The 56,880-nt window shown below is 64.3% G+C and carries 48 protein-coding genes, 1 tRNA gene and 1 riboswitch (1 of these 50 only partly in view); of the genes, 31 read left to right on the top strand and 18 right to left on the bottom strand.

Features of this window, described 5'->3' with window-relative positions; genetic code table 11:
• Positions 1–132 precede the first annotated feature (132 nt).
• Positions 133–1,227, top strand: coding sequence for a hypothetical protein (locus H5P29_RS27855; RefSeq protein ID WP_154386921.1), 1,095 nt, complete (start codon positions 133–135; stop codon positions 1,225–1,227).
• 52 nt (positions 1,228–1,279) lie between these two features.
• Here H5P29_RS27855 and H5P29_RS27850 read toward each other — a convergent pair whose 3' ends face one another.
• On the bottom strand, positions 1,280–2,878 hold the full coding sequence (locus H5P29_RS27850; RefSeq protein WP_154386922.1) for a cisplatin damage response ATP-dependent DNA ligase: 1,599 nt from the start codon (positions 2,876–2,878) through the stop codon (positions 1,280–1,282).
• Positions 2,879–3,149: 271 nt separating this feature from the next.
• Positions 3,150–4,160 carry a ligase-associated DNA damage response exonuclease gene (locus H5P29_RS27845; protein WP_154386923.1) on the bottom strand — a complete coding sequence of 337 codons (1,011 nt, stop codon included), beginning with the start codon at positions 4,158–4,160 and terminating at the stop codon, positions 3,150–3,152.
• 84 nt (positions 4,161–4,244) lie between these two features.
• On the opposite strand from H5P29_RS27845, the gene H5P29_RS27840 reads away from it, so the two are divergent.
• The gene (locus tag H5P29_RS27840) at positions 4,245–5,156 is read left to right on the top strand and encodes a methyltransferase domain-containing protein (protein ID WP_246670887.1); all 912 of its coding nucleotides are present in this window, start codon (positions 4,245–4,247) and stop codon (positions 5,154–5,156) included.
• On the opposite strand, the gene H5P29_RS27835 is transcribed toward H5P29_RS27840, so the two are convergent.
• A complete protein-coding gene (locus tag H5P29_RS27835; RefSeq protein WP_154386925.1) occupies positions 5,153–5,326 on the bottom strand; it encodes a hypothetical protein in 174 nt (57 codons plus the stop codon). The two genes, H5P29_RS27840 and H5P29_RS27835, sit on opposite strands and share 4 nt — an antisense overlap.
• 421 nt (positions 5,327–5,747) lie before the next feature.
• On the opposite strand from H5P29_RS27835, the gene H5P29_RS27830 reads away from it, so the two are divergent.
• Complete coding sequence (locus tag H5P29_RS27830; RefSeq protein ID WP_154386937.1) at positions 5,748–8,249, top strand: ligase-associated DNA damage response DEXH box helicase; 2,502 nt, start codon at positions 5,748–5,750, stop codon at positions 8,247–8,249.
• Complete coding sequence (gene pdeM / locus H5P29_RS27825; RefSeq protein ID WP_154386926.1) at positions 8,246–8,959, top strand: ligase-associated DNA damage response endonuclease PdeM; 714 nt, start codon at positions 8,246–8,248, stop codon at positions 8,957–8,959. The genes H5P29_RS27830 and pdeM overlap by 4 nt, the downstream gene beginning before the upstream one ends.
• Positions 8,960–9,214: 255 nt before the next feature.
• On the opposite strand, the gene H5P29_RS27820 is transcribed toward pdeM, so the two are convergent.
• Positions 9,215–9,667: a MerR family DNA-binding transcriptional regulator gene (locus tag H5P29_RS27820; RefSeq protein WP_067967102.1), complete on the bottom strand. Its 453-nt coding sequence runs from the start codon at positions 9,665–9,667 to the stop codon at positions 9,215–9,217.
• A gap of 441 nt (positions 9,668–10,108) precedes the next feature.
• Here H5P29_RS27820 and H5P29_RS27815 point away from each other — a divergent pair, with 441 nt between their 5' ends.
• From H5P29_RS27815 to H5P29_RS27765, 11 genes are all read left to right on the top strand, one after another.
• Entirely contained in the window at positions 10,109–13,843 is a 3,735-nt protein-coding gene (locus tag H5P29_RS27815; protein ID WP_154386927.1) for an SEL1-like repeat protein, read from the top strand.
• A gap of 176 nt (positions 13,844–14,019) precedes the next feature.
• Complete coding sequence (locus H5P29_RS27810; RefSeq protein ID WP_067963116.1) at positions 14,020–14,946, top strand: sulfite exporter TauE/SafE family protein; 927 nt, start codon at positions 14,020–14,022, stop codon at positions 14,944–14,946.
• On the top strand, positions 14,946–15,728 hold the full coding sequence (locus tag H5P29_RS27805; protein WP_067963119.1) for a TIGR02186 family protein: 783 nt from the start codon (positions 14,946–14,948) through the stop codon (positions 15,726–15,728). Before H5P29_RS27810 ends, H5P29_RS27805 begins: the two co-directional genes overlap by 1 nt.
• Before the next feature lie 349 nt (positions 15,729–16,077).
• Positions 16,078–17,874, top strand: a complete 1,797-nt coding sequence (locus H5P29_RS27800) for an acyl-CoA dehydrogenase (protein ID WP_154387165.1) — start codon at positions 16,078–16,080, stop codon at positions 17,872–17,874.
• Positions 17,875–17,937: 63 nt separating this feature from the next.
• Positions 17,938–19,110, top strand: coding sequence for an acyl-CoA dehydrogenase family protein (locus H5P29_RS27795; RefSeq protein WP_157097166.1), 1,173 nt, complete (start codon positions 17,938–17,940; stop codon positions 19,108–19,110).
• A 31-nt stretch (positions 19,111–19,141) separates the two neighbouring features.
• A complete protein-coding gene (locus tag H5P29_RS27790) occupies positions 19,142–20,350 on the top strand; it encodes an acetyl-CoA C-acetyltransferase (RefSeq protein ID WP_067965446.1) in 1,209 nt (402 codons plus the stop codon).
• A gap of 22 nt (positions 20,351–20,372) precedes the next feature.
• Positions 20,373–22,592 (top strand): 3-hydroxyacyl-CoA dehydrogenase NAD-binding domain-containing protein, encoded by a 2,220-nt coding sequence (locus H5P29_RS27785; protein WP_067965441.1) that lies wholly within the window; start codon positions 20,373–20,375, stop codon positions 22,590–22,592.
• A 6-nt stretch (positions 22,593–22,598) separates the two neighbouring features.
• On the top strand, positions 22,599–23,144 hold the full coding sequence (locus H5P29_RS27780; protein ID WP_067965439.1) for a thioesterase family protein: 546 nt from the start codon (positions 22,599–22,601) through the stop codon (positions 23,142–23,144).
• A 76-nt stretch (positions 23,145–23,220) separates the two neighbouring features.
• A complete protein-coding gene (locus tag H5P29_RS27775; protein ID WP_154387163.1) occupies positions 23,221–23,526 on the top strand; it encodes a hypothetical protein in 306 nt (101 codons plus the stop codon).
• Positions 23,527–23,655: 129 nt separating this feature from the next.
• Complete coding sequence (locus tag H5P29_RS27770) at positions 23,656–24,306, top strand: helix-turn-helix transcriptional regulator (protein WP_067967097.1); 651 nt, start codon at positions 23,656–23,658, stop codon at positions 24,304–24,306.
• 1 nt (position 24,307) lies between these two features.
• Complete coding sequence (locus H5P29_RS27765; RefSeq protein WP_067965434.1) at positions 24,308–25,111, top strand: thermonuclease family protein; 804 nt, start codon at positions 24,308–24,310, stop codon at positions 25,109–25,111.
• A gap of 1 nt (position 25,112) precedes the next feature.
• Here the strand turns inward: H5P29_RS27765 and H5P29_RS27760 are convergent, their stop codons facing one another.
• Both H5P29_RS27760 and H5P29_RS27755 read right to left on the bottom strand, forming a co-directional pair.
• Complete coding sequence (locus H5P29_RS27760) at positions 25,113–25,490, bottom strand: GNAT family N-acetyltransferase (RefSeq protein WP_083948802.1); 378 nt, start codon at positions 25,488–25,490, stop codon at positions 25,113–25,115.
• 91 nt (positions 25,491–25,581) lie between these two features.
• Positions 25,582–27,231 (bottom strand): lysine--tRNA ligase, encoded by a 1,650-nt coding sequence (locus tag H5P29_RS27755; RefSeq protein WP_154387162.1) that lies wholly within the window; start codon positions 27,229–27,231, stop codon positions 25,582–25,584.
• Positions 27,232–27,387: 156 nt separating this feature from the next.
• Between H5P29_RS27755 and H5P29_RS27750 the strand changes: the two genes are divergently transcribed.
• Positions 27,388–27,801, top strand: coding sequence for a tellurite resistance TerB family protein (locus H5P29_RS27750; protein WP_067965428.1), 414 nt, complete (start codon positions 27,388–27,390; stop codon positions 27,799–27,801).
• 16 nt (positions 27,802–27,817) lie between these two features.
• Here the strand turns inward: H5P29_RS27750 and H5P29_RS27745 are convergent, their stop codons facing one another.
• Positions 27,818–28,660 (bottom strand): transporter substrate-binding domain-containing protein, encoded by an 843-nt coding sequence (locus H5P29_RS27745; protein ID WP_154387161.1) that lies wholly within the window; start codon positions 28,658–28,660, stop codon positions 27,818–27,820.
• 700 nt (positions 28,661–29,360) lie between these two features.
• Positions 29,361–30,299, bottom strand: coding sequence for a polyphosphate kinase 2 (ppk2, locus tag H5P29_RS27740; RefSeq protein ID WP_083948698.1), 939 nt, complete (start codon positions 30,297–30,299; stop codon positions 29,361–29,363).
• Between the two features lie 98 nt (positions 30,300–30,397).
• On the opposite strand from ppk2, the gene H5P29_RS27735 reads away from it, so the two are divergent.
• The 5 genes from H5P29_RS27735 (at position 30,398) to H5P29_RS27715 (ending at position 34,734) form a co-directional block, all read left to right on the top strand.
• A complete protein-coding gene (locus tag H5P29_RS27735; protein WP_067965424.1) occupies positions 30,398–31,675 on the top strand; it encodes an ATP-binding protein in 1,278 nt (425 codons plus the stop codon).
• A 146-nt stretch (positions 31,676–31,821) separates the two neighbouring features.
• Positions 31,822–32,091 carry an autorepressor SdpR family transcription factor gene (locus H5P29_RS27730; protein ID WP_067965423.1) on the top strand — a complete coding sequence of 90 codons (270 nt, stop codon included), beginning with the start codon at positions 31,822–31,824 and terminating at the stop codon, positions 32,089–32,091.
• A complete protein-coding gene (locus H5P29_RS27725) occupies positions 32,088–32,738 on the top strand; it encodes an SdpI family protein (protein WP_067965422.1) in 651 nt (216 codons plus the stop codon). The genes H5P29_RS27730 and H5P29_RS27725 overlap by 4 nt, the downstream gene beginning before the upstream one ends.
• 167 nt (positions 32,739–32,905) lie before the next feature.
• The gene (gene phoU / locus H5P29_RS27720; RefSeq protein WP_067965420.1) at positions 32,906–33,631 is read left to right on the top strand and encodes a phosphate signaling complex protein PhoU; all 726 of its coding nucleotides are present in this window, start codon (positions 32,906–32,908) and stop codon (positions 33,629–33,631) included.
• 89 nt (positions 33,632–33,720) lie between these two features.
• Positions 33,721–34,734, top strand: coding sequence for a magnesium and cobalt transport protein CorA (locus H5P29_RS27715; protein WP_154387160.1), 1,014 nt, complete (start codon positions 33,721–33,723; stop codon positions 34,732–34,734).
• Positions 34,735–34,823: 89 nt separating this feature from the next.
• On the opposite strand, the gene H5P29_RS27710 is transcribed toward H5P29_RS27715, so the two are convergent.
• Positions 34,824–35,342, bottom strand: a complete 519-nt coding sequence (locus H5P29_RS27710) for a GcrA family cell cycle regulator (protein WP_067965418.1) — start codon at positions 35,340–35,342, stop codon at positions 34,824–34,826.
• A 354-nt stretch (positions 35,343–35,696) separates the two neighbouring features.
• On the opposite strand from H5P29_RS27710, the gene H5P29_RS27705 reads away from it, so the two are divergent.
• From H5P29_RS27705 to H5P29_RS27695, 3 genes are all read left to right on the top strand, one after another.
• Positions 35,697–36,890, top strand: a complete 1,194-nt coding sequence (locus H5P29_RS27705) for an aspartate aminotransferase family protein (RefSeq protein WP_067965417.1) — start codon at positions 35,697–35,699, stop codon at positions 36,888–36,890.
• A gap of 15 nt (positions 36,891–36,905) precedes the next feature.
• Entirely contained in the window at positions 36,906–37,823 is a 918-nt protein-coding gene (gene argF, locus H5P29_RS27700) for an ornithine carbamoyltransferase (RefSeq protein ID WP_067965416.1), read from the top strand.
• Between the two features lie 101 nt (positions 37,824–37,924).
• On the top strand, positions 37,925–38,932 hold the full coding sequence (locus tag H5P29_RS27695) for an Hsp33 family molecular chaperone (protein WP_067965415.1): 1,008 nt from the start codon (positions 37,925–37,927) through the stop codon (positions 38,930–38,932).
• 19 nt (positions 38,933–38,951) lie between these two features.
• On the opposite strand, the gene apaG is transcribed toward H5P29_RS27695, so the two are convergent.
• A complete protein-coding gene (apaG, locus tag H5P29_RS27690; RefSeq protein ID WP_067965414.1) occupies positions 38,952–39,344 on the bottom strand; it encodes a Co2+/Mg2+ efflux protein ApaG in 393 nt (130 codons plus the stop codon).
• A gap of 160 nt (positions 39,345–39,504) precedes the next feature.
• The gene (locus H5P29_RS27685; protein ID WP_067965413.1) at positions 39,505–40,698 is read right to left on the bottom strand and encodes an O-succinylhomoserine sulfhydrylase; all 1,194 of its coding nucleotides are present in this window, start codon (positions 40,696–40,698) and stop codon (positions 39,505–39,507) included.
• A gap of 43 nt (positions 40,699–40,741) precedes the next feature.
• Positions 40,742–40,819, bottom strand: a riboswitch (SAM riboswitch).
• A 141-nt stretch (positions 40,820–40,960) separates the two neighbouring features.
• Between H5P29_RS27685 and H5P29_RS27680 the strand changes: the two genes are divergently transcribed.
• Both H5P29_RS27680 and H5P29_RS27675 read left to right on the top strand, forming a co-directional pair.
• Positions 40,961–42,049, top strand: a complete 1,089-nt coding sequence (locus H5P29_RS27680; RefSeq protein WP_067965411.1) for a 2'-deoxycytidine 5'-triphosphate deaminase — start codon at positions 40,961–40,963, stop codon at positions 42,047–42,049.
• Between the two features lie 109 nt (positions 42,050–42,158).
• Positions 42,159–42,941, top strand: a complete 783-nt coding sequence (locus H5P29_RS27675; RefSeq protein WP_154387159.1) for an ABC transporter substrate-binding protein — start codon at positions 42,159–42,161, stop codon at positions 42,939–42,941.
• A gap of 136 nt (positions 42,942–43,077) precedes the next feature.
• Here H5P29_RS27675 and H5P29_RS27670 read toward each other — a convergent pair.
• Positions 43,078–43,151, bottom strand: a tRNA-Gly gene (locus H5P29_RS27670).
• A gap of 93 nt (positions 43,152–43,244) precedes the next feature.
• Positions 43,245–45,068 (bottom strand): glycosyltransferase, encoded by a 1,824-nt coding sequence (locus H5P29_RS27665; protein ID WP_154387158.1) that lies wholly within the window; start codon positions 45,066–45,068, stop codon positions 43,245–43,247.
• A gap of 104 nt (positions 45,069–45,172) precedes the next feature.
• On the opposite strand from H5P29_RS27665, the gene H5P29_RS27660 reads away from it, so the two are divergent.
• Positions 45,173–46,159, top strand: a complete 987-nt coding sequence (locus H5P29_RS27660) for a UDP-glucuronic acid decarboxylase family protein (protein ID WP_067967090.1) — start codon at positions 45,173–45,175, stop codon at positions 46,157–46,159.
• A 17-nt stretch (positions 46,160–46,176) separates the two neighbouring features.
• Here the strand turns inward: H5P29_RS27660 and H5P29_RS27655 are convergent, their stop codons facing one another.
• Complete coding sequence (locus H5P29_RS27655; RefSeq protein WP_185910215.1) at positions 46,177–48,015, bottom strand: diguanylate cyclase domain-containing protein; 1,839 nt, start codon at positions 48,013–48,015, stop codon at positions 46,177–46,179.
• A gap of 327 nt (positions 48,016–48,342) precedes the next feature.
• Here H5P29_RS27655 and H5P29_RS27650 point away from each other — a divergent pair, with 327 nt between their 5' ends.
• On the top strand, positions 48,343–48,639 hold the full coding sequence (locus tag H5P29_RS27650; RefSeq protein ID WP_182575995.1) for a DUF6460 domain-containing protein: 297 nt from the start codon (positions 48,343–48,345) through the stop codon (positions 48,637–48,639).
• 60 nt (positions 48,640–48,699) lie between these two features.
• On the opposite strand, the gene H5P29_RS27645 is transcribed toward H5P29_RS27650, so the two are convergent.
• Positions 48,700–49,596, bottom strand: coding sequence for a histone deacetylase (locus H5P29_RS27645; protein ID WP_067965402.1), 897 nt, complete (start codon positions 49,594–49,596; stop codon positions 48,700–48,702).
• Between the two features lie 78 nt (positions 49,597–49,674).
• Here H5P29_RS27645 and H5P29_RS27640 point away from each other — a divergent pair, with 78 nt between their 5' ends.
• Complete coding sequence (locus H5P29_RS27640) at positions 49,675–51,072, top strand: MATE family efflux transporter (protein WP_182575993.1); 1,398 nt, start codon at positions 49,675–49,677, stop codon at positions 51,070–51,072.
• Here the strand turns inward: H5P29_RS27640 and H5P29_RS27635 are convergent.
• On the bottom strand, positions 51,048–52,124 hold the full coding sequence (locus tag H5P29_RS27635; RefSeq protein ID WP_067965397.1) for a quinone-dependent dihydroorotate dehydrogenase: 1,077 nt from the start codon (positions 52,122–52,124) through the stop codon (positions 51,048–51,050). The genes H5P29_RS27640 and H5P29_RS27635 overlap by 25 nt on opposite strands.
• On the bottom strand, positions 52,121–52,468 hold the full coding sequence (locus tag H5P29_RS27630; RefSeq protein WP_154387168.1) for a DUF952 domain-containing protein: 348 nt from the start codon (positions 52,466–52,468) through the stop codon (positions 52,121–52,123). The genes H5P29_RS27635 and H5P29_RS27630 overlap by 4 nt, the downstream gene beginning before the upstream one ends.
• A 112-nt stretch (positions 52,469–52,580) precedes the next feature.
• Between H5P29_RS27630 and H5P29_RS27625 the strand changes: the two genes are divergently transcribed.
• Complete coding sequence (locus H5P29_RS27625) at positions 52,581–53,018, top strand: hypothetical protein (RefSeq protein ID WP_154387156.1); 438 nt, start codon at positions 52,581–52,583, stop codon at positions 53,016–53,018.
• Between the two features lie 154 nt (positions 53,019–53,172).
• Positions 53,173–53,829, top strand: coding sequence for a response regulator transcription factor (locus tag H5P29_RS27620; RefSeq protein ID WP_067965392.1), 657 nt, complete (start codon positions 53,173–53,175; stop codon positions 53,827–53,829).
• Between the two features lie 55 nt (positions 53,830–53,884).
• Here H5P29_RS27620 and H5P29_RS27615 read toward each other — a convergent pair whose 3' ends face one another.
• Positions 53,885–56,880, bottom strand: partial view of a PAS-domain containing protein gene (locus H5P29_RS27615; RefSeq protein WP_185910214.1) — the 3' portion only. It continues 499 nt past the right edge of the window; 2,996 of the gene's 3,495 nt are visible here — the last part of the coding sequence; its start codon lies beyond the right edge, outside the window — the gene reads right to left on this strand; its stop codon occupies positions 53,885–53,887.

Raw genomic sequence — 56,880 nt, 5'->3', positions numbered from 1 at the left:
GCGCGACTTGTTTTGCCGGCCTTGCCGCCCATTGCACCCATTTTGGCCGACATTTCGCTCGCGGTGCCGTTGATTGATGTCTTTTCTGCCGCTAACCATCTGGCAACACTGGCGCGTTGCGAGGAACATCGGTTGGATTCGATCGAAAAAGCGATCCGGAACGCTTTCGAAAAAGGCGATCCCGAGAATCGCGAGTTTCGCGAAAAGGTCTATCGTGCCGCCTTCGGTGCGCTCGACCGCGCGCTCAAGGCCAATCCGGCGATGACCGTGGAGGCGGCGATCGGCCGCCGCAAGTCGCTGCAGGCAAAGATCACCGAGATCGAATCGGAATTCATGCCCGCGGCCCCAGCGGTTTCGCTCGGCCAGGCCGGCGCGGCCCCGGCGCCTGATATCTCGCTCAACGGCAATGGCGCCGCCAGCGCACCGTCGGTTTCGATCGGCACCCCGGCGGCGGGTATCACCCCCGTCGTGCCCGACATCATGCCCGACGCAGTGTTGCCCGGCGGACCGCCGATCGCAATCACGGAGAAGCGCAGCCGCGCGGAACGGCGCGCCGCCGACCGTGCCAGCGCGCGGGCCGAACGGCGCCGGCCTTATGCCGCGATGTTTCTTGCCGTGACCTTGCTTGCCATGGGCGGCATCGGCGCGTGGTGGGCGGTCCAGACCGGCCAGTTCAAGTCGGCGGCCGAGATCGACACCTCGGTGCACAATCCGCCGAAGCAGCTTGAAAGCGAGGATTTTTCGCCGACAGACGCCGGGCCGGCGCGGCCGGGCGAGGTCGACCAGTCGCGCAACTGGATCACCGTGTTCACGCCGACCGACCCGACCGATGTCAGCGCCCCGGGTGGTACCTCGGCTGAGGTTGCCAAGGACGACACCGGCAGCTTCCTGCGCATCCGCTCGGGCAACACCGGCTCGGCGATCGTCTTCGACGTCGGCCGCGGCGTGCTCGAACAGATCGCCGGCAAGCATGCGGTGTTCGACATCATTGCGCGCGCCGAGGACGGCAAGGAAACGCAGATGGCCGTCGACTGCAATTTCGGCGAGCTCGGCGACTGCGGCCGCAAGCGCTACCTCGTCGGCTACCAGCGCGGCGAGTACCTGTTCGAGATGGACGTGCCCGACAAGGAACCGGGTGCCGCCGGCACCATTGCCATCAACTCGGACCTGACCAAGGAAGGCAAGGCCGTCGACATCTATGAGATCAGGGTCTCGGTGACGGAGTAGCCACGGAATCCGCCGGGCATATCCTGGCAGAAAACGGTGCCCGGATGGGCGACTAGTCGAGCAGCGCTTGCAGCGTCTCGATGCGGTCGGCCTCGGCCGGCGGCTTGTCCCAGCGCAGCCGGGAGATTCTGGGAAAGCGCATGGCGACGCCCGATCTGTGGCGGGTCGAGCGGTTGAGGCCCTCGAAGGCGACCTCCAGCACCAGGCCGTTGGCCCTGTCGGCGCGCACCGAGCGCACCGGGCCGAAACGCTCGACGGTGTTGTCGCGCACGAACTTGTCGATCTGCTTGAGCTCCTCGTCGGTAAAGCCGAAATAGGCTTTTCCCACCGGTACCAGCTCTTCCTGACCTTCCGCGCCCGACCAGACTCCGAATGTGTAGTCGGAATAGAAGCTCGAACGCTTGCCGTGGCCGCGCTGGGCATACATCAGCACCGCGTCGACGGTGTGCGGGTCGCGTTTCCACTTGAACCATGGGCCCTTGGGGCGGCCGGCGAGATAGGGCGAATCCAGGCGCTTGAGCATGACACCTTCGATGATCGGGTGCGGCGGTTCGCGCCGCATCGCCTCCAACTGCTCCCAGCTGTCGAAGGCGACCAGCGGCGACAGGTCGAAGCGGTCGGGGTCGAGCGTGGCGATGAAGGCTTCAACACGGGCGCGGCGCGTCGTGAAGGGCAGCTCGCGCAGATCCTCGCCGTCGAGCTGGAGCAGGTCGTAGCAGCGCACGAAGGCGGGATAGCGGTCCTGCCTCTTGGCTGACACGGTCTTGCGGTTCAGCCGCTGCTGCAGGTCGGAGAAGGTGCCGGTCGCCTCGCGGGGTGAGCCGACGAGCAGCTCGCCGTCGAGTGCCGCGTCGAACTCCATTGCCGCCACCAGGTCGGGGAAGGCGCCGGAGACATCGTCGCCGGTGCGCGAATAGAGCCTGCGGATGCCGCCCTCCGACACCGCCTGGACACGGATGCCGTCCCATTTCCACTCGGCGGCGTAGTCGGTGGGGGCGAGTTTTTCGAGGTCGCCGTCGCCGACAGGATTGGACAGCATCACCGGCCGGAACAATGCGCGGGCAGCCTTTTCAGGCTTCGTCGCCTTGCCTTCCAGCCAGGCGAACAGGCTGGTGTAGGGTGGTGTCAGTCCGTGCCACAGCTCCTCGATCTCGGCGACGTCGACGGAACCGAGATCGGCCAGCGCCTGTTTGGCGAGGCGGGCGGAGACACCGATGCGCAAGCCACCGGTGACGAGCTTGATGATCGCGAAGCGGGCGGAGGTTTCGGCCTGATCGAGCAGCCGGGCGAGCACGGCTGGCCCGTCGGAACGGCTGGCGGATTGCAGTTTCTGCACGACCTCGGCGAGTGTGATGTCGTGGTTGGGCCGGCTCTCAGGCGCATCCGGCCAGACCAGCGACACCGTCTCGGCAAGGTCGCCGACATAGTCGTAGGAATAGCCGAACAGGATAGGGTCCATGCGCTCGGAAACGAGCTGGCGCAGCATCGCCGGCTTGACCGAGGCGATGTCGAGTTCGCCGGTGATGGCGGCAAGGGCCAGCCCGCGATCGGGATCCTCGACCGCGCGGAAGTGGTCGGTGATGAGCTTCAGCTTGCCGTTGCGCGATGGCGTCAGCACCAGACGGTCGAGCAGTTCGGCGAAGCGGTTCATGGGAGAACCACGCCGCGCGAGGTCCGCGCTCTACGTTGCCCCCTGTCCTGCCGGACATCTCCCCCGCAAGGGGGGAGATCAGGCGCGCCTCCGGCGGCCCCATATCTTCGACGGTTGCGATTGGCCAAGGCCGCGATGAGGGCCGATCTCCCCCCTTGTGAGGGGAATGCCCGGCAGGGCAGAGGGGGGCGCTGTCCCGCAGTGTTTTCCGTCCTGTGACGGACAGTAGGCCAGACAGAGGAGCGAGCAATGCTACGGGGCTGGACCATCCTCAATCCCCCTCATCCTCATACCCCACCAGGTGCAGCGGCCTCGCAGCAATCCCGTTGAGCTCGCACCAGCGTACCAGAGCTTCCTCTCGGCCATGGGTAACCCAGACCTCGCCGGCGCCGGTTTCGGTGATGGTGGCGGTCAGCTCGTCCCAGTCGGAGTGGTCGGAGACAACGAGCGGCAGTTCGACGCCACCTTGCTTGGCGCGCTGGCGGATGCGCATCCAGCCGGATGCGAAGGCGGCGAGCGGGTCGGGGAAGCGCCGCGCCCAGCGGTCGGCGAACGTGGCGGAGGGGGCGACGATGATGGCGCTGGCGAAGTCGGCCTTGTCGCTATCCTCGACGGTTGCCGGTCGGAGGTCGCCGAGGTCGACACCCTGGCTCTGGTAGTATTCGCTGAGCTTGGTCAGTGCCCCGTGGATGTAGATCGGCTTGTCGTAGCCCTGGTCGCGCAGCAATCGCATCACCCGCTGGGCTTTGCCGAGTGCGTAGGCGCCGACGAGATGGGCGCGCTCGGGAAACTGCCGGGTCGATTTCAGCAGCTTGCCGATCTCCTGGGAGGCGTCGGGATGGTGGAAGACGGGCAGGGCGAAGGTGGCCTCTGATATGAACACGTCGCAGGGTACGACCTCGAAGGCAGTACAGGTCGGATCCCTGGCGCGCTTGTAGTCGCCGGAGGCGACGATGCGCATGCCGTTGCGCTCGACCGAAATCTGCGCCGAGCCGAGCACGTGGCCTGCGGGGTGGAATGACACGGTGACGTCGCCGAGCCGGATCTTCTCGCCCAATGGCATCGCTTGGGTGGTCCCGGCGAAGTCAGGCCCGCAGCGGATCGCCATGATGTCGAGCGTTTGGCGCGTCGCCAGCACCTTGGCGTGGCCAGGGCGGGCATGGTCGGAATGGCCGTGGGTGATGAGCGCGCGGTCGACCGGCCGCACGGGGTCGATGTAGAAATCGCCTGGCGGGCAGTAGAGCCCTTCGGGACGGGAATGGAGGAGGTCGCTCGGCCGCATCTCCTCAAGATAGGCATTTGCCGCTTGCGTGGAAGCCCGGTTTGGCAGTAATGCGCGCCACCCTCCTTGTCATGGATGTCGCGCTTGACGCCGTTGCAGCTCTCCTCCAACGACCTGCTTGCCGACCGGCGGGCGGACTATGCCGAAATGCTGTTCGCCTCAGGCGACCATGCCGCCGCCGCCGAACTGATGCTCGGCGCGCTGGAACTCGCCCCCGGCTGGGCCATGGGCTGGTTCCGGCTCGGCGAGATGCAGGAAGCTGCCGGCGAGATGCGGGCCGCCGCAGAGGCCTGGCGCATGTCGCTGAACCTCGAGCCGGCTGATCGACCCGGTGCCGCGCTCAAGCTGCAGCTGATCGGGGCGGCACCTGCCGAGGACAGCCCGCCCAGCGCCTTCGTCGAAATGCTGTTCGACCAGTATGCGGAAAAGTTCGACCACGCGCTGGTCGAGACGCTGCATTATCGCGTGCCGGAACTGCTGACGGCGGCGATCGGCGCGACCGGGCGCAACACATTCGCGCACGCCGTCGATCTCGGCTGCGGCACCGGGCTGATGGGCGTGAAACTCCGGCCAGTGACGAAGCGCCTCGACGGCTACGACATCTCGGCAGAGATGCTCCGCAAGGCACGCGACAAGGGCGTCTACGACTATCTGATCAAGGCCGACCTGCAGGAGTTGGAGCCGGTGGGGCAGACGGCCGATCTCGTCACCGCGGCCGACGTGTTCATGTATCTCGGCGCGCTCGACCGGGTGTTTGCGAGCGTGATGAAGATGCTGGCACCGGGTGGTGTGTTTGCGTTTTCGGTCGAGCGTCTTGCGGGCGAAGGGGTGTTCGATCTGCAGGAGTCCAGGCGCTATGCCCATTCCGAGGCCTATGTGCACGGGCTGATCGCCGCTGCTGGATTACGCCTGCTGTCGCTGGGGCACGCGGTCATACGCCAGGACCGCCGCACGCCGGTCGAGGGCCTGATCGTGGTGACGGACCTGGCGGTCTAGCGCCGACTGCTGCTCGGGCTGCCGAGCATGCCGCGCGAGCGCAGCGGCTTTTCAGCCGGTTTGGCAGTGGGGGCCACCTGATGCTGCAAGGCCGCCAATTGGGCCTGAAGGTCGCGGACGAGCTTTTCCAGGTCGGTGATGCGGGCTTCGTGGGAGGCGGTGTCTGTCATGGGCGAAGGCTCTCAGTTTTTGAGGCCATCTGATACGGCGGTGCCTGGAACGCAAGCCTGCTGCGTCACGTTCCTTCCCACCCTCCTCTGCCCTGCCGGGCATCTCCCCCACAAGGAGGGAGATTAGTCGCTTCGGCGCCGTGCCATTCCTGCCGCGTCGAAGCGCGTCCAGTCTGATGAAGTATTTCCGCTCTGCTGTTGAAGACTGGACGAAGCGCTGGTGAAGGCCTGATCTCCCCCCTTGTGGGGGAGATGCCCGGCAGGGCAGAGGGGGGTGGGAGGGAACGAGACCTTGGCCGGTTGGCATGCAGCTGTCCTTGATCCCTGTTTGTTCCAGATTTCGCTTGGCGCAGCCCGATCGCCGCGCTAGGCATGGGGCGTGACGAGCCAAGCGCGACTGGAACCGAATTCGACTGGCGCGATGCTGCCGGAGCCATTCCTGCGATGGTTCGCCGAGCGCGGTTGGTCGCCGCGTGCCCATCAGCTCGATCTGCTCGCCAGTGCACAACATGGCAATTCGGTGCTGCTGATCGCCCCCACCGGGGCCGGCAAGACGCTGGCCGGTTTCCTGCCGGCGCTGACGGATCTTGCCGTCAGGCCGAAGAAGCGCCCCGGTGAGCCGCAGCGCGGCGTGCATACGCTGTACATCTCACCGCTCAAGGCGCTTGCCGTCGACATCGAGCGCAATCTCGGCAAGCCGGTCGACGAGATGAAGCTGCCGATCACGATGGAGACGCGCACCGGCGACACGCCGCAGCACAAGCGCACGCGCCAGAAGCTGTCGCCACCTGACATCCTCTTGACCACGCCCGAGCAGCTGGCGCTGCTGATTGCATCGCCCGACGCAGACCGTTTCTTCAACGGGCTGCGCTACATCGTGCTCGACGAGCTGCATTCGCTGGTCACCTCCAAGCGCGGGCACCTCCTGGCACTCGGCCTGGCGCGGCTCAGGGCCTACGTGCCTAACCTGCAGGCGATCGGGCTGTCGGCGACGGTGGCCGAGCCGGACGAGCTCAGGCGCTGGCTGGTCAGGCAGAATCCGGCAGGCGAGATGGCCGACCTCATCACCGTGTCGGGCGGGGCCAGGCCAGAGATCACGATCCTCGATTCCGAGGAGCGTGTACCGTGGTCGGGGCATTCGGCGCGATATGCCATTCCCGAAGTCTATGACGCGATCCGCCGGCACAAGACGACGCTTCTGTTCGTCAACACCCGCAGCCAGGCGGAGCTGTTGTTCCAGGAGCTGTGGCGCGTCAACGACGACAATCTGCCGATCGCCCTCCATCACGGCTCGCTCGACGTCGGCCAGCGCCGCAAGGTCGAGAAGGCGATGGCCGACAACGTGTTGCGTGCCGTCGTCGCAACCTCGACGCTCGATCTCGGCATCGACTGGGGCGACGTCGATCTCGTCGTCCATGTTGGCGCCCCCAAGGGCGCGAGCCGGCTCGCCCAGCGCATCGGCCGCGCCAACCACCGGATGGACGAGCCGAGCCGGGCGATCCTGGTGCCGGCCAATCGTTTCGAGGTGCTGGAGTGCCGGGCCGCACTCGAGGCCAATTATCTCGGCGCGCAGGACACCCCGCCGCTGATCGACGGCGCGCTCGACGTGCTGGCCCAGCATGTGCTGGGCTGCGCCTGTGGCGCGCCCTTCGTCGCAGACGAGCTTTACGCCGAAGTAACATGTGCTGCTCCCTATGCCGGGCTAGACCGCGACAGTTTCGACCGCGTCGTCGATTTCGTCGCCACCGGCGGCTACGCGCTGCGCAGCTACGAGCGCTACGCCCGCATCCGCAAGACCAAGGATGGTAAGTGGCGGGTGTCCAATCCGCGCATTGCCCAGCAATACAGGCTGAATGTCGGCACCATCATCGAAGCGCCGATGCTGAACGTCCGTTACACCAGGGCCAAGGGCAAGGTCGGCGCGGGCACGGCAGCAGCACTGACCCTGCGCGGCGGGCCGGTGCTCGGCAAGATCGAGGAGTATTTCGTCGAGACACTTTCGGTGGGCGACATGTTCATGTTCGCCGGCAAGGTGCTGCGCTTCGAGGGCATCCGCGAAAATGAGTGTTATGTCTCGACGGGCGGCGCCGGCAACGTTCTGGTGCCGTCTTATGCCGGCGGCAAGTTTCCGCTGTCGACCTATCTCGCCGACCAGGTGCGCGGCATGCTGGCCGACCCCGCGCGCTGGAAGGCGCTGCCTGAGCAGGTCGCAGACTGGCTGCGCATCCAGCAGGAGAAGTCGGTGCTGCCGCGCAAGGAGGACCTTCTGATCGAGACTTTTCCACGCGGCGAGCGCTTCTACATGGTGGCCTATCCCTTCGAGGGGCGGCTGGCGCACCAGACGCTCGGTATGCTTCTGACCCGCCGGCTGGAGCGCATGGGCGCGCGGCCGCTGGGCTTTGTCGCCACCGACTATTCGCTGGCCGTCTGGGCGCTGGGCGATCTGGGGGCGATGTTCAGGGCGAAAGAACCGTCGCTGGGCGAACTGTTCGACGAGGATATGCTGGGCGACGACCTCGAGGCCTGGTTGGCCGACAGCTGGCTGCTCAAGCGCACCTTCCGCAACTGTGCCGTCATCGCCGGGCTGATCGAGAAGCGGTTTCCCGGCCAGGAAAAGAGCGGCCGACAGGTGACTGTTTCAGCCGACCTCATTTACGACGTCTTGCGCAGCCATGAGCCCGACCACCTTCTGCTCAAGGCGACGCGGGCGGATGCAGCCAGCGGGCTGCTCGATGTCAGGAGGCTTGCCGAGATGCTCTCGCGCATCCGCGGCCGAATCGTGCACAAGATGCTCGACCAGATTTCGCCGCTGGCGGTGCCAGTGATGCTTGAGATCGGCAAGGAGCCGGTCAATGGCGAGGCGCACGACTCCCTGCTTCTGGAGGCGGCGGATCTGATCGATGAGGCGATGGGAAGCGCATGAACATAGCCGCGCGCGAACTGACCAGGGCAGGCTGCGAGACGATCGCGGTCGCTGGCGTGCGCGCCGCCTGCGACTGGCGCGGCGTGGTGCATTTCCCTGAGCTCGACCTGCTCGTCGTCTCCGACCTGCATCTGGAGAAGGGCTCTTCGCACGCCCGCCGCGGCCGGCTGATCCCACCCTATGATACGGCAGCGACGCTTCAACGCCTGGCCGTGGTTGTGGATGACTACCAGCCGCGCACAATCGTCAGCCTCGGCGACAGTTTCCATGACGGCGAGGGCGCGGCGCGCCTGCCCGAACCATTCCGTGACAGCCTGATGGCGATGATGGTTGGGCGGAGCTGGTTCTGGATATCAGGCAATCACGACCCCGACGCGCCCGACGATCTGCCGGGCGAAACGGTAGAGGAATTGGCGGTCGCAGGCCTGGTGTTCCGCCACGAGCCGTCGAAGGGCCATGCCGAGGGCGAGGTCGCCGGCCACCTGCACCCCTGCGCCCGCATCGTCCAGCGCGGCCGCTCGGTCCGTCGCCGCTGCTTCGCCAGCGACGGAATGCGCCTCATCATGCCCGCCTTCGGCGCCTTCACCGGCTCGCTCAACGTGCTCGACCGGGCCTATCGCGGCATGTTCCGGGAAGGGGCGCCGACGGCTTACATGATCGGGACGAGCCGGGTCTATCCGATTGCAGGGTCGCTGCTCAGGCCGGGTTGATGTCGTTTTGACTGCTCGGCAGTCGCTCCTTGCCGTTCTCCAGGTCTTGCCAGTGACGGTGTAGGCTCACCGCGAATTCTGCGCTGCAAAACAGCCACCGCGGAGGGGAGCAACAGGGCGTCCGACGCCGGTGTCGAGGACTGCCGCCATATCAGGCACGGAAGCATCGGAAGAGACGGCACGCGGCCCTCAAACGTAAAACGACCCGGCACGGTCTCCCGCGCCGGGTCGTTTCGTCAACACGCAGTCGCCTTGTTAGCTGGCAGCACTTGCCTGCACGGCGGTGCGCTCAGCCAGGAGCTGGCGGACGACGGCCATGTGGTTGTTCAGTTCGCCGATCGCCTCATCGAGCAACTGGCGCTGCTTCTGCAGGCGACCGAGCTGCTTGTCCGACTTGTCGAGCGTCAGGCGCAACTGCTTGGCGTTGGTGCCGGTCGGGTCGTAGAGGTCGATCATCTGCTTGACGTCGCGCAGCGAGAAGCCGACCTTCCTGCCGAGCAGGATAAGCTTCAGCCGGGCGCGGTCGCGGCGGGTGTAGAGGCGCGTCGCACCTTCGCGCTTGGGGTTGAGCAACCCCTTGTCTTCGTAAAAGCGCAAAGTACGGAGCGTTACGCCGTACTTCTTTGCCATTTCGCCGATGCGGACATAGTCCTCGCCGGAGAGATTGTTTTCATTGGCCGCAACATCGGCGACCGATACAAGTTTCATCATCTACTCTGCTATCCCCAATTGCGAGCAATGGCGGCAGGGCCGGCCGGTGCTCTGATGGAAGCCGGAGGGGGCAAGGCTTCCGATCGTGGTTTCTACGTAAATGCTACAAAAAGACGGCGATCTGTACACGTCTTACGTTTACGTAAATGCTATAACGATCTGGCCTACCCTACGCAAGGGAAATCTGGCCGAACCGACCGCCAAGGCGGGAACACAACGTCGCACTTTCTTAAGCTTGGTTAAGAGCTTGTTTACCACGTTGAGGGAAATGTAGCCGTGTCGGTTTCCCCCGTGGTCATCATGTACCGAATTGTTCACGGTTTCGGAAGGCGGCGAAATGCCCGAGGAGCCAAAACCCGCGGCAAATCGCAGCCTCCGTCCCGGCAAGGCTTGAGACTTCTGGTTCCGGCACCAGCACTCTGACCAACGGGCGATTCGATGAACAGCAAGCGGTCCTATCTCGATTCCCTCAATGACGGCAGGCAGCGCCGCCCGCTTGCCTCGCTCGACGAGCTCAATCGCTCGCTCGAAAATCTCGAGGCTCGGCTTGAGCGCCAGCGCAACGAGCAGCGCGATGCGCCTGCCGAACCGTATCGCGCGCCACAGCGCCATGCGCCGCCTGCCGGCTACACGCCGCGCGGCGAATATGGCCGCACCACACCCTATGAGCGCCCTTACCAGGCGATCGCCCGCGACATCGACCGCGCCCGCGGCCAGGAAGATGGCGTTGCCGCCGTCGGCAAGATCGCCGGCGAGCTCCGCGCCCTGCGTGAAGAGATGCGCCACCAGATGAGCACCGGGCTGCAGCGCGAATTCGACCTCCTGCGCAAGGACATCGACCGCGCCAGCCAGTCCGGCGCCGTCGGGTCGCAGGCCGTCGAGCTGGGCCTCGAGCTGGAGCGCCTGTCGGGCGCTATCCACACGCTCGCCGAACGCAGCGACGACAAAAGCGTCAACACGCTGCGCCTCGAACTCGAGCAGGTCCGCCGCTCGCTCGGCGAGCTGGCGCGCGAGGAGACCGTGCTTTCGGTCGACCGCCGCTGGGACGAGTTCGACCGCCGCTGGGACGCATTCGCCGACCGCATGTCGGAAGATGCTCGCCAGCGTCCCGAAGATCCGGCGCTTGCTGCCCTTGCCGGCCGCCTCGAACAGATCAACGACGCCGTCAACAACCTGCCCGAATCGCTGTCGCTGCTGTCGATCGAGGACAAGGTCCGCACGCTTGCGGGTGCGGTCGAGCAGTTCGTGCGCCAGCGCGACAGCCATGGCGACGAGATGTTCAGCCTGATCGACGAGCGCCTCGACGAAATCTCGCGCGCCATCGTCGCCTCGACGGTCGCCGCCCAGACGCCGCACTTCAACCCCGAGCCGTTCGAGCGGATCGAGGTGCGCATTGCGGCCCTTGCCCATCAGATCGAAGAGATCACCGCGGAGCAGCCGACCGCCGAGATCATCGACCGCCTCAACACACTGTCCGAGCGTGTCGACGACATCGCGCAGCGCAGCGACATCCCCGAGCAGGCTGTCGAGCGTCTGACGCGGCAGATCTCGCTGATCGCCGACAAGATCGAGCGCACGCCCGCCGCACCTGACGCCGGCCTGATCTTCCAGGGCATCGAACAGCGCTTCGACGCCCTGGCCGACGTGTTCGAGCGCCGCCAGGGCGATGCCTTCGAACATGGCAACACATTGTTCCGTGACCTCGAGCGTCGCCTCGAAGACCTGGGCGAGCGCCTCGATCGCCAATCGGCACAGCCCGCCGCCGATCATTCCGGCATCATGGAAGCGATCGATGCGCGCTTCACCGCCTTCGCCCAGCGCCTCGAGACCAATCGCCCCGACCCGGCGAATGAACTGGCGATGCGCGGGCTCGAAGCCCGGCTGGACGACATCTCCAACCGTCTGGAAATCTCGGCGGCACAGGTGGCGAGTATCGACCCCGACCTGATCCGCGGTCTCGAAGCCCAGGTCAGCGAGCTGTCGAACCATCTGGCGCGGCCTGGCTCGCCGCTGCCCGAGTTCGCAGACGTCCGCCCGCGCCTCGAGGAAATCGAGCGCGCGATTTCTGGCAATCATCATGCGCTGGTCGAAGCAGCCCGCCAGGCCGCCGAGGACGCGGTGCGTTCCTTCTCCGGCTCGACCACCGAAATCGCCGCGGTGACCGGCCTTGCTCAGGACCTGAAGGCGCTCGAAGCGCTGACCCGTCGTTCCGACGAGCGCAACGGCAAGACCTTCGAAGCGATCCACGACACGCTGCTGAAGATCGTTGACCGGCTTGGCTCGATCGAGACCAGCGAAGCGCCGGCGCCTGTCGAAGCCCCGCCCGCTTCCGTCGCAGAACTGCTGTCGACCACCATGCTGTCGCCGGCGCCGAAGCTTTCACTCAGCGAAACGCCGTCGCTGCAGCCGGAGGCGCCGGCACCGCTGCCCGAGGCCAATCACACGTTCGGTCGTCGCGCCAGTGACAGGCCCGACGACGATCGCCCGGCGCGCAGCCCGGCCCAAGCCGCCGCCGAAGCCGCTGCGGCAGTTGCAGCCCTTGACGGTGTCCGCACCGAAAAGAAGGAGCAGAAGCCGGCCAGAACTTCGATGCTGAGTGGTCTCGCCCGCGCTTTCACCAGCAAGAAGGCCAAGCCGCAGCCGCCGGTCGTCGAAGCTGCCGAACCCGTCGTCGAGGCACCGGCGCCCGGCATGGCGCTCGACGCGCCGCTCGATCCCAAGATCGCCAACCGTCCGCTGGAACCCGGTTCGGGCGCGCCCGACCTCAACGCCATCATGCGCCGCGTCCGCGACGAACGTGGCGACACGGTGCGCCCCAACGAGCCCGACGCTTCGAAGTCCGACTTCATTGCCGCCGCTCGCCGTGCCGCTCAGGCCGCGGCCGCTGAGGCGGATGCGGCCAAGCGCAGTTCCGACCTCAAGGGCCCGGTGCGCGCGCTGCGGATCGGCGACCTGATCAAGTCGCGGCGCAAGTCGGTGCTGATGGCCGTCGGCGCCGTGATGCTGGCGCTCGCCGGCATGCAGCTCGGCAAGGCCTTCATCAGCGACCCGATCGAGACGGCAGGCGTCACCGTCGCTCCGGCGGCATCGCAACCGGTCCAGACGGCAGCCGTGGTGCCGGCAAAGCCGGTTGTGACAGCCGCTGCGCCTGTCCGCAATGTCGACAAGCCGGAGACGGCGAGCGCGACCGTCGCCGAGCCCGAGCAGATCGCCGACGTGTCGGTCGACCAGTTGCCCGCCGCTGCCGCGCTCGACAAGACCAGCACCCAGTCGATACCTGCACAGCCTGTAACCACCGAGACGATCAAGCCCTCCGTCACCCCGGCAGCCTTCATGCCCGAGGCCGTTGGACCGGAGGCGTTGCGCCAGGCAGCGAACGCCGGTGACGCCAAGGCGCTCTATGAGATGGGCTCGCGTTATGCCGAGGCGCGTGGCGCCAACGCCGACATGAAGGCAGCTTCCCAGTGGTACGAAAAGGCCGCCGAGCTCGGTTTCGCGCCGGCACAATACCGCATCGGCAACATGTACGAGAAGGGCACCGGCGTCGAACGCGATGCCATCAAGGCCAAGACCTGGTACCAGCTCGCGGCTGCCCAGGGCAACGCCAGCGCCATGCACAATCTGGCGGTGCTGTTTGCCATGGGTGCCGACGGCACTGTCGACAACGACTCGGCCAATCGCTGGTTCACCAGCGCCGCCGAACTTGGCATCAAGGACAGCCAGTTCAATCTCGGCATCCTTGCTGCCAAGGGCGTCGGCATGAAGCAGAACCTCGAAGAATCCTATAAGTGGTTCGCCATTGTCGCCAAAGAGGGTGACAAGGATGCCGCCGCCAAGCGCGACGAGATCGCCAAGGCGCTCAGCCCCGAGCAGCTCAAGCGCGCCGAGGAGACGACGGCACTGTGGCAGCCCAAGCAGCTCGACGCGGCCGCCAATTCGGTCGTCGTGCCGGCTGCCTGGCAGGATGCACCGGCCGCCAACATCGACATGAAGCGGGCGGTGCAGAACATCCAGGCGATCCTCAACAAAAACGGCTACGAAGCCGGCAAGCCCGACGGCATGCTGGGTCAGAAGACCAAGGACGCGATCATGGCCTTCCAGAAGGACAATGCGCTGGCGCCCACCGGCACTGTCGACGAGCCGCTGGTCGAGGCGCTCCTGGCGCGCAAATAGTTAGCGACAGCTGATATCAGGTGACCCGCCTTTACCGGCGGGTTAACTGATTGAGTTATTTTTCGTTTTGTGTCCGGTGAAGTTTGACTTCGCCGCAATGTCGGCGCAAGTACCCGGTAGCCAACAAGCTCCCAGGGATGGGCGTCGGCAACAATTCGATTTGCAGAGTCTGACGGGTGGGCATTTATCTCCCGATTGCTGAGATGTCGGTCAATGTGTTCGTGCTCCTGGCGATGGGTGCGGCGGTCGGCTTTCTGTCTGGTATGTTCGGGGTCGGCGGCGGTTTCCTGATCACGCCGCTTCTGATCTTCTACAACATCCCGCCTGCCATCGCTGTCGCCACCGGCGCCAACCAGGTCATCGCCTCGTCCTTCTCCGGCGCGCTCGCCCATCTCAAGCGCGGCACGCTCGACTTCAAGCTCGGCACGGTGCTTTTGATCGGCGGTATCGCCGGCTCGGCGGCCGGCGGCTTCGTCTTTGCGCTGCTGCGCGCCATAGGCCAGCTCGACCTGTTCATCTCTTTGCTCTACGTCGTCTTCTTGGGCACCGTCGGCGGGCTGATGCTGATCGAAAGCGTCAATGCGCTGCGGCTCACCAAGGGCGGCGTGCCGCCGGCCCTGAAGAAGTCGGGCCAGCACAACTGGATCCACCGCCTGCCCTTCAAGATGCGCTTCCGCACCTCGAAGCTGTTCGTCTCGGTCATCCCGGTGCTCGGCATCGGCGCCGGTATCGGCTTCCTCTCCGCCATCATGGGCGTCGGCGGCGGCTTCATCATGGTGCCGGCGCTGATCTATCTGCTCAAGGTGCCGACCAACGTCGTCGTCGGCACCTCGCTGTTCCAGATCGTCGTCGTCTCGGCCTTCACCACCTTGGTGCACTCCTCGACCAACCAGACCGTCGACATCATCCTGGCGCTGGTCCTGATGGTCGGCGGCGTTGCCGGCGCCCAATACGGCGCCAAGGCCGGCCAGAAGCTGCGCGGCGAACAGCTGCGCGCGCTGCTCGCACTGCTGGTGCTGGCGGTTGCCTTGCGCCTCGGCTTCGACCTGTTCGTCAAGCCGCAGAACCTCTATTCGCTGACCGGCGTGAGCGGGCTGTTGTGATGCGGGTCGCGGCATGTCTCGCAGCCCTGATGCTCGCGGCAGCGGGGCCAGTGCGCGCCCAGGAGCCGGCGCATCCCGAAAGCATCCAGATCGGGCTTTCGACCGACCGCGTCGCCATCACCGCCGACTTCGCCGGTGCCGACCTCACCATCTTCGGGGCGCTCGAAAACGCCGACCCGCTGATCAACCGCCAGGGCCGCTACGACGTCTATGTCGTGCTCGAGGGTCCGGCGCGGCCGGTGGTGGTGCGGCGCAAGAGCCGCGTGCTCGGCATGTGGATCAACACCCAGTCCGAGACCTTCGTCAACGTGCCGATGTCCTATTCGGTGGCGACCACCCGCCAGCCGCAGGACATCACCGATCCCAACAACTACCGCCAGCTCTCACTGGGCGCCAACAACATCTACATGGAGCCCGAGGACAAGCGCGACAGCCCGCTGACCATCCAGGAGTTCACCGAGGCGCTGCGCGAGCGCAAGCTGGCGACCGGGCTCTACTCCGACAATATCGGCGGCGTGCAGTTCCTGTCGCAGAGCCTGTTCCGCGCCACGCTGCACCTTGCCCCCAACGTGCCGGTCGGCACCCACAAGGCGCGTGCCTTCCTGTTTCGCAACGGCATCTTCATCAAGGAAACCTCGGCCCAGCTGGCCATCGTCAAGTCGGGCTTCGAGCAGACCATCTTTCGCTTCGCCACCGACCACGGCTTCGGCTACGGCCTCTTTGCCATCGGGCTGGCCATGCTCACCGGTTGGCTCGGCAGGATCATCTTCAGGAAGGACTGAAGGGGAGGCCAAGCTCTGTGCTTCCGCTCGGTGGTCGCCGGCACTCGACGGCTGACTGGCTATCGCATCCTCATATCGGCAAGTCCGGCACCGGCGTTGTCACGGCGACATTGGCAAGGGCGGAAGCAGCCAAGCAGCAGGCGCCTGCGCCTTTCCGCCCGGCCAGCGCCTGCTCAGTGCTGACGACCTCCTAAAAAGCTCAAAACGCAAGGAAAATTTCGCCGAATTGCGGATTCGCAAAAATTGACGTTTACGCAAACGTCAATTTTTGCTAATCGCGGTTCGACAAGCGGTTCCCCGTCGCATACCGTCTGGCCGGAACCGGCTCACATTTGCTGGAGGAAGAGCAATGCCGACATTTCGCGCGCCGGTCCAAGACACACTTTTCGTGCTCAATGACGTGCTCGGCTACGAGCGCTACAGCAACCTCGCCGGCTTCTCCGACGCCAGCCCGGACGTGCTGGAGGCGATCCTCGCAGAGGGCGCCAAGCTCGCCGAAAACGTCATGCATCCGCTCAACCGCGTTGGCGACATGGAGGGCTGCGTCCGCAACGACGATGGCTCGGTGACGACGCCCAAGGGCTTCAAGGAAGCCTTTGACCAGTATCGCGAAGGCGGCTGGATGGGGCTGGCCGTACCAGTCGAGCACGGCGGGCAGGGCCTTCCCTACACTGTTCATTCAGCTGTCGGCGAATACATGTCGGCCGCCAACATGGCGCTGATGATGTATCCCGGCCTGACGCAAGGCGCGATGGCCGCGATCCTCGTCCATGGTTCGGACGAGCAGAAGGCGACCTGGCTGCCGAAGATGGTCGAGGGCACCTGGACCGGCACCATGAACCTGACCGAGCCGCATTGCGGCACTGATCTCGGCCTCCTCCGCTCCAAGGCCGTGCCGAATGGCGACGGCTCATATCGGATCTCCGGCCAGAAGATCTTCATCTCGGCCGGCGAGCACGACATGTCCGAGAACATCATCCATCTGGTGCTGGCCCGTATCGAGGGCGCGCCGGAAGGCGTGAAGGGCATCTCGCTGTTCATCGTGCCGAAATTCAAGCTCGACGCTTCGGGTAACCCCGCCGCGCGCAACACCGTTTCTTGCGGCTCGATCGAGGAGAAGATGGGCATCCACGGCAACTCGACCTGCGTCATGAATTATGACGAGGCCGAGGGTTTCCTGATCGGCGAGGCCAATGGCGGCCTGAAGGCGATGTTCACGATGATGAACGAGGCGCGCCTCGGCGTCGGCCTGCAGGGCCTGGCGGTTTCCGAAATTGCCTATCAGAACGCCGTCGCCTATGCCAAGGACCGCATCCAGGGCCGCTCGCTGACCGGGCCGAAGGCGCCTGACAAGAAGGCCGATCCGATCATCGTCCACCCCGACATCCGCCGCAAGCTGATGACCATGAAGGCCTTCAACGAGGCCGGCCGGGCACTGGTGCTGTGGACCGCCATCAATTCCGACGTCGCCCACCGTTCCGAGGACGGCGCCGAGCGCCAGGCTGCCGACGACCACATGGGTCTGATGACCCCGATCGTGAAGGGTGTGCTGACCGACAAGGGCTTCGAGCATGCCGTGATGGCGCAGCAGATTTTCGGCGGCCACGGCTACATCGAGGAGCATGGCATGAGCCAGTTCGTGCGCGATGCCCGCATCGCCATGATCTATGAGGGCGCCAACGGCGTGCAGGCGCTCGACCTCGTCGGCCGCAAGCTCGGCCTCAATGGCGGCCGCGCCGTGCAGGCCTTCTTCAAGGAAGTCGGCGAGTTCTGCGAGGCCAATCGCGGTGACGAGCAGATGGCGCCCTACACCAAGGCGCTGAAGAAGGGCCTTAACGACCTGCAGGCAGCGACCATGTGGCTGGTGCAGAACGGCATGGCCAATCCGGACAATGCCGGTGCCGCCTCGACCGACTATATGCATCTCTTCGGCCTCGTCGCGCTTGGCTACATGTGGGGTCGGATGGTCAAGTCGGCGCAGGACAAGCTGGCAACAGGCGCCAATGGTTCGGCTGATTTCTACGAAACCAAGCTGGTGACGGGGCGCTACTTCATGGAGCGCGTCATGCCCGAGACCTCGGCGCATCTCGCGCGCCTGTCGACCGGTTCGGCGACGATGATGGCGCTCGCCGCGGAGGCGTTCTGATCGAAGACCTGGCGGCCGTTCGCGGCCGCCTCGCAATTGCGGCGTCGAAACGCGGAGGAGATCGTGGCGACAATTCCTGCAGATGTTCTGGGGCTCCCGAAGCCCGCCTGGGCCGCGGACGACGTGGCGATGCTCTACGACATGGCACACCGCTTCATGTCGGAAGAGATCCTTCCGCATTATGACGGCTACGAGAAGAACGAGATCGTCGACCGTGCCGCCTGGGAAAAGGCCGGTGCTGCTGGCCTGCTCTGCGCCTCGATTCCCGAGGAATATGGCGGTTCGGGCGGCACCTTCGCCCATGAGAGCGCGATCATCGAGGCGATCGGCCATGTCGGCGTCGACGGTTTCGGCATCGCCCTGCACAATGCCATCGTCGCCCCCTATATCCTTCACTATGGCTCCGAAGAGCAGAAGAAGAAGTGGCTGCCCAAGATGGCGACCGGCGAGTTGATCGGCGCCATCGCCATGACCGAACCGGGTGCCGGCTCCGATCTGCAGGGTGTGAAGACGCGAGCCGAAAAGGACGGCAACCAGTACCGGATCAACGGCTCCAAAACCTTCATCACCAACGGCCAGCTGGCGAACCTGGTCATCGTGGTGACCAAGACCGACCCGTCCAAGGGCGCCAAGGGAACCTCGCTGATCGTCGTCGAGACCGACGAGGTCGACGGTTTCGAGCGCGGCCGCAACCTCGACAAGATCGGGCTCAAGGCCAATGACACTTCGGAGCTGTTCTTCAACGACGTGCGCGTGCCGACATCCAACCTGCTCGGGCAGGAAGAGGGGCAGGGTTTCGTTCAACTGATGCAACAGCTGCCGCAGGAGCGGCTGGAAATCGGCACCGGCGCGATTGCCATGATCGAGCGCGCGCTGGCCGTGACCATCGACTACGTCAAGGACCGCAAGGCCTTCGGCAAGGCGATCCTGGATTTCCAGAACACCCAGTTCAAGCTGGCCGAACTCAAGACCGAGGCGACCATCGGCAGGGTTTTCTACAACGACTGCGTCGCCCGTCACATTTCCGGCGGGCTCGATCCGGTAACTGCTTCGATGGCCAAGTATTGGCTGTCCGACCTGCAGTGCAAGATCGTCGATGAGTGCCTGCAATTGTTTGGCGGCTATGGTTATATGAACGAATACCCGATCGCCCGCATGTATCGCGACGCCCGCGTGCAGCGCATCTATGGTGGTACGAACGAGATCATGAAGTTGCTGATCGCGCGCTCGCTCTGAGCAGCCGATCCGGAAACCAAGGAGCAAGAAAATGGCTGACGCTTTTGTCTATGACGCCGTGCGCACGCCGCGCGGCAAGGGCAAGAAGGATGGATCGCTGCATGAGGTTCCGGCGGTGCGCCTCGGCGCCAAGGTGCTGGAAGCGCTGCGCGACCGCAACGGCTTCGACACGGCAGAAGTCGACGACATCATCTTCGGCTGCGTCGATCCCGTCGGCGAAGCCGGTTCGGTGATCCCGCGCTCGGCCGCCTTCGAGGCCGGCTACGACAACAAGGCGCCGGGCATGCAGATCTCGCGCTTCTGCGCCTCCGGCCTCGACGCCATCAACTTCGGCGCTGCGAAGATCGCGCAGGGTGCCGACGAGATCGTGATCGCCGGCGGCGTGGAATCGATGTCGCGCGTCGGCATGGGCATGTCGGGCGGCGCCTGGTTCATGGATCCCTCGGTCGGCATGCCGGCCTGGTTCATGCCGCAAGGCGTATCGGCCGATCTGATCGCCACCAAATATGGTTTCTCGCGCGACGACGTCGACGCCTATGCCGTCGAGAGCCAGAAGCGCGCCGCCAAGGCCTGGGAGAAGGGCTACTTCAAGAAGTCGGTGGTTCCGGTGAAAGACCAGAACGGCCTCACCATCCTCGCCCATGACGAGCACATGCGCCCGACCACCGACATGCAGTCGCTCGGCCAGCTGCAGCCTTCCTTCGTCATCCCCGGCGAGATGGGCGGCTTCGACGCGGTCGCCGTGCAGCGTTATCCCGAGCTCGAAGAGGTCAACCACGTCCACCATGCCGGCAATTCGTCCGGCATCGTCGACGGTGCGGCGGCCGTCCTGCTCGGCTCTAAGAAGGCCGGCAAGACGATGGGCCTCAAGCCGCGCGCCCGCATTCGCGCCTTCTCCAACATCGGCTCCGAGCCGGCGATGATGCTGACCGGTCCGGTCGACGTCACCGAGAAGCTGCTCAAGCGCGCCAAGATGAAGATCTCCGACATCGACTTGTTCGAGCTCAACGAGGCCTTCGCCTCGGTGGTGCTGCGCTACATGCAGGCCTTCGAGATCCCGCACGACAGGATCAACGTCAATGGCGGCGCGATCGCCATGGGACACCCGTTGGGGGCCACCGGGGCGATGATCTTCGGCACTGTACTCGACGAACTGGAGCGCCGGGACCTCAACACCGCGCTGGTGACGTTGTGCATCGGCGCCGGCATGGGCACCGCAACGATCATCGAACGCGTTTGATTTCGGCCGGAAGGAGACAGACATGACCTATACCAACTTCACGGTCGAAACCGACGCCGATGGCATCGCGCTCGTCACCTGGAACATGCCCGACCGCTCGATGAACGTCTTCACCGAAGAGGTGATGGGCGAGCTCGACAAGATCATCGACCAGGTCGTCGCCGACGCCGGCATCAAGGGCGCCGTCATCACCTCGGGCAAGGAGACCTTCTCCGGCGGTGCCGACCTCACCATGCTGCAGAAGATGCTCGGCATCTATGCCAAGGAGAAGTCCAAGGATCCGGAAAAGGCAGCCAGGCTCCTGTTCGACAATGCCGGCCGCATGGGCGCGTTGTGGCGCAAGCTCGAAACCTGCGGCAAGCCGTGGGTGTCGGCGATCAACGGCACCTGCATGGGCGGCGCATTTGAATTGTCCCTGGCTTGCCACGGCCGCGTCGCGGCTGACTCGGACAAGGTCAAGATGGCCCTGCCGGAAGTGAAGGTCGGTATCTTCCCGGGCGCCGGCGGCACCCAGCGCGTGCCGAGGCTTGCCGACCCGCAGTCGGCGCTGCAGATGCTGACCTCGGGCCAGACGCTGTCGCCGCAGAAGGCGAAGGGCATGAATCTGATCCACGAGATCGCCGAGCCGAAGAAGCTGATCGAGACCGCCAAGGCGATGATCAGGAATGGCCTGAAGCCGGTCCAACCCTGGGACGAGAAGGGCTTCAAGCTGCCCGGCGGTCCCGTCTATTCTGCCGCAGGCGCCAATCTCTGGCCGCCGGCAATCGCCATCCTGCGCCGCGAGACCTATGGCAACTATCCGGCTGCGACAGCGATCCTGAAATGCGTCTATGAAGGCCTTTTGGTGCCGTTCGACACCGGCCTGCGGATAGAGCAGCGCTACTTCACCGAGATCATGCAGACCAGGGAAGCGGCAGCGATGATCCGCTCGCTGTTCGTGTCGCTGCAGGAGCTGAACAAGGGCGCTCGCCGTCCCGAAGGCATCGCCGATACCAAGTTCAAAAAGATCGGCATCATCGGCGCCGGCTTCATGGGGGCGGGCATCGCCTTTGTCACCGCCAAGGCCGGCATCCCGGTGGTGCTCGTCGACCGCGACCAGGAAGCGGCCGACAAGGGCAAGGCGCACTCCGACAGCCTGATCTCCGACCAGGTCAAGAAGGGGCGGGCCAAGCCGGAGGAGCGCGAGAAGCTCCTGTCGCTGATCACGCCGAGCGCCGACTATGCCGACCTCGCCGGCTGCGACCTTGTGGTCGAGGCGGTCTTCGAGGATTCGGAAGTCAAGAAGGCGACGACCGAGAAGGCGGAAGCCGTGCTCAAGTCGTCGGCGGTGTTTGCCTCCAACACCTCGACCATACCGATCACCTCGCTTGGCAAGAACTCGGTTAGGCCGAAGAACTTCATCGGCATCCACTTCTTCTCGCCGGTCGACAAGATGATGCTGGTCGAGATCATCATGGGCAAGAAGACCGGCGACAAGGCGCTTGCGGTGGCGATGGACTTCGTCCGCGCCATCAAGAAGACGCCGATCGTCGTCAACGACACGCGTGGCTTCTACGTCAACCGCTGCGTGCTGCGCTACATGTCGGAAGCCTTCAAGATGCTGATCGAAGGCGTGCCGGCAGCGATGATCGAGAACGCCGCCAAGGCTGCCGGCATGCCGGTCGGCCCGCTGGCGCTGACCGACGAGACCGCCGTCGACCTCGCCCAGAAGATCATGAAACAGACCATCCGGGACCTCGGCGAGAAGGCTGTCGATCCACGCCAGATGGCGCTGATCAACACCATGGTCGACAGCCATGGTCGCCTCGGCCGCAAGAACACCAAGGGCTTCTACGATTACCCGGCAAAACCGGCGAAGAAGAAGCTGTGGCCCGGCCTCAAGGACCTCTATCCGCAGCTTGCTCCGGAGAAGGTCGATGTCGAGGAGATCAAGCAGCGCCTGCTGTCGGTCATCGCGCTCGAAGCCGTGCGCGTGATGGAGGAGGGCATCGTCACCGACCCGCGCGAGGCGGATGTCGGCTCGATCCTCGCCTTCGGCTTCGCGCCCTACACCGGCGGTGCGCTGTCCTACATCGACGGCATCGGTGCCAAGAAGTTCGTCAAGATCGCCAAGGACCTGCAGAAGAAGTACGGCGCCGAGTTCAAGGCGCCCAAGCTGCTGGTCGACATGGCCGAGAAGGGCGAGACCTTCTACCAGCGCTTCGATCCTTACGCGAAGGCAGAGGAAAAGAAGGCGGCCTGACGCAGCATGTACGTCTGGGCAAGACTGGCACGCATGGCCGCGACGAAATCTCGTCGCGGCCCTTACCGTTTTGGCGATGAGGGCCGGCTGTCGTTCCGCTGCCTGCCGACCGACATCGACTTCAACATGCATCTCAACAATGCGCGCTACATGATGCTGGCCGATGTCGGTCGCATCGACATCTTCATGCGCTCGGGCCTGATCGAGCTCGCCCGCAAGCGTGGCTGGGCACCGATGCTGGGTGGCCTGCAGACGGTGTTCGTGCGCGAAATCAGGTTGTGGAAGCGCTTCGACGTCGTCTCCTCAATCGAGACCTGGAGCGGCTCCGAGGTGATCGGCAAGCACCGCTTCGTGCTCGAAAACGGCGAGACAGCGGCGCTGATCATGACCAGCGCCGGTGTCTACGACCGGGCCAACCGCCGCTTCGTGCTGATCGACGATCTGGTGCGCGAGCTCGGCGCCGACATCACCCCGCGTGACGCCAGCGAGGAGGAGAGCATCTTCATCGCCTCGCACAAGGGCCTGCGCACGCTGGCGAAGTCGAAGGACTGATGCCGCTTCTGGCGGCGGGTGGAGAGTGCTAAAATAGCGAGACCTGAACGATTGTGCATTGGGAGGAGTGTTCGCCATGCGCATGATGCTGAAGGTCTCAATCCCCACCGAAGACGGCAACAGGGCGATCAAGGACGGCTCGCTGCCCCAGGCCATTGAACGCGTCATGGCCGACCTCACGCCGGAGGCAGCCTATTTCACTGCCGAGGCCGGGCGCCGCACGGCGTTCATCTTCCTCGATGTGGCCCATTCGTCCGACATGCCGCTGGTCGCGGAACGCTTCTTCTTCGGCTTCAACGCCAACGTCGACATGATCCCCGTGATGAATGCCGACGACTTGAGGAAGGGCCTGCCCGCGGCGATGGCCGCGCTGGCAGGCTGATCCCTTTCATCAGCGGCAGCGTGCAGACCAGCGACGCGGTCACTCTGGCTGTCCGCATTGGCGGTGGACAACGGCGACAGGCGTGGTTAAATGCCGAAAGGTATTTTTTCCTGTCCGAAGGAGAGCGCCATGCTCTCGCATGAACGTGTCTGGGCCGCGATCGACGCTCTCGCCGAGCGTTATTCGCTTTCGGCGTCGGGCCTCGCCAAGAAGGCCGGGCTCGACTCGACGGCGTTCAACAAATCCAAGCGCCAGTCCGTCGATGGGCGGCCGCGCTGGCCGTCGACGGAGTCGCTGGCCAAGATCATCGAGGCCACCAATTCCTCGCTCGAGGAGTTCCTGGGTTTTGTCGAACCGGTGCGAACGGTCAGCAGGGCCAAGGGACGGGAACGGGCGGCCGGCGTGCCGCTGCTCGGCTTCGCGCAGGCCGGCGCCGGCGGCTTTTTCGACGATGCCGGTTTTCCGGCAGGGCAGGGCTGGGACCTCATCGAGATTCCGGCGCGCGCCACCGAAAGCTCCTACGCGCTCGAGGTCCAGGGCGACTCGATGTTGCCGCTCTACCGCAATGGCGACGTCCTGATCGTCGAGCCTGGGGCCGTGGTGCGCAAAGGCGACCGCGTGGTGGTCAAGACGATCTCGGGCGAGGTCATGGCCAAGGTGCTGGAGCGCCAGACGCAAGGCATCATCGAACTGGTCTCGCTCAATCCCGAGCATCCGATCAGGCGTTTTCAGGCCCATGAGGTCGAATGGGTGGCGCGCATCGTGTGGGCGAGCCAGTAAGGTGCGTCCGGCAGCCATAGCAGTCGCCGCCGCGGGGTTCGGCATCGCGGCTTTGCTCGTCACCATGGGCGGGCACAGGCTCGCGGCGATCGAGGCGCCCGAGATCGACGTGATCGACGAAAGCGACCTGCCTGACATGCCGCCGCCGGAAGAGGGTAGCACGTCGGCGGTCGAGCCGGAGGCGCTCGATGCCGAGGCTGCGTCGAGACCGGTGGCGCCTGAAGACATCGCCCCGCCGCCGCTCGAGCAGGGCGATCTTGTGCGCGAAGCACCGCGCCCGCCATTGAGCGAACTCAGCCTGGCGTTGCCGCCCAAGCCCAAGATGCCCGACGATTGGGACGGCACAACACTGTTCCAGCCGGTAGCGTCGGCTTCAGGCCTGATCGAGGCCAAAGGTTTCAGTGTGGCGATTGCGGGGGTGACCCCCGTCGATGTCGGCGAAAACTGCAGCTATGAGGGTAAGGAGTGGAACTGCGGAACGCGGGCGCGCACGGCGTTTCGCAGCTTTCTGCGCTCCCGCGCCGTGGTCTGCGATGTGCCGCCTCAGTCCGAGCGCGGCGTGATCGTTGCCCGCTGCCGCATTGGCAAGCAGGACGTCGGCGAATGGCTGGTCGCCAATGGCTGGGCCAAAGCCGAGGCCGGTGGTCCCTATGTCGAGGCGGGCAAGAAGGCCGAGGCCGAGAAGAAGGGCATCTACGGGCCGGTACCGACGCGCATCGAGATGACGCTCACGCCCGTGGGGACGAGCCTGCCCGCGGTCGAGCCGCCACCATCCGAGCCGGCCGTCGAAGAGCCGGCGCAATAATTCAGGCGCTTTCGGGCAACCGCTCCAGATAGAGGTCGAATTCGTCGCGATGGGTTTCGACGAAGCCGTGGCGCTCGTAAAAGCGCCGGGCGTCGCTGCCGCGCAACACGTCGAGGCGGATTGGCTTGGCACTCTCATTGGCCTCGCCCAACAGCTGTCGCAATATGGCGCCGCCGACACCACGCCCCTGCGCTTGCGGCACGAGATAGAAGTGCTCGAGCAACAACGCGCCATCTTGTGGGCCAAAGGCGACGCAGCCTATCAGCTGTCCGGCCGGGTCCAGGATCAGGCGCGTATGCTCGGGGCGGAACGACGCGCGAAAGCGGGCACGCGCCCGCTCTGGATCGAAGCGGCCGATGCGCTCCAGGCTCGGCCGCATTGCATGCAATCTAATCTCGAACAAGCGTTCGAAATCAGCCTCGCGGGCTGGCACCAGGCTGAACGCAGCGGCCGCGCCGGCTGGTGGCACGTCAGGTCGCCAACTTGCCTTCCAGCGCCTTGGTGATCAGCGCCCGGGTTTCGGCGATGCCGTAAAGGGCTGCGAACGAGCCGAAGCGGGGACCGCGTTCCTGGCCGATCAGCACCTGGTAGATCATCTGGAAGAAGGCGCCGGACACGCCGGGGCCACCCTCCGGACTCTTCTTGCTGTGGTCCTGGTAGCGCTCGATCTGGCGCGCGACGTTAAGCGAGGCATTCTGGATGGCTTCGCCGTCAGCACCCGCGGGCAGGTCGGCAAGCGCCTTTTCCAGCGCTTCCAGTGCCGCCCGCTCGACCTCGTCGGCCGGCCGGAAGGTCTTGGTCGGCTTCACGAAATCGTCGAAGTAGCGGACGGCATAGCCGGTCAGCTTGTCGAGCTCGGGATGCGTCTCGGGCGTCACGCCGGGCGCATGGCGCGAGATGAAGCCCCACAGAACTGCCTTGTCATGCGCGTTGGAGGCGCTGACCAGGTTGAGCAGCATCGAGAACGGCACCGGCATGTCGACAACGGGCGGGTTGCCGTCATGCATGTGCCAGACAGGATTGCCCAGCCGTTCCTTCCATTCCTGTCGCGGATACGCGGAGAGGAAGGTGTAGTACTCGTCGACGGCGCGCGGGATGACGTCGAAATAGAGTTTCTTGGCCTGGCGCGGGCGCTGGTACATGTAGAGCCCAAGGCTTTCGGTCGGCGCGTAGGTCAGCCACTCGTCGATGGTGAGGCCGTTGCCCTTCGACTTCGAGATCTTCTGGCCGTTCTCGTCGAGGAACAGTTCGTAGACGAAGTGCTCCGGCGCGTGCCCGCCCAATAGGTTGCAGATGCGGTCGTAGATGACGGCATTGGTCTGGTGATCCTTGCCGAACATTTCGAAGTCGACGCCGAGCGCTGCCCAGCGCATGCCGAAGTCCGGCTTCCACTGCAGCTTGACCTTGCCGCCGGTGACCTCAAGCGTGGTTTCGGTGCCTTCGTCGTCGAAGGTGATGGTGCCGGCCTTGGCGTCGACATGCTTCATCGGCACGTAGAGCACGCGGCCGCTCTTGGGCGAAATCGGCAGGAACGGGCTGTATGTCGCCTGGCGCTCTTCGCCCAGCGTCGGCAGCATCACCGCCATGATCTGGTCGTAGCGCTCGGCGGCGCGCAGCAGCATCGCGTCGAACTTGCCGGCCTTGTAATACTCGGTCGCACTGGCGAACTCGTACTCGAAGCCGAAGGTGTCGAGGAAGCGGCAGAGCATGGCGTTGTTGTGGTCGCCGAAGCTGGCGTAGTCGCCGCCGAAAGGATTGGGCACCGCCGTGAGCGGCTTGTGCAGGTGCGGTTCGAGGAAGGCGCGGTCCGGCACGTTGTCGGGGATCTTGCGCATGCCGTCCATGTCGTCGGAGAAGCACAGCAGCTTCGTCTTGACCTTGCCTTCGGTCAGCACATGGAAGGCGTGGCGTACCATGGTGGTGCGCGCCACTTCACCGAAGGTGCCGATATGCGGCAGGCCGGATGGGCCGTAGCCGGTCTCGAACAGGACGATCTCGGGAAATTCTTTGCCTTTGTAGCGCTCGACGATCTTTTTGGCCTCTTCGAACGGCCAGGCTTTGCTTTCAGCCGCTGCCGCGAGGAGTTCGGGGTTGAGATCGATGGTGTTTGATCTCGTCATGTCGAGAGCCCTTTGATTGTTGGGCGGAGTTTCCGCCGAAGACGGCCATGCTCTATGCGCGCATGCCGCGGGCGTCAACGATTCCGGCCATTTTTCGTTGCAGTGACGGGGTTGCGTTCCTAAGTTCGGGCGAGATTCAACACTTTGGAGACCTCCATGCCCTTGCCGACTGCCCACGAGGCGCTGATCTATCTGATGGTCATCACCTCAGCTTCCGACCGCGACATGACCGATGTCGAGCTGGCGCGGATCGGCGAGGTGGTCAAGTCCTGGCCCGTCTTCATGGACTTCGACCAGAAGCGGCTGATCGGCGTGGCACAGGACTGCCAGGAGCTGCTGCACGAGGAGCCGGGGCTGGAAGGCGTGCTCGAACTCGCCCGCCGGGCAATTCCGGAGCGGCTACATGACACGGCCTATGCGGCGGCCTTCGAGGTGGCTTCAGTCGATCTCGAAATGCGGATGGAGGAGGTGCGCATCCTGCAGCGCCTGCGCCATCACCTGAGCGTCGACGCGCTGACTGTCGCTGCAATCGAGCGCGCCACCAAGGCCCGCCACCGCTCCCTGACCTGAGCCGGTCGAGCCTTGGTCAGAAGAAGCTGACCGGGAAGTAGCGGAGATAGAGCTCGGCGAAGGTGCCCTTGGCCGAGATTTCGTGCAGCGCGTAGTCGAAGGCTGCGGCAAGTGCGGCATTGCCTGGCGTTGTCGCGATCGCAAGCCCGGTGCCGAGATATTCGGGCGCCAGGTAGGGCCCGCCGGCAAAGCGGCAGCAGCCGACGGCGTCGGTGCCGCTCAGCCAGAACGACAGGCGCATGCCGTCGCCGAAGACGGCGTCGAGCTTGCCGTCTTTGAGGTCTGCGTTGAGCCAGTCCGGCTTGGCATAGGTGACGACCTTCAGATTGCCGAAATAGTCCCTGAGCACACGCTCATGCGCCGAGCCGGCGATCACGCCGACACGCTTGTCGCGCAGCTTGTCGACCAGCGGCTCGGTGACGGCCTGCGCCTTCTTCATGATGAAGCGCGCCGGGAATTGCAGATAGGGCCGCGAGAAGGCGTATTTTTCGCGCGTCTCGGCCGTTGCCGGCACGCCGGCGATGAGGGCTTCGCCTTCGCCTGCGTTCAGCGCGCTGCCGAGCTCGTTCCAGGGCAGGGCCTGGATCTGGCATTTCTCGGCAATGCCGAGTTCCGCGCAGATGGCGCGGGCGAGGTCGACATGGAAGCCCGACAGGCGGCCCGCCTTGTCGATGAAGTTGAAGGGCGGGAAATCTGTGGTGGTCAGGAAGCGCAGGCGCGGCAGCGTCGACAGATCAGGCTTCGGCAGCCGCTCCTTGCTGTCCCACAGCACCGGCACCTGCGGTTCGGCCGACCGGGCCGGGCCGGGCAGTGTTGCAAGCGACATGACGATCGCAAGCATCAGCGGTGCGGGGTTCATGTCTGCTCCGGGCCTTCGGTTGCCGCGTGTCCGGTCTGGACACGCGTCGCGATGATCACTGGCAGAAGCTTTAGCGTCGTCGTCGCGCGCAGGCAAAGCGATTGTGGAACAATGCACCACAAGGGTCACAAGCCCCGAGGTGAAAAAGACAATCTAAGTTAATTAGTCGGCGTCTCACCCGTTCGGGGCATGGCCTCAAATGGGCCAATATGCATAATCGCCTGCGGGGAGTTGCAGCATGGGGGTGTTGCAATGCAACTGGACCAGTCGCCTTGGGGGGGACGCACCTGCGCGTGCGGGCTGTCTGAAACAGCTGGCGTGGCTTGGTTCGATTACTGTCGTAGTATCCAAATTTACGGCTCGCAGGCCGTGGGTGCGTGATGGTTGCGGTTGACTCCAGTCACGCGACCATCCGCCCCGCTTTTTCTGCGTCCGCGCTGTATTGCGCGCCACCGAAGCTCAGGCGTTCGACGAAGCAGACGGCACCACGCCTATGAGGCTGGTATGGCGCTGCCGGCTTGCGCTGAAACCAAAAGACCGCCGCAGCTTCTGAAGGCTGTGCGCGTTTGCGACGGCGTGTTGGGCGATGCTGCCATGGGCAGGTGGTGCTTGCTGTTGGAGCGATGCCGGTGGTCGCCCCATTGGGCGAATACACCGCATCGGCGCCGCCGCGCGAGCTCACTCATTTGCCTTCAAACCGCTAGTCCTTCAGGAACTTCATGCCTTCGGCGATGATCTTGCCGTCGGGCCTGCCGACAACGTCGAGATCGCGGCCTTCATAAGGCAATGCCCGCAGGATATGGCGGATGACCGCGATGCGGCCGCGCCGCTTGTCGTTGGCCTGGACGACGATCCATGGCGCGTGCTGGGTGTGGGTTTTTTCGACCATCAGGTTCAGCGCCCTGGTGTAGTCGTCCCATTTGCTGATGCCGGCAATGTCCATCGGCGAGAACTTCCAGCTCTTGAGCAGGCTGTGGCGACGGTCGTGAAAACGCTTGAGTTGCATCTCCTGGCTGATGTCGAGCCAGAACTTGAAGAAATGGATGCCCTCGTTGACGATCATCTTCTCGAAGTTCGGCGTTTCGTCGAGGAACTGGCGGTGCTGCTCGGGCGTGCAGAAGCCCATGACCGGCTCGACTCCGGCGCGGTTGTACCAGGAGCGGTCGAAGGTGACGAACTCGCCCGAGGTCGGGAAATGCTCGACGTAGCGCTGGAAATACCATTGGCCGCGTTCGGTCTCGGTCGGCTTGGTCAGAGCAACGTCGCGCGCCGTACGCGGGTTGAGGTATTGGCGCACCGCAGCGATGGTGCCGCCCTTGCCGGCGGCGTCACGGCCCTCGAACAGGACGAGCACGCGCTTGCCGACGGCCTGCAACCAGGCCTGCAGCTTGACCAGTTCGATCTGCAGCTGTTCGATCGTCTTTTCGTATTCCTTCTGCGGCAGCTTGTCGTCATAGGGATAGTGGCCCGACGTCAGCGCCTTCTTGTCGATCCAGTCGGGCAGGACGGGGTCGTTGATGTCGAAGCTGCGCTCTTCCTTGCCGATCCTGATCTCGACGGGGCCGGCGACCGGCACCGGATCGACCTTAACCGCCGCGCTGGCGGCGTTGTCCTTCTTGCTTTCCTTGTCTTTTTTCATGACCTCGGCACCTTTCCAGCTCGGCAAGTCATGCTATTGGGTGGCTTGGAAGCGGTCCAGAGGCTTCTTGCGGGTGCTGCGGCACCGGAAACGTTCGTATGGCAGAGACCACCACGCAGACGAAGGCAAGGCGCACGGCGCGGATCGGGGTCGGCCGGCTGTACCAGAACCGCTGGATGTTGGCCGCGGCGATCCTTGCCGTCCTCGCGGTCCATTTCTTCGGCGGCGTCTCCGTGCCCTTCACTTTTGGGACGATTGCAGCGCTAATCTTGTTCGCGCTCGTCGCGCCGCGCACGCCGGCAGCCCGCCGGCTGGCCGAGGCCAGCGCCGGCATCGAGCGCTCGCTGCTCGACAGGCTGTCGGGCGAGAAGCTGGCGGCAGCAGTTGCCGATCCGCTCATCATCTTCGACCGCGACGGCACGGTGGTGCATGCCAATGCGGCTGCCGAGACGGCCTTCGGCGCGATCAGGCCCGACCTTCCGCTGCTTTTGAAGTTCCGTGCGCCCGAAATGCAGGCGCTGATCGAGACGGTGCTGGCGGGCGCGGGCAACGGGCAGGCTACGGACTATGTCGAGCGGGTGCCGTTCGAGCGTGTTTATCGCGTCACCGCGTCGGCGGTCGGGCGCGGCACCGGGCTGTTCGTGCTGGCGTTCAAGGACCAGAGCGAGGCGCGCCGTATCGACCGTATGCGCGCCGACTTCATCGCCAACGCCAGCCATGAGCTGCGCACGCCGCTCGCCTCCATCGCCGGCTTCGTCGAGACGCTGCGCGGTCCGGCCCGCAACGATCCCAATGCGCGCGACCAGTTCCTGCAGATCATGCAGAACCAGACCGGCCGCATGGCTCGCCTGATCGACGATCTCTTGTCGCTGTCGCGGCTGGAGATGAAGCCCTATCTCAAGCCCGGCGTCCGCGTCGACCTGCGCCAGACGGTCGACGCGGTGATCGCCTCGCTCGGCCCTCTGGCCGGAGAGACCGGCGTGGTCGTCGAGCGCGATTTCGGCGATGGTTCGTTCGAGGTTCACGGTGACCGCGACGAGCTGTTCCAGGTGTTCCAGAACCTGCTCGAAAATGCCTGCAAATACGGCCAGTCGGGCGGGCGCGTGCAGGTGACGATGCGGCGCGTCGGGCAGGGCAGCGAAGCCGAGCTTGAAGTCACCGTCCGCGACTTCGGTCCGGGCATTCCGGAAGAGCATATTCCACGCGTCACCGAGCGCTTCTACCGCGTCGATGTCGAGACCAGCCGTGCGCAGAAGGGCACCGGCCTCGGCCTGTCGATCGTCAAGCACATCCTGACGCGGCATGGCGCAAGGCTGTCGATCCGCTCGAAGCTGGGCGAAGGATCGGCCTTCACAGTGCATTTCCCCATCGCCTGAGCCGCAAGCAAAACTTGCCTTGTCGCATGCAGCGTCGACCGCCTGGCATGGGCAGCCGGTCGACGCTTCTGCATTTCGATAATTCGCATTGACTCTAATTAGAAGAATTTCTAAATAATAGCGCAGACACAATCAACGGCGGCCAGATGGGGATCAATGCGGTTTTTGAGGCGCTTTCACACCCGGTCCGGCGGCGGATCCTGGCGTTGCTCAAGAACGGGCCGCTGAGCGCGGGCGAATTGGCAGGGCATTTCGATCTGACCAAACCGACGCTGTCGGTGCATTTCAACAAGCTCAAGGAGGCCGAGCTGGTCGCTGTCGAACGGCGCGGCACGAGCCTGATCTATCACCTCAACACGTCGATCCTCGAGGAGGCCCTAACAGGACTCCTCAGCCTGAAGGACCAGGAACCATGAAGCAGGCCCTGTTTTCGCGCATCAATCTGGCGCTTGCGGCAGCCCTCGCTGCCGTCACGCTTGCCGGTTACCTGCTGGTGCCGGCGGGCACGATGTTGCCGATCCATTGGGGGCCGAGCGGCGAGGCAGATGCATTCTGGCCGCGCGACACGGCATTGCTGCTGACGCCCGTGGCGGTTGTTACGCTGTCGGTGCTGCTGGCCTTCATCGGAAACCGGGCGGGACCGGAGCAGATGGCGTCGAGCAAACATGCCTTTGCGACCGTCATACCCCTCATGACCGGGCTGATGCTGACGATCCAGGGCTCGATCGTGCTGATCGGCCTCGGCTACCCCGACCAGATGGTGCGCGTCATCACGCTGTCGCTTGGCGTCATGCTGATCCTTGTGGGCAACGTCATGCCCAAAACCCAGCCCAATGCCATCGCCGGCGTGCGCTTGCCGTGGATCATGAATGATCCCGCGCTCTGGCGCGCGACGCAGCGGCTGACCGGCATGCTGTTCGTTGCCGGCGGCATCGTGCTGGTGGTTTGCGCGCTGCTGGTGCAGCATCCGACCTGGCTGATCGCCGCACTGCTGGCGGCGTTCCTGGTGCCGCTGCTCGTGGGTGGCATCTACAGTTACCGGTTGGCCAATCACACGCGATGATTGCCCGAAGCCGGCAAAGCGATCTTTCCGATGTGCAGACCTGGCAGATTTCGTCGCGCCGGCGCTAAATCCTTCCCCGGTTTCTTTTTTCCGTCATGCGGCTAGCGTAAAGCGCTAGATTCAGGATCACGATTCCCCAACGGGAACCGACGAAAGAAAATTCGGCCATGCAGTCACAACACATTGTCAGTGCCTACGACGACGAGCTGAAATTCCTGGCGCGGAAGATCGCCGCGATGGGCGGCCAGGCTGAGCGTATGGTCGATCAGGCGATCGCCGCTCTGGTCAATGCCGACCCGGCACTTGGCCAGAGGGTGATCCAGGACGACATCGTGCTCGACGAGGCCCAGCGCGAGATCGACGACAAGGCGATCCTGATCATCGCCAGGCGCCAGCCGATGGCGACCGACCTGCGCGAGATCGTCGGCGCGATCCGTATCTCGGCCGATCTCGAACGCGTTGGCGACCTTGGCAAGAACATCGCCAAGCGCGTGCTGGCGGTGGCCGAGGGCCGGCAACCCAACAGCCTGTTCCGCGGCCTGGAGGCGTTGGCGGAACTCGCGCTGACCCAGCTCAAGGAAGTACTCGACGTCTACGCCTCGCGTTCGGTCGAGCGTATCGGCTTCGTGCGCGACCGCGACGAGCAGATCGACGCCATGTACACCTCGCTGTTCCGCGAGCTTTTGACCTACATGATGGAAGATCCGCGCAACATCACCCCGTGCACGCACCTGCTGTTCGTCGCCAAGAACATCGAGCGCATCGGTGACCACGCCACCAACATTGCCGAGACGATCTATTACATCGTCACCGGAGAGCAGATGCCGCCCGAGCGCCCCAAGGAAGACAAGAGCCATCGCGTGACGCTGGAAGGCGAGGGAAAGTCGGGCTGAGCCACGATGGACGCGGGCTCTTCTGCGCCGGGTGGTGAAGGTCTAGAATAGTCTCCGATTGGCGGGGCTGATCCCCGCAGGGGTGCAGCATGACCGAACTGGCCAGGAAGTTCGACAAGGACCCCGAGCTGGAAGGCGGTGTCGTCGCCTCCAGCGTCTATTTCGGCGGCCGTCGTATTGCCGACATCCCGATCGAAGAAGCCGGCCTCTGGGCGGCCAAGGAAGGCCACGTCGTCTGGATTGGCCTGCTCGAGCCGGCCCGCGAGCTGCTGCTCAGGGTGCAGCGCCAGTTCAATCTGCACGACCTTGCCATTGAGGACGCCGAGCATCCGCACCAACGTCCCAAGATCGAGCAATATGGCGATGCCTTGTTCATCGTCGCACGCACAGCGCAGTTGGTGCAGGGTCGGGTGAATTTCGGCGAGACACACATGTTCGTCGGCAAGGGCTACATCGTCAGCGTCCGCCACGGCGTCTCGACCTCCTATGCCGCTGTCCGCCAGCATTGGGAAAGCTGTCCGAGCGCGCTGGCAAAAGGCGAGGACTTCATTCTCTACGCGATCCTCGATTTCATCGTCGACAACTACATGCCGGTGCTTGAGCAGATCGAGGAAGAGGTCGACCTCATCGAGGATGGCGTTCTGGCGCGGCCGATGACGTCGAAGGACATCGAGCGGCTCTACATGCTGCGGCGTGACCTGTTGCGCCTGCGCAATGCCGCCGGCCCACTGGTCGAGGTCTGTCGCCGCCTGACCAGCGCCGACCTGCCGCAGTTGCGACCGGCGATGCATCCGCTGTTTCGCGACGTCACCGACCATATCCGCACCGTGCTGGAAAAGGTCGACAATCTGCGCGAGGTGCTGGCCTTCGCCTTCGAGGCGAGCCTGCTTGTCGGCCAAAGCCAGGAAACGGCGATCGCCAAGAAGCTCGCCTCCTGGGCGGCCATCCTGGCCGTGCCGACGGCGCTTGCCGGCATCTACGGCATGAATTTTGCCGAGATGCCCGAGCTGCATTTCGAGTACGGCTATCCCACCGTGCTGGTCGCGATCGCGACGATCTGCTCGATCCTGTACTGGCGCTTCAGGAAGAACGGGTGGCTGTGAGAGCAGCAAATGGTGAGTAGCGGATAAGAAAAGGCCCCGGAACGCTTGGCGATCCGAGGCCTTTTTCAATTGTACTATTTGCTATTCGCTCAGCGCGAGCGGCGGCGCTCCGAGGCCGGCTGGAAGGCGATCTTCGAGTGGTAGCCGCAATAGGGCCCACTCTCACCGGCTTCGTTGCCGCAGAAACTGAAGTCTTCGCTCAGCGGATCGCCGTTCGGCCACTTGCACGTGCGCTCGCTGAGCTGAACCAGCTGCAGGCGGCGCGAGATCGGCACGACGACGTTCTCAACCGGGCGGATGTACTGGCGGGCAACCGGCTCGACCTCGAACTGCGCCTGCAGCGCGGTTGCGCCGATGCTGGCGGTCACGGTGCGCGTCGCCGTGACTGTGCGCTGCACAGTCTTGGTCGCGGTCGTTGCCTGCGTCGTCTTCTTCTGACGCGCCGGGGCAGCCGTCGCGCGGCCGCGGCTCGACAATTTCAGGCGGTGAACCTTGCCGATGACGGCATTGCGGCTGACGCCGCCCAATTGCGCCGCGATCTGGCTCGCGCTCAGACCTTCCGACCACAATTTCCTGAGTAGTTCGACCCGCTCGTCAGTCCAATTCATGAGACAGTGCTCCTGATTTAACGCGCAGTACTCGGAATCCTTCTCCGTCCGGGCAAAGCCGGTTGGACACCACATCTATTCGGTGATTATGTCCGCCGCACGAAATCTAGTTATTTCTCAATTACAATTACCGATGCGCTGACTCCGTGACAAGAGTCCGAGAGGGCAGCACGATTCGGTTTTTACGGTTTTCCCCAACTTGCCGAGATAACGTGGCTACGCGGCAACGGGTGGCGTGGAATGCGCTGGCATAAGCGACGTTTTCGTTGACTTCATGGCAGAAAAACCTGATATAGCCGCAGGCCGCCGCTCTGAGGCGGCTTTTTGATTTTCCGGGCTTCGGAGAGACATATAATGAGCGGTTCGGCGCTTTTCGAGACGTTTGCTCGTGCACCTCTGGCTTTCGAGCGAGGTGAGGGTTCCTGGCTGATCACCGAAACCGGCGAGCGATATCTCGATTTTGCTGGTGGCATCGCGGTAAATTCGTTGGGCCACAGCCATCCGCATCTCGTCCAGGCACTGACCGAGCAGGCTGCCAAGCTCTGGCACGTCTCCAATCTGTACCAGATCCCCGGCCAGAGCCGGCTTGGCGAACGCCTGGCCGAAAACTCCTTCGCCGACCGCGTCTTCTTCACCAACTCGGGTGCGGAAGCGCTGGAGTGCGCGATCAAGACGGCGCGCCGCTACCAGTATGTGAAGGGGCATCCCGAGCGTTACCGCGTCATCACCTTCGAGGGCGCCTTCCATGGCCGCACCCTGGCGACAATCGCCGCCGGCGGCCAGGCCAAATATCTTGAGGGCTTCGGTCCGAAGGTCGAAGGCTTCGACCAGGTCGCTTTTGACGACATCGATGCGGCGGAGAAGCTGATCGGACCGGAGACGGCGGCGATCATGCTCGAGCCGGTGCAGGGCGAGGGCGGCATCCGTCCGTTCCCGACCGCATCCCTGAAGCGCCTGCGCCAGCTTTGCGACAAGCACGGCCTGCTCTTGATTTTCGACGAAGTCCAGTGCGGCATCGGCCGGACCGGCAAGCTGTTTGCCCATGAATGGGCCGGCGTCAATCCGGACCTGATGGCGATCGCCAAGGGCATCGGCGGCGGTTTCCCGATGGGTGCCTGCCTGGCCACCGAAGAGGCAGCAAGCGCGATGACTGCCGGCGTGCACGGCACCACCTTTGGCGGCAATCCGCTTGCCATGGCCGTCGGCAATGCCGTGCTCGACGTCGTGCTCGAGGAAGGCTTCCTCGATGAGGTCAGCCGCAAGGCACTGCTGATCAAGCAGGGCCTTGCCGCCGTCGCCGACGAGTTCCCCGACGTGATCGAGGGTATCCGCGGTTCCGGCCTGATGCTCGGTCTCAAATGCACCATGCCCAACACCAAGGTGAACATGGCGCTGCGTGACCACAAGCTGCTTGCGGTGCCCGCAGGTGATAATGTGATCCGCCTGCTGCCGCCGCTGACGACCAGCGACGCGGACATCCAAGAGGCGCTCGCGCGGGTTCGCGCCGGAGCTGCCAGCCTTTCCAAGGCCGCCGCCAGCGGCGGCTGAACCCAAGGAAGTTACATGACCAGCGGGATTCGCCATTTCACCGACCTCTCGGCACTTTCCGGGAGCGACCTTCGCGGGATTCTCGACGACGCAGCCAAGCGCAAGGCGCGCCTGAAAGCCGGCGAGCGATCGAAGCCGCTGGAGGGCAAGGTACTGGCGATGATCTTCGACAAGCCGTCGACCCGCACGCGCATCTCGTTCGATGTCGGCATGCGTCAGCTTGGCGGCGAAACCATCATGCTGACCGGCACCGAGATGCAGCTCGGCCGCTCGGAATCGATCGCCGACACCGCCAAGGTGCTGTCGCGCTATGTCGACGCCATCATGATCCGCACCACCGCGCATGACCGACTGCTCGAGCTGACCGAGAATGCGACCGTTCCCGTCATCAACGGCTTGACCGACGACACCCATCCGTGCCAGCTGATGGCCGATATCCTCACCTTCGAGGAGCATCGCGGCCCGGTGCGCGGCAAGACCTTTGCCTGGACCGGTGACGGCAACAACGTGCTGCACTCGCTGCTCGAGGCTTCGGCCCGCTTCAGCTTCAGCGTCAACATCGCCGTGCCCGAGGGCAGCGAGCCGGAGCAGAAGTATATCGACTGGGCCCGCGCCAATGGCGGCAAGGTCATGATCACGCGCTCGCCCGAAGACGCGGTTCGCGGTGTCGACACCATCGTCACCGACTGCTGGGTGTCGATGGGCCAGGAGCATCGCGCCCGCGGCCATAACGTGTTCCTGCCTTATCAGGTCAATTCCGACCTGATGAAGCATGCCAAGCCCGACGCCCTGTTCATGCACTGCCTGCCGGCGCATCGCGGTGAGGAAGTGACCGACGAGGTCATCGACGGCCCGAACTCGGTGGTCTTCGACGAGGCGGAAAACCGGCTGCACGCGCAGAAGGCCGTGCTCGCCTGGTGCCTGGGCGCTTGAATGCGTGATCCCGCGACCCTATCTGGGGCGGGATCATTCAATTATCATCAAAGCCATGTTCTGCGACCGTCGGCGGACCGACCGGGCGCGGAACTCTATAGATGGGACAAGTTCCAGTGACTGACACCGAACGCAAGCTCGGCGAATTCGGGTTCGCCGGCGACGACCATGTCGTTCCATTCCAGGTCGAGCCGCTCGACGTGCGTGGCCGCACCGTCCAACTCGGCCCGCTGCTCGACCAGATCCTCGGACGGCACGACTATCCCGAGCCGGTGGCCAGGCTCCTGGCTGAGGCCTGTGTGGTCACGGTGCTGCTCGGCACGTCGCTGAAATTCGAAGGCAAGTTCATCTTCCAGACCCGCACTGACGGGCCGGTCGACATGCTGGTCGCCGACTTCACCACGCCGCATTCGCTGCGCGCCTATGCACGCTTCGACGCCGACCGCGTCGATGCGGCGATAGAGGCCGGCATGACCGCGCCCGAGGATCTGCTCGGGAGCGGCGTGCTGGCGCTGACCATCGATCAGGGCGAGCATACCCAACGCTACCAGGGCATCGTCGAACTCAACGGCATCACGCTGGAAGAGGCGGCGCGCGCCTATTTCCGCCAGTCGGAACAGATCCCCACCGAGGTCAAGCTGTCGGTGGCAAAGCTCGTGCTGCCGGCCGAAGGCGGCCCGCGCGAGCATTGGCGTGCCGGCGGCCTGTTGGCGCAGTTCCTGCCCGACTCGCCCGAGCGCCGGCGCGTGGCCGACATCCATGGCGGCGACGGCGACGAGCGCGACATCGCAGTCCACCCGGACGACAACTCCTGGCAGGAGCTTCTGGCGTTGGTCGGAACCATCGAGCCGACCGAACTGATCGACCCGACGGTCGGCACCGAAAGGCTGCTCTACCGCCTGTTCCACGAGCATGGCGTGGTCGTCTATGACGGCGTTCGCGTCGTCGACGAATGCTCGTGTTCGGGCCAGAAGATCAAGGGCATCCTGCAGGGCTTCACGGCCGAGGAAATCACTGACAGCGTCGAAGACGGCGTCATCCGCGTCGCCTGTGAGTTCTGCTCCAAATCCTACGAATTCGACCCGGCAGAATTCGCACCGGTACAGTGAAGTCGGGCGCAATGATGCGTCAGTTCAGCCTGGGGCGAGCATCGGGCAAGTCGAGCGAGAAGGCCGGGATGGCGATGTCGAACATCTCGCCCGCCTCGTTGCGCATGGTGTAGCGCCCGACCATGATGCCTGACGGCGTCGAGAGCGGGCAGCCGGACGCATATTGATAGCTGTCGCCGGGATTGAGCTCGGGCTGGTCGCCGACCACGCCCGGGCCGCGCACTTCTTCGACCTTGCCGCTCGCATCGGTGATGTGCCAGTAGCGCGACAGCAACTGGACGAATTCGTCGGAATTGTTCTCGATGGTGACGCGGTAACCCCAGACGTAGCGGTTTTCCGCTGGCTCCGACTGGTCCACCAGATAGAAGGGCTCGACCTCGACCGCGATATTGCGGGTGATTGCGCGATACATATGCTGCGCTCCTTGGCCTGCACGATGACAGAGTCCGCCGCGCGAGGCTGCGGGTCAACTGCTGTTCGACAAAATCACGCCGATTGTGATGAGGCTGTGGCGGATCTTACCGCCCGCTTGAACGGCGCTCCCGGTTGCGGAGCGCCGTTGTCCCGGGCGTCTAGCGCGCCGCCTTCAGCGCGTCGCCGATGTCGTTGAGCAGGTCGTCGGCGTCTTCGAGGCCGACTGACAGACGCAGCGTGCCGTCGTCGATGCCGAGCTCGGCGCGGGCCTCGTCGGTGAGGTTCTTGTGCGTCGTCGTCGCCGGATGGGTGATCAGGCTCTTGGCGTCGCCGAGATTGTTCGAGATCAGCACGATCCGCAGCGCGTTCTCGAAGGCGAAAGCGGCTTTCTTGCCGCCCTTGACGTCGAAGCAGATCAGCGTCGAGCCGCCCGACATCTGGCGCTTGACGATGTCGGCCTGCGGGTGGTCGGCGCGGCCCGGATAGATCAGGCGCGACACTTCAGGCTGCTCGGCGAGGAAGTCGGCGATCTTTCCGGCGGTCTCGGTCTGCTGGCGCACGCGCAGCGGCAGTGTCTCCAAGCCCTTGAGCAGCGTCCAGGCGTTGAACGGCGACAGGCTCGGGCCGGTGTGGCGGAAGTAGTCGTGCAGGTTCTCATCGATCCACTTCTTGTCCGACAGGATGACGCCGCCGAGGCAGCGGCCCTGGCCGTCGATGTGCTTGGTGGCAGAATAGACGACGACATGGGCGCCGAGCTCGAGCGGCTTCTGCTGCATCGGCGTGGCGAAGACATTGTCGACGACGAGGCGTGCGCCGATCGAATTGGCAAGGGTCGCGACCGCCGCGATGTCGACGACTTCGAGCGTCGGGTTGGTCGGGCTTTCCAGGAAGAACAGCTTGGTGTTGGGCTGGACCGCCTTTTCCCAGTTCTCGATCAGCGTGCCGTCGACCAGCGTCGCCTCGATGCCATACTTGGGCGCCAGCGTCTCGACGACCCAACGGCACGAGCCGAACAGGGCACGGGCAGCAACGATGTGGTCGCCGGCCTTCAGGCCGCACAGGATGGCGGCGGTGACGGCCGCCATGCCGGAGGCGGTGGCACGTGCGTCCTCCGCGCCTTCGAGCGCACACATGCGCTTTTCGAACATGTCGACGGTGGGATTGGCGTAGCGCGAATAGATGAAGCCGGGGGTCTCGCCCTTGAAGCGGGCCTCGGCGCTTTCGGCGCTTTCATAGACATAGCCCTGGGTCAGGAAGATCGATTCCGAGGTCTCGCCGAAGCCGGAGCGAAGGCTGCCGCCATGGACGAGGGTGGTCTGGGGTTTCCAGTTACGCTGCTTTTCGGAGCTCATAGCCAAATCCAAATACAAAAAAACCGGCCGCGATAAGTCGCAACCGGTCCACAACGCGGCCCTTTAGCGACTTGTTTAACGTGGCTGCAAGCCGACCGGCCAAATCACCACGGGATAAATGTCCTTTAGACCCGCAGCCTGCTTGCGTCAATTGCGAGGACGACTAAACGTTTTGGGCCACGCACATGAGCCCGGAAACGGTCGGGATCCAGCGGCCCCGGCTCGCTTTTTGGGCTGGTGGCGCTGTAGAGGAGTGAGGCAATTGCGGCAGTCGGGCATTCTTCCAGACCAGGACATCGCGGCGCTGTTTGCGTCGGGCGCGCTCAAGGCGTCGCCGCTCGATGCCGACCAAATCCAGCCGGCGAGCCTCGACCTGCGCCTTGGCGCCATCGCATATCGCGTGCGCGCGTCCTTCCTGCCTGGCCCCAATTCGCTGGTTCAGGCCAAGCTCGACCGGCTCAAGCTGCACGAGATCGACCTGAGCAATGGCGCGGTGCTGGAGACGGGCTGCGTCTACATCGTGCCGCTGCTGGAGAGTCTTGCTTTGCCTGCCGAGATATCGGCCTCGGCCAACCCGAAGAGCTCGACCGGCCGCCTCGACATCTTCACCCGTGTCATGACCGACCGTGGCCAGGAGTTCGACAAGATTCCCGCCGGCTACAGCGGCCCGCTCTATCTCGAAGTCAGCCCGCGCACCTTCCCGATCGTCGCGCGCAAGGGTTCGCGCCTGTCGCAGATCCGCTTCCGCAAGGGAAATGCGCTGTTGTCGGAAACCGAGCTCAACGCGCTGCACCTGTCCGACCGGCTGGTGGCGATCGATCCGCCAAACATTTCAGGGGGCGGCATCGCGCTGTCGATCGACCTTGCCGGTGCGCCCGGCAGCATCGTCGGTTATCGTGGCAAGCACCATACCGGCCTCGTCGACGTCGACAAGCGCGCCGCCCAGAAGGTCGTCGACTTCTGGGAGCCGATCTACAATCATGGCGCCGAGGAATTGGTGCTCGACCCGGACGAGTTCTACATCCTGGTGTCGCGCGAGGCTGTGCATGTGCCGCCGCTCTACGCCGCCGAAATGACGCCGTTCGACCCGCTGGTCGGCGAGTTCCGCGTCCACTATGCCGGCTTCTTCGATCCAGGCTTCGGCCATTCCGGCGCCGGCGGCACCGGCAGCCGCGCCGTGCTCGAGGTACGCAGCCACGAAGTGCCGTTCATCCTGGAACACGGCCAGGTCGTCGGCCGCCTCGTCTACGAGCACATGCTGGCACGCCCGAAAGCGCTTTATGGCACCGACCTCGGCTCCAACTATCAGGCTCAGGGACTGAAGCTCTCAAAGCATTTCCGTACGGACTGACCTTAGGTCAGGGTCTGCCGACCTTAGTCTGCTTGTCCATTTCAAGCCGCTGTGCTTGGCTGCGGGCAGGGACGCCCGACATAAGGGTGCCCGGCAAATGGAGAGGATCATGCAGATTTCGTGGAAGTTCGCTTGCGCTGCTTCGCTGGCAGCGCTGTTGTCTGCGGCGGGCGATGCCTCGGCGCAGGACTCAACAAAGCTCAAGATCGCCACAGAGGGGGCCTATCCGCCCTTCAACAATCTGAGCGCCGACGGCAAGCTCGTCGGCTTCGACGTCGACATCGCCAATGCGCTGTGCGCTCAGATGAAGGTCGAATGCGAGATCGTCGCCCAGGATTGGGACGGCATCATTCCGGCGCTGCAGGGCAAGAAGTTCGACGCCATCGTCGCCTCGATGACCATCACCGAGGAACGCAAGAAGCAGGTTGCCTTCACCAACAAATATTACACCACGCCGCTGGCGCTGATTGCGCTCAAGACCTCCGAGTTGACCTCACCGGAGCCCGATGCGCTGAAGGGCAAGTCGGTGGGCGCACAGGCCTCGACGACGCAGAGCATCTATGCAGAGGACCACTATGCCAAGGCCGGCGCCGACGTGAAGCTCTATCCGACGCAGGACGAGGCCGTGGCCGACCTGACCAATGGCCGCCTCGACGCCGTCGTCGCCGACAAGTTCGTGCTCGTCGACTGGATGAAGACCACCGGTCAGGATTGCTGCAAGATGATCGGCGATCTCAAGGGCACCGAATCCGAGACCGGCATTGCCGTCCGCCTCGATGACACCGCCTTGCGCGACAAGCTTAACGCCGCCATTGACGCCATCTACAAGGACGGCACCTACGCCAAGATCAACGCGAAGTATTTTGACTTCGATATTTATGGCGCGGATTGATCGCTGATACCTGAACACCGAAGGCCGGGCGCTTGCGTCCGGCCTTTTCGTATCCGGAGCAGGCGTCGCAAGACGCATGTGATAGCACCCGCCTCGGGTTGGCTGCGGGCAGGGCGAAAGATCTTGCTGCAAAAATTGGAGCGGGTAGCGGGAATCGAACCCGCGCGTTCAGCTTGGGAAGCTGACAGGCTACCATTACATCATACCCGCGCGGGCACTTGGTTAGCATTCGCCTTGCGGGCAGGCAATCGGGAAACGTGTTGTACCAGTACCGACGCAATTCGGCTGCTGCGCCGGGCGAGGTTATTTGTGCTTCCGCAGGATCGACAGCGCTTTGCGCAGCTCGGACAGTGCAATCTCGCCATAGGCGCGCTGCTTGAGCTTCCCGCCATATCCGGCGCGGAGGATCTTTCGTGCCTGGCTGCCGGAAAAGCGGGCAAGGATTTCACGGCAAAAGACACGCGAGCGAAACTCGGCCGCCAGTGTTGGTGCATTTGCCAGGAAGACCGCGAACACCTTGCGGTCGCCGTAGAACCTGCGCAGTCGCTTGGGTGTTTCGCGGGTGATGAGATCCAGCACCGACCAGTAGCCGCCGTCGAGCATCCAGGCATATCTGCCTGCATTGGCCAGGAGAAAATCGATATCGGTCAGCGTCGCTTCCTCGGCGAGCCGGTAGTATTCCGGCGTCCCGGACCGAAGCCAGGGCGAGCTTTCATGGTTCGAGAAGGCGTTTTCCCCATGCAGCCTGTAGCCTGACAGAACGACATCGATAAGGGCGCTGCCGCCAAAGCCATGGCACATGAAGTTGAAGTAGCCGTCCGCCGCCCGCATGTGTCTGGCTTCGCCGCCGCGCCGGACCAGCCGCAAGTGCGACGCCCGGTACATGTTTGCCGTACCGGGACTCCATTGCCAGCCGCTTGCCCACCTCGGCACGAGAACGGTCCGCGCCGACAGTTGCTGGAAGTGCTGCTGTGAGACGGTCGGCAGCCGGAAGACGGACGCTTCGACATGCAAGTTTCGCGTCTGGCTCTGGCTGTCGACGGCGCCGCCGCCAGCGGCAGCCAGGATGTTTCCCACCGCGTCCATTTCCGCGACGCTGGACGAGGTGAAGGCAACGCTTTGCCGCAGCGCCAGGTGAGCCTGGACATGCATCGACGCGTAGGTCGACAGCAGCACATCGTCGGCATCGACGAAGCTGACGAAGCCGCCCTTGATCTTGTCGAGCGACCAGAATGCCGCGCCAAGCTGGCCGAGATTTTCCGGCAGCGTTTCGATACGGAAGCGACTGTCATTGCCGACATGTCTGGCGATGACCTCGACGCTGTCGTCGGTCGAGCCATTGTCGATGACCAGGCACTCAAAATTGGGGTAGTCCTGCGCCTTGATCGAGTCGATCGTCGCACCGACGTAGCGGCCATAGTTCCAGGCGATGACGACGAAGCTGACCAAGGGCGGCTTGATCGACCCGCCGGAGGCCTCGTCGATGCTCCGCCCGCCGATGGTGAAACCTGAAGCGGCATCGCGGGACGGGCTCCAGGTCTTGCGGACGATCACCTGGTAGTCGTTGTGCAGGACCTCGTACTCTCCTGCTGTTGCCTGGAGAAAGGCGTCGATGCCGGGCTTTGGGCGCTCGGCGGCCGGCTTGGCCGGCTGCCACAGATAGTCGTCCAGGATCATGATGCCGCCCGAGGCAAGCAGGTCCCAGCTCTGCTGGGCGTCGGTGAAAGCCGAGGCGGCATGGTGGTCGCCGTCGACATAGACGACGTCGAAGCGGCGCGACTCGCGCTGCAGTTCCGACAGCGCCTCGATCGAGAAGGCCTTCAGCTTTTCGAGCCGGTCGGAAAAGAGCTTCGTGTTGGCATCGAAGCGTGCCTCGACTTCGCTCATGTCGGTGTGATGGCGCGAGCCGGGTGTCCTGTGCTCGACGCTGCCCTCGAATGTGTCGATGCAGGTCAGATGGCAATTAGGCAGGAACTTCAGGAAAAACAGCGCCGAGCGGCCCTCGAAGGAGCCAATTTCCAGAACCCGCAGCGGCTCCTGCGCGCGCTCGCGCAGCAGCTTTTCCCAGATCGGGATGTGGTGGGATGTCCAGTCCCTGCTGAAAGCGCTGCCGTCGAAATAGTTCATTCAAACGCGCCTATTGGCCTGGAAATGCCGAACTTGTAGAAACATGAGCGACATTGCATGAGCTTGCCCGCCAAGCAATGCCTGTAGCGAAAGCAGAGGCCGACATGCGTCCAGAAAAGCGGGTACTGGTTACAGGTGGAGCGGGTTTTCTTGGCTCGCATCTTTGCGAACGGCTTCTCGCGGCAGGGACGCGTGTCTTGTGCGTCGACAATTTCTACACCGGTGCGCGCGCCAATGTCGCACACCTTGCCGAACATTCCCGTTTCGAATTGATCGAGCACGACGTCTGCCAGCCGCTTTTTGTCGAAGTCGACGAGATCTACAACCTGGCCTGTCCGGCGTCGCCCATCCATTACCAGCGCGATCCGGTGCAGACCACCAAGACCAGCGTGCTCGGCGCCATCAACATGCTTGGCCTCGCCAAGCGTCTAGGCGCCAGGATCCTCCAGGCCTCGACATCGGAAGTCTATGGTGACCCGGCCGTCCACCCGCAGGACGAGAGCTACTGGGGCAACGTCAATCCGATCGGCCCGCGCTCGTGCTACGACGAGGGCAAGCGCTGCGCCGAAACGCTGTTCTTCGACTACCGGCGACAGCACCATCTGGAGATCAAGGTCGCCCGCATCTTCAACACCTATGGCCCGAGGATGCAGCCCGATGACGGGCGCGTCGTCTCCAACTTCATCATGCAGGCGTTGCGCGGCGACAGCATCTCGATCTTCGGCGGCGGCACGCAGACGCGGTCGTTCTGTTATGTCGACGACCTCGTCGACGGCCTGATCAGGCTGATGGCCTCTCCACGCGATTTCACCGGACCGGTCAATCTGGGCAACCCGGAGGAGTTTTCGATGATCGAGCTCGCCCGCGCGGTTCTGGCCGAGACGGGCAGCAGGTCGCGGCTCGAGTTCTTGCCGTTGCCCGAGGATGATCCGAAGCAGCGGCGGCCCGACATCACCTTGGCCGGTACTCTCGGCTGGCGACCCGCCACGCCGCTGGAGCAGGGCCTTCAGCGCACGGTTGCCTATTTCCAGGAACTGATGGACGCTCAACCGCACATCAAGGACGGTGGCGTGGTGGCTGCTGCTTCCTGAGCGCGACTGGCGACGGCCTAGGCGCGCCCGTTGCTGCGCTCGGCGACGTCCTTCGCCTGCACCGAACCGCCCTTGGCCAGTTCGACCATATCGGCGAGCAACTCGACCTGATCGAAAAAGCAGACGCGGCCGCGGCCGTCCTGCTTGGCGCGGTAGAGGGCGGCGTCGGCGCGCTTGAAGTAGGTACCGATGTCGCTGCTGTCGTTGCCGATCAAGGTGACACCGACGCTGGCGCCGATGGAAATCTGGTGACCGCCGATGTCGTAGGGTGCGCAGAGCGCCTCGACGATGCGGCAGCCGAGCGAAACCGAAGCGTCCGGCTGTCGGCTGTCATTCTGGATGACGGCGAATTCGTCGCCGCCGAGGCGCACGAGGCAATCCGCCGCGTCGACACAGCCGCGCAGCCTGTCGGCGACCACGCACAGCAGCGCGTCGCCGACAGGGTGGCCGAGCGTGTCGTTGACCTGCTTGAACAGGTCGAGGTCGAGGCAGAGCAGGGCGCGGGCGCGGCCATCCCGGACATTGCCGACCGCCAGTTCGAGCTGCTGGCGAAACAGGATGCGATTGCCGAGCCCGGTCAGCGTGTCGTGATGCGCCAGATAGGCGATGTCGGCCTGCGCGCGCTTGCGTTCGTCGATGTCCTCTAGCAGCCCGACCCATTCGATGATGCGCCCGTCTGTGTCGAACACCGGGGCACCTTGCGAGCGAACCCAGAGCCAGCGTCCGTCACTGACCTTGAGACGGAACTCGACATCGAGCGGCGTGTTTTGCTTGAGCGCCTCGGCCCAGGCGGCGGAGGTAATCGGGCGATCGTCGGGATGGATGGCGTTGGTCCACTCCTGGCCCTCGACCTCGCTTTCCGGCCGGCCGGTGAGTTGCTCCCAGCCGGTCGCGAGGCCAGCGCTGCCATCCCCGTCGCGACGCCACAGCACAATGGCACCCGTTTCGGCGATGGTGCGATAGCGGCGCTTTTCGCTGCGCAGGGCATTTTCGGCCCTGGCAAAGCTCTGGCGCAGGATCTCGAATTCCTGGATTGAGGATGGGGCAACCGAGGCCGCCTCCGTCTCCTGTCCATCGGCGATGGCATTGCTGTAGCGGGCCAGTGCCTGCACAGGCTGCAGGATGCGTTTGCCGAGCCACATCGCCACGCAGACGGCAAGCAGCAGGCTCATGCCTGCACCCAACATCAGATTGAACATCGGGTCGCGCCAGCGCGCGTCGAATACGGTCGTCGATTCACCGACGATGATCACCCAGCCCGGTGTGCCAGCCAGCTTCTGGAAAGACAGGATGATCGGCAGGCCTTCAATGGTCTTTGCCGCAAAAAGTCCGGCATTGGTTCCAAGCGCCTCCAGTTTGGGCCAGTCCGGAGCGACTTGGCCAATGAACCGGCTGGCGTCACGCGAACGTGCGAGAATGCGCCCGTTGCCGTCGGTGACGGCCACCAATATGTCGGTCGGCGCGCGCTTGCCGCGCTGCAAGGTCTGGATCAGGTCTTGAGGTGACGTCGACATGACGTAGGCAGCGGTCCCGCGCTTGCCCGGAGGGGCGGGCACAGCCAGCACGAGGCGCGGCTCGTTGCCTGTGGTAAGCACATTCGAGACAACGTTCGCCTGCGTGCTCATGGCAAGCACTGCGGCATCCGCCGCCGCGTTCGACCTGGCGCGCAAGGCCGGGACGCGATCGTTGGCGATCAGCGCCACATTGTTGTCGGCGCCGAGCACCCACAGTTCCGGCTCAGGGAGCGGTTCGGGATCGGGAATCTCACGATGTTGCGCCAGCACCGACATGTTGGCGAAGCGGCTGCTCAGCTCTCCTTCGATGGCATTGGCCAGCGTGCGAGCGGTGTCGTTCAAGCGCGCGACTGCCGCATCCCTGTAGGCGCTTCCGGCAGACCAGACCGCAACCGCCGATACTGCGACCACGGGAAGCAGGCAGGCCAACGCCAAGGCGATGAGGTAGCTGTTGAGACCGCGTTTGGCTTGCGAGTTCTTCTCCATTCCCACCGCGCGCTCAACTCCCGACGATCCATCAGAAGTTGCTAATCGCCCGAGAATGTTTTCCAAAAGGTCAACGCGGATGTATCGTCCTGCGTGAAATGTCTGCCGATCACATGAATCGCAGGTTGTGCAGCGCGGGTGGCATCGGCGTCAGCACCTTGAAGCGCGTGGCGCAATCACGATATGCCTGATGGCTCGAATCGCAGGAGATCGAACTTGTCCGGATTGACGCGCTTTCTCGGCGACACCCCGCTCAGGGTGTTCATCAAGCTGCTGGTCATCTCCTTCCTCGTCGGCATCGTCATGTCAGCCTTCGGCTGGTCGCCCTTCGACGTGATCTACGGCATCCGCGATTTCTTCGTCGACATCTGGCGCATGGGCTTCCGCGCCGTCGATCGCTTCCTCGGCTACTTCCTGCTGGGTGCCGCGATCGTCGTGCCGGCCTTCATCATTCTGAGGCTGTTCAGCTACCGCAAATAGCTGCCGCCCCGTCTGGCATGATCTTTTCCGAAACGCGATTGATGCGTTTCGGGGCCATGCTCAGGCGAAGGCGGCCGCCGTATCGAACAGGATGGCGTGGCGGGCGGCAAGGGCTGCGACATCGGTCGAATAGCCGCCGCCGATCACCCCGCACAATGGCACGCCACGTCCGCGAAAGTGCCCAATGACGAGACGCTCGCGCCGGCGCAGCCCCTCGTCGCTCAGCGCTAGACGGCCAAGCCGATCCTCGCGATGCGGATCGACGCCGGCATTGTAGAAGACGATGTCCCATCTGCCGTGTCGTGACAGGCCGGCAAGGGCGTCGGTGAGAGCATCCAGATAGGCATCGTCGCCAGTCTTGTCGGGCAAGCCGATGTCGAGGCTCGAGGCGACCTTGCGCACCGGGTAGTTCTTTTCGGCATGCATCGAGAAAGTGAACACCGAAGGAGTGCTGGCAAGGATCTCGGCGGTGCCGTCGCCCTGATGCACATCGAGATCGACAACCAGGATGTTCTCGACCTGCCCATCTTCGAGTAGCGCCAGTGCGGCGACGGCGACGTCGTTGAAGGTGCAGAAGCCGGCGCCCTGGGCGCGGCGGGCATGGTGACTGCCGCCGGCGGCGTTGCAGGCGATGCCATGGCTGAGTGCCAGCCGTGCCGAAGCCAGCGTGCCACCTGCGGCGAGCTGGGCGCGCCGCGACACGCGCTCACCGACAGGAAAGCCGATCTCGCGCTCGATATGGTGCGGCACCGTGCAGGTCAGCACTTGGTCGACATAGGTAGCGTCATGCGCAAGCCTGAGATAGTGCGGCGCGATCGGTTCGGCCCGGTTGACCCCGCTGGTCAGGCCGAGGGCTTCGAGCCGTGCCATCAGCGCCGTGTATTTGCCCATCGGGAAGCGGTGGTCGGCGGCAAAGCCGGCATCGTAGTCGGGATGGCTGACGATCTGAAGCGGCATGGAGGGGTGCTGAACCAGGAGGGCGAAATCGATTGTTGCCGTAACTTAAATGGTTGCGGGCGTTGGGGAAACCGGGGCATGTGCCCTAGGGAGATTCGGCAACTGGGAGGACTTTCGTTGGAATACGCATCGCCAGAGGGCCGCGTGACGCCTTTTTCCGTCACCAACCGCTCGGTGTTGGCGATTGCCGTGCCAATGACCCTGGCCTATCTGACCACGCCTTTCATCGGCCTTGTCGGCACCGGCGTCGTCGGGCAGTTCGGTGATGCCGCCCTGCTCGGCGGCCTGGCAGCCGGTGCTGTCGCCTTCGATGTCGTCTTCACCAGCTTCAACTTTCTGCGTGCCGGCACGACGGCGCTGGTGGCGCAGGCTTTCGGCCGCGGCGATGCCTCCGAAGAGCAGGCGGTGTTCTGGCGCGCCGTGGTGATCGCCCTGATTGCCGGCATCGTGCTGGCGCTGACTGCACCACTGACCTCGCTTGCCGGGCAGTGGTTCATGCAGGCCGAGCCGCGCGTCAACGAGACGCTCGACCACTATGTCCGTATCCGCATGCTGGGCGCGCCCTTTGCCCTGATCAACTACGCCATCCTCGGCTACATCCTCGGGCGGGGCGAGGGCAGTTTCGCGCTGTTTCTGCAAGCGACGCTCAATGGCGTCAACATCGTCGTCTCCATCCTGCTTGGGCTGCATTTCGGCTGGGGCGTCGAAGGTGTTGCCTGGGCCGCCGTTGCCGGCGAGCTTGCCGGCATGGTCATCGGACTGGCGGTGCTGCTGCGGCGTTTCGGGCGCGAGCCCAGGCTGGCGCGCCGGCGCATCTTCGATGCCGCCGCGTTCAAGCGACTGTTCGTGCTCAACCGCGACATCATGATCCGCTCTTTGTCGCTGCTCATAGCCTTCGCGCTGTTCACCCGCCAGGGCGCCCAGTTCGGCACGGTGACCCTTGCGGCCAACGCGGTGTTGATGAATTTCTTCATCGCTGCCGGCTTCTTCCTCGACGGCTTTGCCGCCGCTGCCGAACAGCTCGCTGGCCGCGCCGTTGGCGCGCGCTACGAGCCGGCTTTCCGCAAGGCGGTCTATCTCTGCTCGATCTGGGGCTTTGCGCTGGCCGGCAGCATGACGGCGGCACTCATGATCTTCGGCGCCGACCTGATCGCGTTGATCTCGACGGCCGAGGACGTGCGCGCCGCAGCCATCGCCTTCCTGCCCTGGGCGGCATTCACCGCGCTGAGCGGCGTGCTTGCCTTCCAGATGGACGGCATCTTCATTGGCGCCGCCTGGTCGCGCGATATGCGCAACATGATGGTGATCTCGTTGCTGGTGTTCATCGCGGCACTTGCGGTGCTGCCCTCAGCCTACGGCAATGCCGGGCTATGGGCAGCCCTGCACCTGTTGCTGATCGTGCGCGGCCTGTGCCTGCTGGCGATCCTGAAGCCCAGGGCGCGGGCAACGTTTCAGAGCGGTGTCGCGGCCCACTGATCGAGCTTGCTGTCACGCAGCTCGGAGATGCTCTTGAGGCCTTCGCGCGCAGCAAAGTCAGACATGCCGCGCACGATGCGCGCCGGCAGCGACGGGCCCGCATAGACCATGCCGGTGTAGAGCTGGACGAGGTCGGCGCCGGCACGGATCTTCTCCAGTGCCGTGTCAGTCGAGTCGACACCGCCGACGCCGATGATGGCGCGCTGCGGGCCAAGCAGCTTGCGCATGCGCGCAAGAACCGCCGTCGAGCGCGCGAACACTGGCTTGCCTGACAGGCCGCCGGTCTCGCCGGTGTGGGCCGGGCTGCGCAGCGCAGGCCTCGTGATGGTGGTGTTGGAGACGATGACGCCGTCGATCGCCTTTTCGGTCACTTCGGCCGCGATGTCTTCGAGCTCTGCCTCGTGCAGGTCGGGCGCGATCTTGAGGAAGATCGGAACGGCATGGCCAGCTTCGGCGCGGGCGATCATGACGCTGGCCAGCAACTCTGCGAGCTGTTCGCGTGCCTGCATGTTGCGCAGACCGGGCGTGTTGGGCGACGAAATGTTGACCGTGAGATAAGAGGCATGGCGGGCGAAGCGCTTCACGCCGAGCACATAGTCACCGATGCGGTTTGTGCTGTCCTTGTTGGCGCCGATGTTGACGCCGACGATACCGGGCCGGCCGGCGCGGGCAATGAGGCGCTTTTCGCAGGCGTCATGGCCTTCATTGTTGAAGCCGAGCCGGTTGATGACGGCATCGTCCTCGACGAGGCGGAAGATGCGCGGCTTGGGATTTCCCGCCTGCGGCAGCGGCGTCACCGTGCCGATCTCGGCGAAGCCGAAGCCGAGCCCGAGCAAGGCGTCCGGCACCTCCCCGTTCTTGTCGTAGCCGGCTGCCATGCCGAGCGGATTGGGAACGTCGAGCCCGGCGATCTTCAGCCGCAGGCGGGCATCACGCGGGGCGCGGCCGCCGACCGGCAGGCCGCAGCGCAGCGCCTTGATCGACATCCCGTGTGCGGTCTCGGCATCGAAGCTGAACAGCAGATGCCGGCCAAGACGGTCGAATGCGCTCATGCTTCAAGCTCCGGAAAATCGTGGGCGCCGTCGGCGTTGAGCGGCAGGGGGCGAACCCATTTGGCGGCGCTGGCCTCGAGCTGGGCATAGAGATGCGGGAATAAGGCGCCGCCGCGCGAGACCTCGTATTTCAGCGCCGGGCCGAGGCGCTCGGCGTCGATGGCAATGAGCAGCAGGTCGGCCTGCCCAGTGAAGTGTTTGGCGGCGGTTTCCACCACCTGTTCAGCAGTCGAGAAATGGATGAAGCCGTCGGCGAGATCGATCGGCGCGCCGGTGAAGATGCCGCTGCGTTCGGCCTCGCGCCACATCGCTTCGGGACAGATCTTGTAGATGGTCTTCGTCATACGGGCGCTATAGGCTGAAAGCATCATGCGGGAAAGGGCAGCTTTCATTGCCCACCGCAATTTGGGCCCAATGCTTTCAGACAATGCGCACCGTCCGCGAATGGAGACAGCTATGCGCCGCGCTTTTTTGATGCTCATTCCCTTCATCGCCGGCCTCGGTGCCGGACCGGCGCTGGCCGCCGAAACGCAGCGCTACCAGATGGAAAAGACCGACAAGGGATATGTCCGCATGGACACCCAGACCGGCGAGATGTCGATCTGCGAGGAACGCGACAATCAGCTGGTCTGCAAGCTGGCCGCCGACGAGCGATCGGCCTTGCAGGACGAACTCGGCCGCGTGCAGTCCGAACTGAAGGCGCTCGATGAACGCATCGTGAAACTCGAGAACTCGCTGACAGCCCAATTGGAATCGAAACTGCCGACCGAGGAAGAGTTCCAGAAGAGCATGGGCTACATGGAGCGCTTCTTCCGCAGCTTCATGGGCATCGTCAAGGACATGGAAAAGGAAGACCAGGCGCCACAGATGGCGCCCGCACCGAACAAGACCTGAGCGGATTTTGTGCCTTGGCGGCCTGAAAGTTGAGCATGAACGGCCAACTCACCGGGCGATTTGACTTTAGCTGCTTGAAAAGACGCCACCGGGCCGCATAATCACGGCCGACGGTCCAAGACGCACAGAACGGTCGGGGCCTCGGGAGGGATATTTGCCAGCAGGCCACAAGTTCGTCATCGCGGACGACCATCCGCTGTTCCGCGGCGCTCTCAAACAGGCTATTGCCGGGCTGGCCGACGTGTCGAGCGTGCTCGAGGCCGGCGACTTCGAGAGCGTCAAGGCGATCGTTGCGGCGAATGAAGACATCGACATCGTGCTGCTCGACCTGTCGATGCCCGGCGCTTCGGGGCTCTCCGGTCTGATCTCGCTGCGGGGCATCCATGCGACCGTGCCCGTCGTCATCGTCTCGGCCCATGACGACCCCGAAACCATCCGCCGCGCGCTCGAGCTCGGCGCTTCCGGCTTCATCTCCAAGTCGGCGAGCATGGACGACATCCGCAACGCCATCGAGGCGGTGCTGTCGGGCGAAATATCGGCCCCCGGTGACATCGACCTCGGCGTCGAGCGCGATCCCGAAATCTCCGACCTGATCAAGCGCCTGCAGTCGCTGACGCCGCAGCAGACGCGTGTGCTCGGCATGCTGGCGGAGGGCCTGCTCAACAAACAGATCGCCTACGAGCTAGGCGTCTCGGAAGCGACGATCAAGGCGCATGTCTCGGCGATCCTGCAGAAGCTCGGCGTCGACAGCCGCACCCAGGCCGTCATCCTGTTGTCCAAGATCGGCGGCGAGCCGCGCCCGGCGGCGTGAGCATCCCGAAACGCGGACGCCGGTTTTCGGCATAGATCATGCTCGCAAAGCAGGGTCACTCGGCGGCGTGGGCCATGCGCCGCATCCGGTTCATCATCGAACGCAGGACAGCGGGCTTCAGCGGCTTGTTGAGCACGGCGACATCGAGCTGGTCGGCTGCGGCGCGCACCTCGTTGGAACGGTCGGCGGTGATCAGCACGGCAGGTGTCGCTTCGCCATAGACCGTGCGCAGCGAGCGAATGACGTCGAGACCGTTTTCGCCGTCGAGATGATAGTCGGCGAGGATGATTTCCGGTGCCGGTCCGTCGGGCTCGCCGGCGATGAATGCAGCCGTTCCCGAATAGGTGCGCACCTCGCAGCCCCAGCCTTCAAGCAATAGCCGCATGCCTTCCAGGATGCGGGCGTCGTTGTCGATGCAGACGACCGTCAGGCCGTTCAGCGCGGCCGCGGCCTGGATGCGCGGCCGGGCGGCCGCCGCCGCTGGCAGTTCCTCGGCAGTGGTGACGGGCAGGATGACCGAGAAGCGGGTGCCCTTGCTCTTGTGCGACTCGATCTGGATCTCGAGCTTCAGCACGCGCGCGATGCGGTCGACGATCGACAGGCCGAGCCCGAGGCCCTGGGCTTCGCGCATGCCGTCGTCGAGGCGGGTAAATTCGTGGAACACGGTGCCGAGCTTGTCTGAGGCGATGCCGATGCCGCTGTCGATGACCTGGATTTCGGCAAGCTCGCCGCGCCGCCTGACGCCAACGACGACGCGGCCGGTGCGGGTGTATTTGATGGCGTTGGAGACGAGGTTCTGGATCAGCCGGCGCAGCAGGTTGCGGTCGGTGTTGACGGTGAGCGTCGACGGCACGATCACCAGTTCGAGATGCTTGGCGCGGGCCATGGGCAGGAAGTCGGTGCCGATCTGGCGCAACAGCCCATCGAGGCGAAAAACGGTTTCCGCAGGCTTCATCGCACCCGCATCGAGGCGCGATATGTCGAGCACGGCACCGAGGATGGTCTCGACGGATTCGAGCGAGGATTCGATGTTGCGCGCAGCGATGCCGGCATTGCCCTTGCCGGCCTTCTCGATCAGCGACGAGCAGTAGAGGCGGGCGGCGTTGAGCGGCTGCAGGATGTCGTGTCCGGCAGCCGCGAGGAAGCGCGTCTTGCCGAGATTGGCCTCCTCGGCCAGCATCTGCGCCTGGGCGAGTTCCTCGTTGACGCGGGTAAGCTCGGCGGTGCGGCTCTTGACGCGCTGTTCCAAAGACTCGTTGGCGCGCTTGAGCGCGAGGTCGGCGGCGACGCGCGCGGAGATATCGGTATAGGTCGCGACGATGCCGCCGTCGGGCATCGGGTTGGAGCTCATTTCGATGATCCGGCCGCTGGTGGTCAGTTCGATCTGCCAGGGGCCGCCGAAGCTGGTCAGCCTGTCGAGCGTTCTGAGCCGCGACGTCGGCGGGATGTCGCCGCGGGCGACAAGATAGGCAAGGATGCGGTCGATCGAGACGCCGACCTGGCCCATCTCGTCGGGCAGGTCGAACAGCGAGCGGTACTGACGGTTCCAGCAGATCAGGCGGAAATCCTGGTCGAAGACGGTGATGCCCTGTTCCATCTGGTCGAGCGCGATCTGCAATAGGTCGCGGTTGTGCTGCAGCGCCTCGGTGGCGTCGTCGAGCAGGCGGAACGTGTCCTTGGCCGAGTTGTCGCCGCGCTTGAACAGCAGGGACAGGATCAGCCGCGCCGACGAGGAGCCGACGGCACTTGCCATCAGTTGCTCGGAGAAGCGGATGACGTCCATGCCGGCGGGGTCGTTGCCATTCAGCTTGCTGCCGCTGTCGCGCTCAAAACTCTGGAAAGAACGTTCGGTGCGCTCGACGCCGAGATATCTGGAGATGGTGTCCTTGAGGTCGTTGACGGTGATCGCCGTGCGGAAGCGGCGCAGCGACGGCATCGGGCTCGAGTCGCGCGGCACGAAGATCGAGGCCTGGATACGCTCGAGCGGCACCGAGGCGCGCGACAGCGAGCCGAGGACGAGGAACAGCGTGTTGATCGCCAGGCTCCACAGTACGCCGTGGTTCAGCGGTTCGGCCGAGGTGCCGAACAGCGCCTGCGGCCTGAGTGCCTCAATGCCGAACAGGCCCTCGGAGAGGATCGCCGTATCCGGCGAAGCGAGCGTCGGCAACAGCAGCGTGTAACACCAGACAGCGATGCCGGCGGCCATGCCGAGCGCTGCGCCCCTTGCATTGGCGCGGCGCCAGATCAGGCCGCCGATGAAGGAGGGCGCGAACTGCGCGATCGCCGCGAACGACATCAGGCCGATCGAGGCGAGGCGCGTGTTGGTGGTGCTCTCGCGATAGTAAAGGAAGGCGACGAACAGGATGATGAAGATCGAGGCGCGGCGGATGTTGAGGATGATCGCCGACCAGTCCTCGGTGTCGCCGGCCTTCAATTTGACCAGCCGGCGCACGAAGATCGGAATGACGAGATCGTTGGAGATCATGATCGACAGCGCCACGCTTTCGACGATGACCATGGCGGTTGCCGCCGAGAGACCGCCGATGAAGGCGACCATGGCGAGGAAGTCGTGGCCTTTGAACAATGGCAGCGACAGGACGTAGAGGTCACCTGTGGTGGCCTTGCCGACCACGGCCAGACCGGCAAAGGCTATCGGCAGCACGAACAGATTGATCGCCACGAGATAGGCGGGGAAGACCCATGTCGCCTTGCGCAGCTCGTCTTCGCTGCGGTTCTCGACGATCATCACGTAGAACTGCCTCGGCAACATCACGATGGCAAAGCCGCTTATGCAGGTGACCACCAGCCAGGTGCCGAGCGAGGTGCCATAGCTCATGGCATCGCCGACCTGTTCGGTGGCGCCGAAGCTGTTCAGCATGTCGCCGGGGCCGTCGAACAGCGCAAAGGTGACGAACAGGCCGACGGCGAGGAAGGCGACGAGCTTGACGATCGACTCGACCGCGACCGCCAGCACCAGCCCGTTCTGGTGTTCGGTGGCGTCGGCATGGCGGGTGCCGAACAGGGTGGCAAACAGTGCCAAGAGCAGCGCCA

Origin of the sequence: Aminobacter sp. MDW-2, from assembly GCF_014250155.1 — a bacterium.
GTDB lineage: Bacteria > Pseudomonadota > Alphaproteobacteria > Rhizobiales > Rhizobiaceae > Aminobacter > Aminobacter ciceronei.
This window is presented reverse-complemented; position numbering and strand designations above follow the sequence as displayed.

What these genes read in the sequence shown, in the direction of transcription:
- H5P29_RS27665 (WP_154387158.1), bottom strand. Translation starts at nt 45,068, where the DNA reads ATGAACTATTTCGACGGCAGCGCTTTCAGCAGGGACTGGACATCCCAC.
- H5P29_RS27745 (WP_154387161.1), bottom strand. Translation starts at nt 28,660, where the DNA reads ATGAACCCCGCACCGCTGATGCTTGCGATCGTCATGTCGCTTGCAACA.
- H5P29_RS27750 (WP_067965428.1), top strand. Translation starts at nt 27,388, where the DNA reads ATGCCCTTGCCGACTGCCCACGAGGCGCTGATCTATCTGATGGTCATC.
- H5P29_RS27780 (WP_067965439.1), top strand. Translation starts at nt 22,599, where the DNA reads ATGTACGTCTGGGCAAGACTGGCACGCATGGCCGCGACGAAATCTCGT.
- H5P29_RS27630 (WP_154387168.1), bottom strand. Translation starts at nt 52,468, where the DNA reads ATGACGAAGACCATCTACAAGATCTGTCCCGAAGCGATGTGGCGCGAG.
- H5P29_RS27845 (WP_154386923.1), bottom strand. Translation starts at nt 4,160, where the DNA reads ATGCGGCCGAGCGACCTCCTCCATTCCCGTCCCGAAGGGCTCTACTGC.
- H5P29_RS27735 (WP_067965424.1), top strand. Translation starts at nt 30,398, where the DNA reads ATGGCAGAGACCACCACGCAGACGAAGGCAAGGCGCACGGCGCGGATC.
- H5P29_RS27695 (WP_067965415.1), top strand. Translation starts at nt 37,925, where the DNA reads ATGGGACAAGTTCCAGTGACTGACACCGAACGCAAGCTCGGCGAATTC.
- H5P29_RS27675 (WP_154387159.1), top strand. Translation starts at nt 42,159, where the DNA reads ATGCAGATTTCGTGGAAGTTCGCTTGCGCTGCTTCGCTGGCAGCGCTG.
- phoU (WP_067965420.1), top strand. Translation starts at nt 32,906, where the DNA reads ATGCAGTCACAACACATTGTCAGTGCCTACGACGACGAGCTGAAATTC.
- H5P29_RS27650 (WP_182575995.1), top strand. Translation starts at nt 48,343, where the DNA reads ATGCCTGATGGCTCGAATCGCAGGAGATCGAACTTGTCCGGATTGACG.
- H5P29_RS27640 (WP_182575993.1), top strand. Translation starts at nt 49,675, where the DNA reads ATGTGCCCTAGGGAGATTCGGCAACTGGGAGGACTTTCGTTGGAATAC.
- H5P29_RS27725 (WP_067965422.1), top strand. Translation starts at nt 32,088, where the DNA reads ATGAAGCAGGCCCTGTTTTCGCGCATCAATCTGGCGCTTGCGGCAGCC.
- H5P29_RS27710 (WP_067965418.1), bottom strand. Translation starts at nt 35,342, where the DNA reads ATGAATTGGACTGACGAGCGGGTCGAACTACTCAGGAAATTGTGGTCG.
- H5P29_RS27685 (WP_067965413.1), bottom strand. Translation starts at nt 40,698, where the DNA reads ATGAGCTCCGAAAAGCAGCGTAACTGGAAACCCCAGACCACCCTCGTC.
- H5P29_RS27770 (WP_067967097.1), top strand. Translation starts at nt 23,656, where the DNA reads ATGCTCTCGCATGAACGTGTCTGGGCCGCGATCGACGCTCTCGCCGAG.
- H5P29_RS27775 (WP_154387163.1), top strand. Translation starts at nt 23,221, where the DNA reads ATGCGCATGATGCTGAAGGTCTCAATCCCCACCGAAGACGGCAACAGG.
- H5P29_RS27715 (WP_154387160.1), top strand. Translation starts at nt 33,721, where the DNA reads ATGACCGAACTGGCCAGGAAGTTCGACAAGGACCCCGAGCTGGAAGGC.
- apaG (WP_067965414.1), bottom strand. Translation starts at nt 39,344, where the DNA reads ATGTATCGCGCAATCACCCGCAATATCGCGGTCGAGGTCGAGCCCTTC.
- H5P29_RS27830 (WP_154386937.1), top strand. Translation starts at nt 5,748, where the DNA reads ATGCTGCCGGAGCCATTCCTGCGATGGTTCGCCGAGCGCGGTTGGTCG.
- H5P29_RS27815 (WP_154386927.1), top strand. Translation starts at nt 10,109, where the DNA reads ATGAACAGCAAGCGGTCCTATCTCGATTCCCTCAATGACGGCAGGCAG.
- H5P29_RS27760 (WP_083948802.1), bottom strand. Translation starts at nt 25,490, where the DNA reads ATGCGGCCGAGCCTGGAGCGCATCGGCCGCTTCGATCCAGAGCGGGCG.
- H5P29_RS27625 (WP_154387156.1), top strand. Translation starts at nt 52,581, where the DNA reads ATGCGCCGCGCTTTTTTGATGCTCATTCCCTTCATCGCCGGCCTCGGT.
- H5P29_RS27755 (WP_154387162.1), bottom strand. Translation starts at nt 27,231, where the DNA reads ATGACGAGATCAAACACCATCGATCTCAACCCCGAACTCCTCGCGGCA.
- H5P29_RS27705 (WP_067965417.1), top strand. Translation starts at nt 35,697, where the DNA reads ATGAGCGGTTCGGCGCTTTTCGAGACGTTTGCTCGTGCACCTCTGGCT.
- argF (WP_067965416.1), top strand. Translation starts at nt 36,906, where the DNA reads ATGACCAGCGGGATTCGCCATTTCACCGACCTCTCGGCACTTTCCGGG.
- H5P29_RS27635 (WP_067965397.1), bottom strand. Translation starts at nt 52,124, where the DNA reads ATGAGCGCATTCGACCGTCTTGGCCGGCATCTGCTGTTCAGCTTCGAT.
- H5P29_RS27660 (WP_067967090.1), top strand. Translation starts at nt 45,173, where the DNA reads ATGCGTCCAGAAAAGCGGGTACTGGTTACAGGTGGAGCGGGTTTTCTT.
- ppk2 (WP_083948698.1), bottom strand. Translation starts at nt 30,299, where the DNA reads ATGAAAAAAGACAAGGAAAGCAAGAAGGACAACGCCGCCAGCGCGGCG.
- H5P29_RS27820 (WP_067967102.1), bottom strand. Translation starts at nt 9,667, where the DNA reads ATGAAACTTGTATCGGTCGCCGATGTTGCGGCCAATGAAAACAATCTC.
- H5P29_RS27850 (WP_154386922.1), bottom strand. Translation starts at nt 2,878, where the DNA reads ATGAACCGCTTCGCCGAACTGCTCGACCGTCTGGTGCTGACGCCATCG.
- H5P29_RS27730 (WP_067965423.1), top strand. Translation starts at nt 31,822, where the DNA reads ATGGGGATCAATGCGGTTTTTGAGGCGCTTTCACACCCGGTCCGGCGG.
- H5P29_RS27645 (WP_067965402.1), bottom strand. Translation starts at nt 49,596, where the DNA reads ATGCCGCTTCAGATCGTCAGCCATCCCGACTACGATGCCGGCTTTGCC.
- H5P29_RS27835 (WP_154386925.1), bottom strand. Translation starts at nt 5,326, where the DNA reads ATGACAGACACCGCCTCCCACGAAGCCCGCATCACCGACCTGGAAAAG.
- H5P29_RS27800 (WP_154387165.1), top strand. Translation starts at nt 16,078, where the DNA reads ATGCCGACATTTCGCGCGCCGGTCCAAGACACACTTTTCGTGCTCAAT.
- H5P29_RS27805 (WP_067963119.1), top strand. Translation starts at nt 14,946, where the DNA reads ATGCGGGTCGCGGCATGTCTCGCAGCCCTGATGCTCGCGGCAGCGGGG.
- H5P29_RS27785 (WP_067965441.1), top strand. Translation starts at nt 20,373, where the DNA reads ATGACCTATACCAACTTCACGGTCGAAACCGACGCCGATGGCATCGCG.
- H5P29_RS27790 (WP_067965446.1), top strand. Translation starts at nt 19,142, where the DNA reads ATGGCTGACGCTTTTGTCTATGACGCCGTGCGCACGCCGCGCGGCAAG.
- pdeM (WP_154386926.1), top strand. Translation starts at nt 8,246, where the DNA reads ATGAACATAGCCGCGCGCGAACTGACCAGGGCAGGCTGCGAGACGATC.